The organism is Enterobacillus tribolii (assembly GCF_003363015.1).
Taxonomy (GTDB): domain Bacteria; phylum Pseudomonadota; class Gammaproteobacteria; order Enterobacterales; family Enterobacteriaceae; genus Enterobacillus; species Enterobacillus tribolii.
This window is the reverse complement of the sequence record NZ_QRAP01000009.1, coordinates 115038-172708: the sequence shown is the minus strand read 5'-3', so window position 1 is coordinate 172708 and position 57671 is coordinate 115038. Positions and strand designations below refer to the sequence as shown.

At 55.9% G+C, this 57671-nt stretch carries 47 protein-coding genes (1 of these 47 only partly in view); 30 read left to right on the top strand and 17 right to left on the bottom strand.

Annotation, left to right across the window (positions count from 1 at the left end):
- The first annotated feature begins 210 nt into the window (after positions 1 to 210).
- Positions 211 to 1857 carry a glucose-6-phosphate isomerase gene (gene pgi / locus C8D90_RS18035; protein WP_115459874.1) on the top strand — a complete coding sequence of 549 codons (1647 nt, stop codon included), beginning with the start codon at positions 211 to 213 and terminating at the stop codon, positions 1855 to 1857.
- Between the two features lie 51 nt (positions 1858 to 1908).
- Here the strand turns inward: pgi and C8D90_RS18030 are convergent, their stop codons facing one another.
- The gene (locus tag C8D90_RS18030; protein ID WP_115459849.1) at positions 1909 to 3168 is read right to left on the bottom strand and encodes a dicarboxylate/amino acid:cation symporter; all 1260 of its coding nucleotides are present in this window, start codon (positions 3166 to 3168) and stop codon (positions 1909 to 1911) included.
- A 244-nt stretch (positions 3169 to 3412) separates the two neighbouring features.
- Here C8D90_RS18030 and psiE point away from each other — a divergent pair, with 244 nt between their 5' ends.
- A complete protein-coding gene (gene psiE, locus C8D90_RS18025; RefSeq protein WP_115459848.1) occupies positions 3413 to 3820 on the top strand; it encodes a phosphate-starvation-inducible protein PsiE in 408 nt (135 codons plus the stop codon).
- A 70-nt stretch (positions 3821 to 3890) separates the two neighbouring features.
- Here the strand turns inward: psiE and malG are convergent, their stop codons facing one another.
- From malG to malE, 3 genes are all read right to left on the bottom strand, one after another.
- Positions 3891 to 4781, bottom strand: a complete 891-nt coding sequence (gene malG / locus C8D90_RS18020) for a maltose ABC transporter permease MalG (protein WP_115459847.1) — start codon at positions 4779 to 4781, stop codon at positions 3891 to 3893.
- Between the two features lie 11 nt (positions 4782 to 4792).
- Entirely contained in the window at positions 4793 to 6367 is a 1575-nt protein-coding gene (gene malF / locus C8D90_RS18015) for a maltose ABC transporter permease MalF (RefSeq protein ID WP_115459846.1), read from the bottom strand.
- A gap of 80 nt (positions 6368 to 6447) precedes the next feature.
- Positions 6448 to 7659 carry a maltose/maltodextrin ABC transporter substrate-binding protein MalE gene (malE, locus tag C8D90_RS18010; protein WP_115459845.1) on the bottom strand — a complete coding sequence of 404 codons (1212 nt, stop codon included), beginning with the start codon at positions 7657 to 7659 and terminating at the stop codon, positions 6448 to 6450.
- A 377-nt stretch (positions 7660 to 8036) separates the two neighbouring features.
- Between malE and malK the strand changes: the two genes are divergently transcribed.
- From malK to ubiA, 5 genes are all read left to right on the top strand, one after another.
- Positions 8037 to 9146: a maltose/maltodextrin ABC transporter ATP-binding protein MalK gene (malK, locus tag C8D90_RS18005; protein WP_115459844.1), complete on the top strand. Its 1110-nt coding sequence runs from the start codon at positions 8037 to 8039 to the stop codon at positions 9144 to 9146.
- A 51-nt stretch (positions 9147 to 9197) separates the two neighbouring features.
- Complete coding sequence (locus C8D90_RS18000) at positions 9198 to 10496, top strand: maltoporin (RefSeq protein ID WP_115459843.1); 1299 nt, start codon at positions 9198 to 9200, stop codon at positions 10494 to 10496.
- Between the two features lie 109 nt (positions 10497 to 10605).
- The gene (gene malM, locus C8D90_RS17995; RefSeq protein ID WP_115459842.1) at positions 10606 to 11541 is read left to right on the top strand and encodes a maltose operon protein MalM; all 936 of its coding nucleotides are present in this window, start codon (positions 10606 to 10608) and stop codon (positions 11539 to 11541) included.
- A gap of 234 nt (positions 11542 to 11775) precedes the next feature.
- Complete coding sequence (gene ubiC / locus C8D90_RS17990) at positions 11776 to 12312, top strand: chorismate lyase (protein ID WP_115459841.1); 537 nt, start codon at positions 11776 to 11778, stop codon at positions 12310 to 12312.
- A gap of 12 nt (positions 12313 to 12324) precedes the next feature.
- Entirely contained in the window at positions 12325 to 13182 is an 858-nt protein-coding gene (ubiA, locus tag C8D90_RS17985; protein ID WP_115459840.1) for a 4-hydroxybenzoate octaprenyltransferase, read from the top strand.
- Positions 13183 to 13313: 131 nt separating this feature from the next.
- Here ubiA and plsB read toward each other — a convergent pair whose 3' ends face one another.
- Positions 13314 to 15794 (bottom strand): glycerol-3-phosphate 1-O-acyltransferase PlsB, encoded by a 2481-nt coding sequence (gene plsB, locus C8D90_RS17980; RefSeq protein ID WP_115459839.1) that lies wholly within the window; start codon positions 15792 to 15794, stop codon positions 13314 to 13316.
- A 127-nt stretch (positions 15795 to 15921) separates the two neighbouring features.
- Between plsB and C8D90_RS17975 the strand changes: the two genes are divergently transcribed.
- From C8D90_RS17975 to dinF, 3 genes are all read left to right on the top strand, one after another.
- Positions 15922 to 16287: a diacylglycerol kinase gene (locus C8D90_RS17975; protein ID WP_115459838.1), complete on the top strand. Its 366-nt coding sequence runs from the start codon at positions 15922 to 15924 to the stop codon at positions 16285 to 16287.
- A 147-nt stretch (positions 16288 to 16434) separates the two neighbouring features.
- A complete protein-coding gene (gene lexA, locus C8D90_RS17970) occupies positions 16435 to 17043 on the top strand; it encodes a transcriptional repressor LexA (protein WP_115459837.1) in 609 nt (202 codons plus the stop codon).
- A 96-nt stretch (positions 17044 to 17139) separates the two neighbouring features.
- Complete coding sequence (gene dinF, locus C8D90_RS17965) at positions 17140 to 18456, top strand: MATE family efflux transporter DinF (protein WP_268991131.1); 1317 nt, start codon at positions 17140 to 17142, stop codon at positions 18454 to 18456.
- 48 nt (positions 18457 to 18504) lie between these two features.
- Here dinF and zur read toward each other — a convergent pair whose 3' ends face one another.
- From zur to C8D90_RS17950, 4 genes are all read right to left on the bottom strand, one after another.
- Entirely contained in the window at positions 18505 to 19020 is a 516-nt protein-coding gene (gene zur, locus C8D90_RS17960; protein WP_115459835.1) for a zinc uptake transcriptional repressor Zur, read from the bottom strand.
- A gap of 135 nt (positions 19021 to 19155) precedes the next feature.
- A complete protein-coding gene (locus tag C8D90_RS17955; protein ID WP_115459834.1) occupies positions 19156 to 19455 on the bottom strand; it encodes a chemokine-binding protein in 300 nt (99 codons plus the stop codon).
- A 111-nt stretch (positions 19456 to 19566) separates the two neighbouring features.
- On the bottom strand, positions 19567 to 19728 hold the full coding sequence (locus C8D90_RS22110) for a hypothetical protein (protein WP_162844420.1): 162 nt from the start codon (positions 19726 to 19728) through the stop codon (positions 19567 to 19569).
- Between the two features lie 139 nt (positions 19729 to 19867).
- Positions 19868 to 20470, bottom strand: coding sequence for a TetR/AcrR family transcriptional regulator (locus C8D90_RS17950; protein WP_115459833.1), 603 nt, complete (start codon positions 20468 to 20470; stop codon positions 19868 to 19870).
- A 319-nt stretch (positions 20471 to 20789) separates the two neighbouring features.
- On the opposite strand from C8D90_RS17950, the gene dusA reads away from it, so the two are divergent.
- The 3 genes from dusA (at position 20790) to C8D90_RS17935 (ending at position 22882) form a co-directional block, all read left to right on the top strand.
- On the top strand, positions 20790 to 21848 hold the full coding sequence (gene dusA / locus C8D90_RS17945) for a tRNA dihydrouridine(20/20a) synthase DusA (RefSeq protein ID WP_196238522.1): 1059 nt from the start codon (positions 20790 to 20792) through the stop codon (positions 21846 to 21848).
- A 150-nt stretch (positions 21849 to 21998) separates the two neighbouring features.
- Positions 21999 to 22229: an envelope stress response protein PspG gene (pspG, locus tag C8D90_RS17940; RefSeq protein WP_115459832.1), complete on the top strand. Its 231-nt coding sequence runs from the start codon at positions 21999 to 22001 to the stop codon at positions 22227 to 22229.
- Between the two features lie 80 nt (positions 22230 to 22309).
- Positions 22310 to 22882: a sugar O-acetyltransferase gene (locus tag C8D90_RS17935; protein ID WP_115459831.1), complete on the top strand. Its 573-nt coding sequence runs from the start codon at positions 22310 to 22312 to the stop codon at positions 22880 to 22882.
- On the opposite strand, the gene C8D90_RS17930 is transcribed toward C8D90_RS17935, so the two are convergent.
- On the bottom strand, positions 22879 to 23868 hold the full coding sequence (locus C8D90_RS17930; protein WP_115459830.1) for an NADPH:quinone reductase: 990 nt from the start codon (positions 23866 to 23868) through the stop codon (positions 22879 to 22881). The genes C8D90_RS17935 and C8D90_RS17930 overlap by 4 nt on opposite strands.
- A gap of 101 nt (positions 23869 to 23969) precedes the next feature.
- On the opposite strand from C8D90_RS17930, the gene dnaB reads away from it, so the two are divergent.
- Entirely contained in the window at positions 23970 to 25379 is a 1410-nt protein-coding gene (gene dnaB, locus C8D90_RS17925) for a replicative DNA helicase (protein ID WP_115459872.1), read from the top strand.
- Between the two features lie 71 nt (positions 25380 to 25450).
- Positions 25451 to 26530: an alanine racemase gene (gene alr, locus C8D90_RS17920; RefSeq protein WP_115459829.1), complete on the top strand. Its 1080-nt coding sequence runs from the start codon at positions 25451 to 25453 to the stop codon at positions 26528 to 26530.
- Positions 26531 to 26550: 20 nt separating this feature from the next.
- On the opposite strand, the gene C8D90_RS17915 is transcribed toward alr, so the two are convergent.
- Both C8D90_RS17915 and C8D90_RS17910 read right to left on the bottom strand, forming a co-directional pair.
- Positions 26551 to 27129: a helix-turn-helix transcriptional regulator gene (locus tag C8D90_RS17915; RefSeq protein ID WP_162844419.1), complete on the bottom strand. Its 579-nt coding sequence runs from the start codon at positions 27127 to 27129 to the stop codon at positions 26551 to 26553.
- 29 nt (positions 27130 to 27158) lie between these two features.
- A complete protein-coding gene (locus C8D90_RS17910; protein ID WP_115459871.1) occupies positions 27159 to 28127 on the bottom strand; it encodes a winged helix-turn-helix domain-containing protein in 969 nt (322 codons plus the stop codon).
- 1289 nt (positions 28128 to 29416) lie between these two features.
- Here C8D90_RS17910 and C8D90_RS17905 point away from each other — a divergent pair.
- The 3 genes from C8D90_RS17905 to C8D90_RS17895 all read left to right on the top strand — a co-directional run bounded on the left by C8D90_RS17905 (position 29417) and on the right by C8D90_RS17895 (position 31502).
- A complete protein-coding gene (locus tag C8D90_RS17905) occupies positions 29417 to 30610 on the top strand; it encodes an amino acid aminotransferase (protein ID WP_115459870.1) in 1194 nt (397 codons plus the stop codon).
- Positions 30611 to 30733: 123 nt separating this feature from the next.
- Positions 30734 to 31150, top strand: a complete 417-nt coding sequence (locus C8D90_RS17900; protein ID WP_115459827.1) for a secondary thiamine-phosphate synthase enzyme YjbQ — start codon at positions 30734 to 30736, stop codon at positions 31148 to 31150.
- Between the two features lie 4 nt (positions 31151 to 31154).
- The gene (locus C8D90_RS17895) at positions 31155 to 31502 is read left to right on the top strand and encodes an MmcQ/YjbR family DNA-binding protein (RefSeq protein ID WP_115459826.1); all 348 of its coding nucleotides are present in this window, start codon (positions 31155 to 31157) and stop codon (positions 31500 to 31502) included.
- Positions 31503 to 31641: 139 nt separating this feature from the next.
- On the opposite strand, the gene uvrA is transcribed toward C8D90_RS17895, so the two are convergent.
- On the bottom strand, positions 31642 to 34476 hold the full coding sequence (gene uvrA / locus C8D90_RS17890) for an excinuclease ABC subunit UvrA (protein WP_115459825.1): 2835 nt from the start codon (positions 34474 to 34476) through the stop codon (positions 31642 to 31644).
- Positions 34477 to 34770: 294 nt separating this feature from the next.
- Here uvrA and ssb1 point away from each other — a divergent pair, with 294 nt between their 5' ends.
- The gene (gene ssb1, locus C8D90_RS17885) at positions 34771 to 35313 is read left to right on the top strand and encodes a single-stranded DNA-binding protein SSB1 (RefSeq protein WP_115459824.1); all 543 of its coding nucleotides are present in this window, start codon (positions 34771 to 34773) and stop codon (positions 35311 to 35313) included.
- A 274-nt stretch (positions 35314 to 35587) separates the two neighbouring features.
- A complete protein-coding gene (locus C8D90_RS17880; RefSeq protein WP_115459823.1) occupies positions 35588 to 35926 on the top strand; it encodes a 1,4-dihydroxy-2-naphthoate prenyltransferase in 339 nt (112 codons plus the stop codon).
- Here C8D90_RS17880 and C8D90_RS17875 read toward each other — a convergent pair.
- Together C8D90_RS17875 and C8D90_RS17870 are read right to left on the bottom strand one after the other, a co-directional pair.
- Entirely contained in the window at positions 35923 to 37407 is a 1485-nt protein-coding gene (locus tag C8D90_RS17875; RefSeq protein WP_115459822.1) for a tetratricopeptide repeat protein, read from the bottom strand. The genes C8D90_RS17880 and C8D90_RS17875 overlap by 4 nt on opposite strands.
- 232 nt (positions 37408 to 37639) lie before the next feature.
- A complete protein-coding gene (locus tag C8D90_RS17870) occupies positions 37640 to 39421 on the bottom strand; it encodes a sigma-54 interaction domain-containing protein (protein WP_115459821.1) in 1782 nt (593 codons plus the stop codon).
- 482 nt (positions 39422 to 39903) lie between these two features.
- On the opposite strand from C8D90_RS17870, the gene ygeW reads away from it, so the two are divergent.
- The 5 genes from ygeW (at position 39904) to arcC (ending at position 46109) form a co-directional block, all read left to right on the top strand.
- On the top strand, positions 39904 to 41091 hold the full coding sequence (gene ygeW, locus C8D90_RS17865; RefSeq protein WP_115459820.1) for a knotted carbamoyltransferase YgeW: 1188 nt from the start codon (positions 39904 to 39906) through the stop codon (positions 41089 to 41091).
- A gap of 79 nt (positions 41092 to 41170) precedes the next feature.
- On the top strand, positions 41171 to 42370 hold the full coding sequence (gene dpaL, locus C8D90_RS17860; protein ID WP_115459819.1) for a diaminopropionate ammonia-lyase: 1200 nt from the start codon (positions 41171 to 41173) through the stop codon (positions 42368 to 42370).
- Between the two features lie 96 nt (positions 42371 to 42466).
- A complete protein-coding gene (locus C8D90_RS17855; protein ID WP_115459869.1) occupies positions 42467 to 43684 on the top strand; it encodes a YgeY family selenium metabolism-linked hydrolase in 1218 nt (405 codons plus the stop codon).
- Between the two features lie 86 nt (positions 43685 to 43770).
- Entirely contained in the window at positions 43771 to 45168 is a 1398-nt protein-coding gene (gene hydA, locus C8D90_RS17850) for a dihydropyrimidinase (protein WP_115459818.1), read from the top strand.
- Positions 45169 to 45179: 11 nt separating this feature from the next.
- A complete protein-coding gene (arcC, locus tag C8D90_RS17845) occupies positions 45180 to 46109 on the top strand; it encodes a carbamate kinase (protein WP_115459817.1) in 930 nt (309 codons plus the stop codon).
- An 84-nt stretch (positions 46110 to 46193) separates the two neighbouring features.
- Here the strand turns inward: arcC and yqeB are convergent, their stop codons facing one another.
- Together yqeB and yqeC are read right to left on the bottom strand one after the other, a co-directional pair.
- Positions 46194 to 47783 (bottom strand): selenium-dependent molybdenum cofactor biosynthesis protein YqeB, encoded by a 1590-nt coding sequence (gene yqeB, locus C8D90_RS17840; RefSeq protein ID WP_115459816.1) that lies wholly within the window; start codon positions 47781 to 47783, stop codon positions 46194 to 46196.
- Positions 47784 to 47795: 12 nt separating this feature from the next.
- On the bottom strand, positions 47796 to 48602 hold the full coding sequence (gene yqeC, locus C8D90_RS17835; protein ID WP_115459815.1) for a selenium cofactor biosynthesis protein YqeC: 807 nt from the start codon (positions 48600 to 48602) through the stop codon (positions 47796 to 47798).
- A gap of 31 nt (positions 48603 to 48633) precedes the next feature.
- On the opposite strand from yqeC, the gene C8D90_RS17830 reads away from it, so the two are divergent.
- The 5 genes from C8D90_RS17830 to C8D90_RS17810 form a co-directional block, all read left to right on the top strand.
- Positions 48634 to 49248: an NTP transferase domain-containing protein gene (locus tag C8D90_RS17830; RefSeq protein WP_115459814.1), complete on the top strand. Its 615-nt coding sequence runs from the start codon at positions 48634 to 48636 to the stop codon at positions 49246 to 49248.
- A 352-nt stretch (positions 49249 to 49600) separates the two neighbouring features.
- Complete coding sequence (ygfK, locus tag C8D90_RS17825) at positions 49601 to 52702, top strand: putative selenate reductase subunit YgfK (protein WP_115459813.1); 3102 nt, start codon at positions 49601 to 49603, stop codon at positions 52700 to 52702.
- Between the two features lie 3 nt (positions 52703 to 52705).
- The gene (ssnA, locus tag C8D90_RS17820) at positions 52706 to 54034 is read left to right on the top strand and encodes a putative aminohydrolase SsnA (protein ID WP_115459812.1); all 1329 of its coding nucleotides are present in this window, start codon (positions 52706 to 52708) and stop codon (positions 54032 to 54034) included.
- 57 nt (positions 54035 to 54091) lie between these two features.
- A complete protein-coding gene (ygfM, locus tag C8D90_RS17815) occupies positions 54092 to 54868 on the top strand; it encodes a molybdopterin-dependent oxidoreductase FAD-binding subunit (RefSeq protein ID WP_115459811.1) in 777 nt (258 codons plus the stop codon).
- A gap of 1 nt (position 54869) precedes the next feature.
- Positions 54870 to 57671, top strand: the 5' portion of a protein-coding gene (locus C8D90_RS17810) for a molybdopterin-dependent oxidoreductase Mo/Fe-S-binding subunit (protein ID WP_115459810.1). It continues 78 nt past the right edge of the window; the window shows 2802 of its 2880 coding nt (coding positions 1–2802); its start codon is at positions 54870 to 54872; its stop codon lies off the right edge, out of view.

Genomic DNA, 57671 nt, shown 5'->3' with positions numbered 1-57671 from the left:
GCGGCGCCGTGCTTATTTCCGGTTAAACTTGTTGGCAAAGGGCTCTTCGGAACCGTCGGTTGCCGGCAAATGCTGAATGGAGTCAGTATCAGGCGTGGCAGGGATGTAACAGTTTCTGCCTATCGCAATAAAAGAGATAGCAACCCGGACGGAAAGGGATACAATCCGATGAAGGTTAACTCTCATTTTCACATGTATAAGGGCGTCGTTATGAAGAATATCAACCCGGTTAACACTTCCGCCTGGCAGGCGCTGCAAACGCATTACGACCAAATGAAGTCGGTGCAGATGCATGATTTGTTTGCCCAGGATGCCGACCGTTTCTCCAAGTTCTCTGCCACGTTCGAAGATCAGATGCTGGTGGATTTCTCCAAGAACCGCATCACGTCAGAGACCCTGGAAAAGCTACAAGCGCTGGCGAAGGAAACCGATCTGCAAAGCGCCATCGCCTCCATGTTCGCCGGTGAGAAGATTAACCGTACTGAAGACCGCGCCGTGCTGCACATCGCGCTGCGTAACCGCGCCAATACCCCGATTATCGTGGACGGCAAAGACGTGATGCCGGAAGTGAATGCGGTACTGGCGAAGATGAAACAGTTCTGCGCCCGCGTGATTGGCGGAGAGTGGAAGGGCTATACCGGCAAAACCATTACCGACGTGGTAAACATCGGCATCGGCGGCTCCGACTTAGGGCCGTACATGGTGACCGAAGCGCTGAAGCCTTATAAAAACCACCTTGGCATGCATTTCGTCTCCAACGTAGACGGCACGCACATCGCCGAAACGCTGAAAACCCTGAATCCGGAAACTACCCTGTTCCTGGTGGCCTCCAAAACCTTCACCACACAGGAAACCATGACCAACGCCCACAGCGCGCGCGACTGGTTCCTGAAAGCCGCCGGCGACAGCGCTCACGTGGCGAAACACTTCGCCGCGCTGTCCACCAACGGCAAGGCCGTGGCCGAGTTCGGCATTGATACCGCCAACATGTTTGAGTTCTGGGACTGGGTCGGCGGACGTTATTCCCTGTGGTCCGCCATCGGCCTTTCCATCGCGCTGAGCGTCGGTTTCGACAACTTCGAGCAGTTGCTGAGCGGCGCGCACGCCATGGACAAGCATTTCTCCACCACCCCGGCGGAGAAAAACCTGCCGGTGCTGCTGGCCCTGATCGGCATCTGGTACAACAATTTCTTCGGCGCGGAAACCGAAGCGATCCTGCCGTACGACCAGTATATGCACCGCTTCCCGGCTTATTTCCAGCAGGGCAACATGGAGTCCAACGGTAAATACGTCGATCGCAACGGCAACAACGTCAGCTACCAGACCGGCCCGATTATCTGGGGCGAACCGGGCACCAACGGCCAGCATGCGTTCTACCAGCTGATTCACCAGGGCACCAAGCTGATCCCGTGTGATTTTATCGCGCCGGCCATCAGCCATAACGCGTTGGGCGATCACCACAGCAAGCTGCTGTCTAACTTCTTTGCGCAGACCGAGGCGCTGGCATTCGGTAAGTCCCGTGAAGCAGTGGAAGAAGAGTTCGCCAAGGCCGGTAAAACGGCGCAGGAAGTGGCTCATATCGTGCCGTTTAAGGTGTTTGAAGGTAACCGCCCGACCAACTCCATCCTGCTGCGTGAAATCACGCCATACAGCCTGGGCGCGCTGATTGCGCTGTACGAGCACAAAATCTTCACTCAGGGCGCGATCCTGAATATCTTCACCTTTGACCAGTGGGGCGTAGAGCTGGGCAAACAGCTGGCGAACCGTATTCTGCCTGAGTTGCAGGGAAGTGAAGAAGTCACCAGCCACGACAGCTCAACCAACGGTCTGATTAACCGTTTTAAGAACTGGCGTTAATCCGCAGCTGAAATGAAAAATGCCGGGTTTTCCCGGCATTTTTGCGTCTTATCAGGCCTGAGCGGCGTTTTGTCCCAGCACCCTTTGCTTCAGCCAGTCCTTCCCTTCCACGAACCGTGTCACCATCATGGCGCACACCGTATTCCCGGTGGAGTTAAGCAACGTGGCCGGTACGTCAATGATGGTGCTGATGATCATGACTGCGCCCACCAGCTCCGGCGAGAAACCGAAGACGGCGCAGATCATCAGCTCGCCGGTCATGCCGCCGCTGGGAATTGCGCCCATTACCGCGCCGACCAGGAACGCCACGCTGATGATGGCGAGAATGCTGGACGGATCGCTCATGTCTTTGTGGAACAGGGTGAACAGGAAAACAATCTTAATCACGCCGCCGATGACGGAGCCGTCTTTGTGGGTATTGGCGCCCAGCGGGATCACCGTCTCGGCGATGTCGTCCGGTACGCCCATTTTCTTCGTCGCCACCAGGTTCACCGGAATGCAGGCCGCGCTGGAGGAGGTGGCGATCGCGGTGACGGCCGGCGTCAGCACGTTGCCCCAGAACACCCGCACGCCCAGCGTACCGCCGGCGATAAAGGCGTACAGGGTATTGGCGCCGAAGAAGTAGATCACCGTCAGCAGCAGGTACAACAGGAAGGAATTCAGGTAGCCGCTGATGATCTGCGGCCCCAGTTCGCCGACGGTAGCGGCAAAGTAGCATCCCAGGCCGACTGGCGCGGCATACATGATGATTTTCACCATGCGCAAAATCACCGTGGTGCCGGAGTGCAGGAAATCAGCCACCGGTTTCCCTTTCTCTCCGGACATCGACGTCGCCAGGCCGAACAGAATGGCGAAAACGATCAGCGGCAGCAGGCTGGACTTGGTAAACAACTGCAGGAAATCCGGCACGGTAAACGTGGCGACGATAATTTCTCCCAGCCCCTTCCCGGCGTTATCCGGCGCCGGCGGCAGGTGAGCAACCAGCGAGCGGGTGTCCACGCCCTGGAACGGGTTATAAAACTGCGTACCGATATAGGCGATGATCGCGGCGAACAGGGCGGTGGAAACGAAAACGGCAAACACCGTGCCCATGATTTTCCCCAGGCGCGTCATCTGGCTCATCCCGGCGATGGATGAGGAAACGCTGAGAAACACCAATGGAACGATGATGACGAACATCAGGTTCAGAAACAGGCTTCCGACGGGTTTAACGATCAGCGCGCTTTCGCCGAAGACGACGCCGGACAGGCCGCCAACAATAATGCCCAGTAACAAAAGCAACGTAAAAGCGTAATGACGAAGTAATTTCATGTGGTTATTTTTCTCAACAACGGTGATTTCCCGATCTGTACAGCTTCCGTGTTTTACGGGGCGAACAGCGCTTTCCGTCGTTATAGTAAATTGAATGGGGTAACGGCGCAGACAAATATACTACTGCCGGCGGGGCTATTATGAGCAATTCTTCTGGGGGAAAGGTTTTGCTTTGGTTATGTGGACGAGCGGGCCATCGGCTTGTTAGCCTGAACGCCGTGAAAATGAATAAGGAATGCATACGATGCCCGGAACGAAACAGGCCAGCCTGATCGCGCGAACTCTCCAATGGGTGCTGAATATCGGCTTGATAATACTGGCTATTATTCTGGCCGTCTTCCTCGCAAAGGAGACGTATTCACTGGCAACCGTGCTGTTTAACGCCAGTCAAAATGCCTCATCTTATCTGTTGATCGAAGGGATCGTGATCTATTTCCTCTACTTCGAATTTATCGCGCTGATTGTGAAATATTTCCAGTCCGGTTTTCATTTTCCGCTGCGGTATTTCATTTACATCGGCATTACCGCCATCATCCGCCTGATCATCGTCGATCATGAAAGCCCGACGGATACCCTGATCTACTCCGGCGCTATTCTGCTGCTGGTATTGGCGCTTTATCTGGCGAATACCGAACGGCTTAAACGCGAGTAAACAAAAAGGCGGCCTGAAGGCCGCCAAACGAGACACAGGATCAAACAATAAAGGTCAATGATGAAATTCGTCAGCCTTTCACGCCGCCGGCCGTCAGCCCGCCCACCAGCCAGCGCTGCGCCAGCAGGAACACGGCGGTAATCGGGATGGCGGAAAGCACCGCCGCTGCGGCGAAGTCGCCCCACAGGTAGTTCTGCGGGTTAAGGTATTGCTGCATGCCCACCGCCAGTGTGTAACTGTTCACGTCGCGCAGCAGCAGCGAGGCGACCGGCACTTCGGTGATGGCGGCGATAAACGACAGAATGAACACTACCGCCAGAATCGGCACCGATAATGGCAGCAGCACCAGACGGAACGCCTGCCACGGCGTCGCGCCATCCAGCGCGGCGGCCTCTTCCAGTGAATTGTCGATGGTTTCGAAATAGCCCTTGATGGTCCAGACATGCAGCGCGATGCCGCCCAGATAGGCGAAGATCACGCCGCCGTGCGTATTCAGGCCGAGGAAGGGAATGTATTGCCCGATGCGGTCAAACAGGGCATATAACGCCACCAGCGACAGCACCGCCGGGAACATCTGGAAAATCAGCATCCCTTTCAGCAGCGTGCTCTTGCCGCGAAAACGCATGCGGGCGAAAGCATAGGCGCAGGTGGTGGAGAGCGTCACGATGCCGATAGCGGTCACGCCGGCGATCTTTATCGAGTTCCACAACCACAGCAACACCGGGAAGGGCGGCGGCGTGACCCGGCCATCAGGACCGGTGACGCTCATGCCCAGCGCCAGGCGCCAGTGTTCCCAGGATATCTGCTCGGGGATCAGGCTGCCGGTGGCGAAGTTACCGGCGCGCAGCGAAATGGCGATGACCATCAGCAGCGGGAACATAATCATCGCGATAAACACGATCATCAGCAGGTGCGTGAGCCACAGGCGGTAACGCTGGGATTTGGGTTGAACCATAGCCATGAGCCGTCTCCTTAGTCAAAGTTCATTTTGCTGGCTTTCAAATTCAGGATAGCCAGCGCGCCGACCAGCAGGAATATCAGCGTGGCAATCGCCGCCGCCAGGCCGAAGTCCTGACCGCCGCCGCCTTCAAAGGCGATGCGGTAGGTGTAGCTCACCAGCAGGTCGGTATAACCGGCCGGTGTGGAGGTGCCCAGCATGTCCGGGCCGCCGTTGGTTAACAGCTGAATCAGCACGAAGTTATTAAAGTTAAAGGCGAAGCTGGCGATCATCAGCGGCGTCAGCGGTTTGATCAGCAGCGGCAGCGTAATGCGGAAGAAGTTCTGGAACGGCGATGCGCCGTCCATCGCTGAGGCTTCATACAGATCGTCCGGGATCGCTTTCAGCAGCCCCATGCACAGGATCATCATGTACGGATAACCCAGCCAGGTGTTCACGATCAGGATCATGCTCTTGGCGGTAAGGGGATCGCTGAACCAGGCTGGTTTGATGCCGAACAGGTGGCTCAGCATCATGTTGATCTCACCGAAGCTCTGGTTAAACAACCCCTTGAAGATCAATATGGAAATAAACGACGGCACCGCATAAGGCAAAATCAGCATGACGCGGTATATCGCTTTTCCCTTCAGCGCTTCCCACTGCACCAGGCAGGCCAGCACCATGCCTACCGCGACGGTAAAGATCACCGTCAGCACGGAGAAGATGATGGTCCAGATGAAAATGCTGACGAACGGCTGGCGGATGCCTTCGTCGTTGATGACCCGCAGGAAGTTTTTCCAGCCGGTGGTGACGGTGAAGCCGGGGCTGAGGCTTTCGGTCTGCCACTGGCCCTGCGCGTTGACGGCCTGATAAAAGCCGGTATCCGTATTGGGGCGGTAAAGCGTGCCGGTCTGGTTATTCTTCAGCGCTTCGCCGTCTTTATCTAAAGAATACAACGGGCTGGTGGCGGAAAACTGGCGCAGGGAACTCATGCGCAGCTCATCTCCGTCCGGCAGCACGGCGACCAATGTGTTCAGCACCTGACGGTTTTGAGTAATCACGCGCAGCGTGGCTTTCTCCCCGGCGGGCGCCTGCTCCTGTGGTTGCAGGGCCAAACGCGGCTCTTCCGGTACGGTGAGGCTGAACGGCGCGGAAACGTAGGCTTTGCCGTCGTTAGGGTTGATTAACTGAAGCTGCCATTTATCGGCGGCGGGATACAGGGCGAAGGTAAACGTCTTGCCGCTGGCGAACTGGCGCTGCAATAACACCGACTGCGCCCGCTCGAAGGTTAACTGGTTGGTACTGCTGTAGTTGGTAAAGGCAATGGCGATGGTGCAAATCAACGGGAACAACACGAACAGCCCCATCCCCGCCATTCCGGGATATACATAGCGCCAGGCGTAGGCTTTACGGTTGGCGAACACGTACAGGCCAGCGCCGATCAGCACCAGCGTCAGCATGGCGAACAGATATTCGCCCTGCGCGTACATCAAAACGACAAGATAACCGGTAAACAGGCTGCATGCGCCGATCAAGAGCCATTTCAACACGTCACTCTGCCACCACTTGCCCGGTTTAGCGCCTGGATATTCTGCATGGGATAATGACATAAAAGCGTTCCCTCATTTCTCTCGCTGTCACGCCGGAGGCGGCAATGGCGCGGAAGCCCGCGCCATCATGGTTTCAATGATTACTTGGCAATGCGCTCTTTCACACCGTCCAGCGCTTCTTTCACCGTCTGGCGGCCGCTTACCGCGTTGATGATTGCGCTGCGCTCGGCGTACCAGAAGGCGCTCATCTGCGGAATGTTCGGCATGATTTCGCCTTTCTGCGCGTTCTGCATGGTGGCGGCGATGCGCGGATCTTTCTCCAACTGCTCCTGATAGGACTTCAGCGCCACGGCGCCCAGCGGCTTGTCTTTGTTAACCTCTTCCAGCCCGGTATCCGTCATCAGGTAGTTTTCCAGGAACTCGGTCGCCAGCTCTTTGTTCGGGCTGGCGGCGTTGATGCCTGCGCTCAGCACGCCGACGAACGGCTTGGACGGCTGGCCTTTGAAGGTCGGCAGCAGGGTGACGCCGTAGTTAATCTTGCTCTTGTCGATGTTGGACCAGGCCCACGGGCCGTTAATCGTCATCGCGGTTTCACCCTTGTTAAAGGCGGCTTCGGCAATGGAGTAGTCCGTATCAGCATTGATGTGCTTGTTCTTCACCAGGTCGACGATGAACTGTAAGCCAGCCAGTGAACCGGTGTTGTTTACGCCCACGTCCTTGGTGTCATAGACGCCTTTTTCATATTTAAAGGCATAACCGCCGTCAGCGGCGATGATCGGCCAGGTGAAGTAGGGTTCCTGCAGGTTCCACATGATGGCGCTTTTGCCTTTGGCGCGCAGTTCTTTATCCAGCGCCGGAATGGCTTCCCAGGTCTTGGGCGGCTCAGGCAGGATGTCTTTGTTATAAATCAGCGACAGCGCCTCTACGGCGACCGGGTAGGCAATCAGTTTGCCGTTATAGCGTACGGCGTCCCAGGTGAAGGGATAGAGTTTGTCCTGGAAGGCCTGGGAAGGGTGAATTTCTGCCAGCAGGCCGGACTGGGCATAGCCGCCGAAACGGTCATGCGCCCAGAAGATGATGTCCGGGCCGTCGCCGGTGGCGGCAACCTGCGGGAATTTCTCTTCCAGCTTATCGGGGTGTTCTACGGAAACTTTAATGCCGGTCTCTTTTTCAAATTTCTTACCCACTTCGGCTAAACCGTTATAACCTTTATCGCCGTTGATCCAGATAACCAGTTTTCCTTCTTCTATTTTCGCCAGTGCGGAAGATGAGAGCACCAGCGTGGCGATCGCGGAAAGCGCGAGGGTACGGGCCGTGTTTCTGACGACAGAGGAGGTCGTTTTATTAATCATGATCCAGTCCTTACGTGTTCAGTCGTGGGAATTCGGTAAGCGCCCCGCAATATCACGGAGCTATTGATTCTGTGTCATAGTCGGCTACCCCTGCCTCCTTCTCATCCTCCCCCCCTCTACGCCCCTGTGTCGTTTAGTGTGATCTGCTTAACATTGCTGACGGTTCTGTGGTATATGGCGCAAAAAATGTACAGCAATTTTGTAATCGCGATCACGAATTGGCTTTTTGTCACCGGCTGCTGATCCGCCTCTTCTCCCCCTCATCCTCCCGGCTCCTCCCCCATGAAAAACCTTGTTACGGATGATTACGTTTATGTGGGGTACGCGCACTATCGGCAACATTCGAGAAGTTTCGCGACGAATGGAAGGAGCAGCGCATGGCGGGCGTAACGCTGAAGGGTGTATATAAAGCTTACGGTGAAGTGGTGATCTCCAAAGACATCAATCTGGAGATTGAAGACGGGGAGTTCGTCGTTTTCGTCGGCCCCTCCGGCTGTGGTAAATCTACGTTGCTGCGTATGATCGCTGGCCTGGAAGACATTACGTCCGGCGATCTGTTCATCGGCGATACCCGGATGAACGACGTGCCGCCGGCACAGCGCGGCATCGGCATGGTATTCCAGTCCTACGCCCTGTATCCGCATCTCTCCGTTGCAGAAAACATGTCCTTCGGCCTGAAACTGGCCGGCGCGAAGAAAGATGAAATCAACCGGCGCGTTAATCAGGTTGCCGAAGTGCTGCAACTGGCGCACCTGCTGGAACGCCGCCCCAAGGCATTGTCGGGCGGTCAGCGGCAGCGCGTGGCCATCGGCCGTACCCTGGTGGCGGAGCCGAACGTCTTCCTGCTGGATGAACCCCTTTCTAACCTCGATGCCGCGCTGCGTGTGCAGATGCGCATCGAAATTTCCCGTCTGCACAAGCGGTTGCAGCGCACCATGATTTACGTCACTCACGATCAGGTCGAAGCGATGACGCTGGCCGACAAGATCGTGGTGCTGGACGCCGGACACGTGGCCCAGGTCGGCAAACCGCTGGAACTCTATCACTACCCCGCCAACCGCTTCGTCGCCGGTTTTATCGGTTCGCCGAAAATGAACTTCCTGCCGGTGAAGGCGCTGACCGCCGAAGCGCAGCGCGTAGAGATCGAACTTCCCAACCAGCAGCGCGTCTGGCTGCCGGTAGACGGCTCGGGCGTGCAGCCGGGAAGCAACCTGTCATTGGGCATCCGCCCCGAACACCTTCTGCCCAGCAGCGAATCACCGGTAACGCTTTCCGGCGAAGTGCAGGTGGTGGAGCAGTTGGGCAACGAAACTCAGATCCATATCGACATTCCGACCATGCACCCCAATCTGGTGTACCGCCAGAACGACGTGGTGCTGGTGGAGGAAGGCGCGACGTTCGCCATTGGCCTGCCGCCTGAACGCTGTCATCTGTTCCGTGAGGACGGCGTCGCTTGTAGGCGGCTGCATCAAGAGCCGGGCGTGTAACAAAAGCAGAAAGTATAAGCCGTAAGGCACCCCTTAACAGGAGATATTACGATGATGATTTTGCGCAAAGTACCCTTGGCTATGGCGGTGGCGACAGCCGTGCTGTCTACGCAGGCCCTGGCTGTTGACTTCCACGGTTATGCCCGTTCCGGCATCGGCTGGACCGGCAGCGGTGGTTCACAGGAGTGCTTTAAAGCAACCGGTGCCCAGAGCAAATACCGTCTGGGTAACGAATGTGAAACCTATGCGGAGCTGAAGCTGGGCCAGGAGCTGTGGAAAGAGGGCGATAAGAGCTTCTATTTCGACACCAACGTGGCATATTCCATCGATCAGTCCAACGACTGGGAATCCACCAATCCGGCCTTCCGTGAAGCTAACGTACAGGGTAAAAACCTGATTGACTGGCTGCCGGGTTCTACGCTGTGGGCGGGTAAGCGCTTCTATCAGCGTCATGACGTTCACATGATCGACTTCTACTACTGGGATATCTCCGGCCCGGGCGCAGGTCTGGAAAATATCGATCTGGGCTTTGGTAAGCTTTCTCTGGCGGCGACCCGCAACACCGAAACCGGCGGTTCCTCCGCATTCCGCTCCAACGGTGTGTATGACTACAACCAGGATACCGCCAATGACGTATTCGACGTGCGTCTTGCCGGCCTGGAAGTCAACCCCGGCGGTACGCTGGAGTTAGGCGTGGACTACGGCCGCGCGAACCCGAAAGACGGCTACCGCATGGCGCCGGACGCCTCTAAAGACGGCGTAATGCTGACTGCGCAGCACACCCAGTCTATTTTCGGCGGCTATAACAAGTTCGTGGTGCAATACGCCACCGACTCTATGACCTCCTACAACAGCGGTCACTCCGAAGGTTCCAGCATCAACAACGACGGCCACATGATCCGCGTGCTCGATCACGGCGCGATGGACTTCAACGACAAGTGGGGCCTGATGTACGTGGCGATGTACCAGGATATCGACTGGGACAGCAAGAACGGCACCACCTGGTACACCGTGGGCGCGCGTCCGATGTACAAATGGACGCCGATCATGAGTACCCAGCTGGAAGTGGGCTACGACAACGTGAAATCCCAGCGTACCGGCGAACATAACAGCCAGTACAAGATCACCCTGGCCCAGCAGTGGCAGGCCGGTAACAGCGTCTGGTCACGTCCGGCCATCCGTCTGTTCGCCACCTACGCCAAGTGGGATGAGAAGTGGGGCTATGCCAACTCTGATTCCGGCGCCGGTTACACCTCCGGTGTGGCGTATAAAGACACCAGCCTTAATCAGTTCAGCCGCGGCGATGACGATGAGTTCAGCTTCGGCGCCCAGATGGAAGTTTGGTGGTAAGCGATTTTCCCCTGTGTCGGCGGCCTGATGGCCGCCGGTTTTGGATCCGGTCCGTCTACTTGCCAGCCGGCCGGATTTTTACTGAATGGTTTCTGAGGACGTTTGAATAATGAAAAAGATAATCAACCAAACCAGAAAGACAACGCTTTCCCTGAGCCTGGCCCTGATGTTGTGCGGCGCTGCCCCGCTGATGGTTCAGGCCGCTGCGCCGGGCGATATTTCTACCGCGCCGGCGCTGTCTGCCCAAACGCTGCAAAGCCTTCCCTGGCAACCCCTGGTACCGCCGGTGACCCAAACCGTGAAGCTGGATGCCGCCAGCGCGCAGATTAATCAGGGCGAAATCAGCGGCGCGGTCGGCGCGTTTACGCTGCCGGCGGATCGCGGATCGCTGGAAATCGTGGTCAGCAGCCTGGTTGACGGCGGCAAGGTTTATTCACCCAGCGTACTGGTGCTGGATGAACATATGCGCGCGGCAGCGTATTATCCGGGCAGCTATTTCCCGTATGAGCAACCGGGCGTAATGAGCAGCGATCGCCTCGAAGGCACGCTGAAACTGACGCCCGCGCTGGGGCAAAAACAAATTTATCTGCTGGTATATACCACACGCCAGGACTTAGCGAAGACCACCCAAATGGTGGCGCCGGCGAAAGCCTATGCCGCCGGCGTGGGCAACGCCGTGCCTGACATTCCCGATCCGGTAGCGACGCATCAGAGCACCGGTACGCTGAAGATTAAGGTCAAGGCGGAGCAAAACACCGGTAACGTCATGATCGGCGGGCTGATTCCGGTCACCCAGAGCCAGCCGCCGGTGGTGGTGGGCAATGCCGCGCCGGCTCCCGCCGCTGCGCCTGCACCGGCTGCCGCGCCGGCAAAACCCGCACAGCCTATGCTGAAAGATACCGATGACTATTTTAACCGTGGCATTCAAAACGCCGTGAAGGGCGGAGACATCGATAAGGCCCTGAAACTGATGAATGAAGCGGAACAACTGGGTTCGACCACTGCACGTGAAACCTTTATCCGCAGTGTAAAAGGCAAGGGTTAGTAAAATAACCGACACGCGGATGTTGGCTCTTTGACTGGTGCGCCGCCGGCGCACCCTTTTTACTTTGTGGTTCTCCCCGCATTTTAATTTCCTCCAAGCGTTTATTCTTTGTTGCGTTTTTGATCAAGAATTGCTACCCGTCTGCCTCAGTCGCTGATTCTGCGTTACAATGGTGCACTTTTTTGGGCATTACACCGCAGGTAATGCTGTATTTTACCGTCTGGAGTCTAAGGAATGTCTGATGTGCAGCCCTGGTTACGGGTGTATGACTGGCTGCCGCTCGAAGAGGCATCGTTGTCGCCGGGCTACCGCAGTTGGCTGAGTGAATGTGGTTCCATGACCGCGCGCTGTGAGCGGCATTGCCGTCGGTTTACCGTTCATTTGCAGCGCGAGGCATTTATTGCGCGCGATGAGCTGAGCGAAGAACTCACCCAGTTGCCGGATTGCGCGCATTACTGGCTGCGTGAGGTGACGCTGTGCGGCGACGGCGTTCCCTGGATCCAGGGGCGCACGCTGGTGCCGGAAACGTCGCTGAGCGGCGAGATGCGCACGCTGATGTCGCTGGGCACCGTACCGCTGGGGCGTTTTTTGTTCAGCACCGATACGCTGGCGCGTGATTACATTCAGGTCGGCGTGCAGGATGAAACGTTATGGGCGCGGCGCAGCCGGCTGCGTCTGGAAGGAAAACCGTTATTATTGACGGAATTATTTTTGGCGGATGCGCCGATGTATGTTGAAACGAATGATTTTTTGGGGTGTGGGAATGTGTAACGGGAGGGAGTCGTGACCAAGACCAAGCTGTTGGCTTATTGCCGGTTGATGCGCATTGATAAGCCGATTGGTTCTCTGCTGTTACTCTGGCCGACATACTGGGCGCTGTGGCTGGCGGGAAAAGAGATCCCCAGCCTGAAAATGTTGTTAGTGTTCACTATCGGCGTGTTCTCGATGCGTGCGGCGGGATGCGTGGTGAATGATTTCGCCGACCGCCATTTTGATGGTCACGTTAAGCGTACCTGCCAGCGTCCGCTGCCGAGCGGCGCGGTGAGTGAAAAAGAGAGCAAATGGCTGTTCGTGCTGCTGGTGCTGCTGTCGTTCTGCCTGGTGCTGACGCTGAACGCAATGACCATCTGGCTGTCGGTGGCGGCGCTGGCGCTGGCCTGGGTCTACCCGTTTATGAAACGGGTGACCAACCTGCCGCAGGTGGTGCTGGGTATGGCGTTTGGCTGGTCGATCCCGATGGCGTATGCTGCCGTCAGCGAGAGTCTGCCGCTGAGTTGCTGGCTGTTGTTCCTGGCGAATATCTGCTGGACGGTGGCGTACGACACGCAGTACGCGATGGTGGACCGGGATGATGACCTGCGGATCGGCATTAAGTCGACGGCGATTCTGTTCGGGCGCCACGACAAGCTGATCATCGGATTGCTGCAACTGGCGACGGTGCTGCTGATGGTCTGGGTCGGGTATCTGAACCAGCTCAGTGGTGCGTACTACTGGGGCATTTTGCTGGCCGGCGCGCTGTTCATTCATCAGCAACGGCTGATTGCGCAGCGGGAACGGATGCCGTGCTTTCAGGCGTTTATGAATAATAACTATGCCGGACTGGTGTTGTTTATCGGCATTGCGATGGCGGTGGGCGTTTAGGTTAGAGAGGACTTACAGGGGGCATTCCGCACCCTGGTGCATTTTGTCTTTCTGACCCCTATCGTTATGACCCGCAAATAAAAAAGACCCGTCGCTGATGGCGGGTCTTTACGTTTCTGGATGGCTACGGATTAATTCGCGCGGGCATCCGCGGCTTTTTCTCCGTCGTCGCCAGAAGCGACCTCCGTGGCCGGGATGCTGGCGCTTTCAATCGTCAGTTTAACTTCCGGGGTCAGCAGGGCGACCAGCAGATTATAGACTTCCAGCGTGTGCTCACGGATCGCATCGCCGATATCGTTGATGTAGCCTTCGGCGCGCAGGGTGTTGACCAGAGTGGCGAACACGGCTTTGTCGAAGAACTCCGGCGCGTTGATGCCGTGCAGTACCGACAGACGCTGCGCCATGATGCGGCTCTCTTTTTCCAGCGCGCCGCGGTTGATGCTTGGGTTGGCGCTGAGCAATGAGAAGGTGATCGCGTAGCGTTGCAGGGTTTCGCGTACGCCTGCGGCCATCAGCTGCAACGGACGGATACGCTGGGGATTCATTACCAGCTCATCGCCTTCGGTGAACACCAGTTGCTGGCGCGCCAGCTCAAGAACCACCGGCGCCAGAACCTGTTCCAGATCCTTACGGTCGTAATACAGGAACAGCTCTTCCTTCAGCATCGGATAGAGCAAATCGATCTGACGCAGCAGCTCGGTGCGCGAGATACGCCCGTGATGCATGACGATGCTGGCAATCAGCGAAGGCAGGATCAGCATGTGCTGGATGTTGTTACGGTAGTAAGTCACCAGCACTGCCTGCTCGCGCGGCAGGATGATCAGATCGCCGAAGTTATCTTTCTCAACCTCAAACTTACCCATTTTCAGGGCGTGCTCCAGCAGCGCCTCGGCGCTGAGCGCCGGCACGGTGGCGTCGGCGGCATAAGGCGCATTGCGCAGCAGTTGCAGGTAACACTCCAACTGTTCCAGCAACTGCTCACGGGTCAGCGCCCGCTGCCGTGAAGCCAGCAACGCGGTGGAACAGAGGTTCATGGCGTTGGCGGCGGCGGATTTGTTGATGTTGACCATCACCTGATTGGCGATGGCGTTGACGCTGGGCGTCAGCCAGCTCGGGCGCTGGGCTTCAATCGGATCGATGGCTTCGCGCCAGTTGGGCACCTGATGGTTCAGCCAGGCGTTCAGCGGAATCGGTTCGCCGAAGTTCACGTAGCCCTGGCCCAGATTACGCAGCTTACGCAGGCCGCGCACCATCTGCGGCAGGCTCTCTTTCTCTTTGGCCGCGCCGCGCAGTTCCTTGGCGTAGGTCGCCACTTCCATGACGTGTTCGTAACCGATATAAACCGGCACCAGCGTGATCGGGCGTTTGCCGCCGCGCAACATCGCCTGCAGCGTCATGGCCAGCGTGCCGGTTTTCGGCTCCAGCAAACGACCGGTGCGTGAACGACCACCTTCCATAAAATATTCAACGGAATAGCCGCGGCTGAACAGCTCGCCGAGATATTCACGGAACACTGTGGAATAAAGCTTGTTGCCTTTAAAAGTACGGCGGATAAAGAATGCGCCCAGGCGGCGGAAGATCGGCCCGGCGGGCCAGAAGTTCAGGTTGATGCCGGCGGCGATGTGCGGCGGCACCAGCCCCTGGTGATACAGCACGTAAGACAGCAGCAGGTAATCCATGTGGCTGCGGTGGCAGGGCACATAGACGATTTCGTGACCGTCCTGCGCCAACTGACGCACGCGCTCGGCGTTATGGACGTTAATCCCCTGGTACAGGCGGTTCCAGGTCCAGCTTAATACGCGATCGGTCAGCCGCACCGCTTCGTAGGTAAAGTTCGCCGCGATCTCTTCCATCAGGACGATCGCGTTCTGCTGGGCTTTCTCGCGGGAAATTTTCTTCGTGCGCGCTTCGTCTTCCACGGCTTTTTCAATGGCCTTGGACGCCAGCAGCTTGTTGAACAGCGCCTGACGATCCGGCAACTGCGGCCCTACCGCCGCCAGACGCTGGCGGGAGAAGTGCATGCGCGCCACGCGCGCCAGTTTCTGCGCGATGGTTTTATCGGTGCCGTGCTCATTCGCCATGTAGCGCAGGGAAACCGTGGTGGAGAAACGCACGAAGCTGTCGCGTCCCAGCCAGATGATCGCAAAGAATTTCTGAATACCGTTAAGCAGGCGCAGCGGCGGCGTTTGGGAAGGTTCGTGCCCTTCACGGCCCGGAGAGCGGCCGAACATCACCGATACCGGCAGCATCTGGATATCCAGCGCCGGATTGTTGCGGTGCAGATCGAGATACTCATGAAACAGCTTCACCGACTCCGGCTTCGGCGCGTAATAGCGGAATACGCGTGGCCCGCGGTCAATGAAGACGTGGCGGGGCAGCAGATGGCCGTCAATGTCGTTGGCTTCCAGCGGGTCGGGAAGCTCCAGCGCCAGGCAACGCTTACGCAGCGTCAGCAGGTCTGCTTTGGAGTCATAAGGCAGGACATACAGCACCGGACGGGTGGTGTCCAGATTCAGCTCAACCACGGGATCGGCGGGAATAGCCTTACCCCGCACCAACAGGTTGATGGGTAATTTCAGGATATTGAGTAAAAATTTACGCCAGGCGGACATAAAACGAAAAGCCTCTTATTAGCTGTGCGCGGCAAGAATACCAGATTACCACACAGAGATCTGTGGTGATGAGACAACGGTAACGCGCTAAAATTGCCGCGACTTCTAATTTTTAGATGGATATACAATGAATAAAGCAACCGGATTTGAGCGGATCGTGAAAGCCACAGGGTACTCTCTCAAGGGGCTGAAACAGGCGTGGCAGAATGAAGCGGCGTTTCGTCAGGAGTCATGCCTGCTGGTGGCTGCGGTGATTATCGCCGCCTGGCTTGATGTGTCGGTAGTGGAGCGCATCTTGCTGATCGGCTCTGTGGCGCTGATCCTGATGCTGGAGATCGTCAACAGCGCGATCGAGGCGGTGGTGGATCGCATTGGTCCCGAGCACCACGTTTTATCCGGCCGCGCCAAGGATATGGGATCGGCCGCGGTATTTGTGGCGATCTTCATGGCGCTGTTCGTATGGGTCAGCATTCTGTGGGAATGTCTGCTTTAGGAAAGGACGGGCATGCCGCAGGCACCCTTTCCGAAATAAAAGACGATTTTTGCCATAAAACCCGCCGTATTATGCAATTGCCGGTTTTCAATTGTCTTTTCCCTGTATATACTCACAGCAAGACTGTATAAACGCACAGGGGGCGGGATGAAAGCATTAACGGCCAGACAGCAGCAGGTCTATGACCTGATTCGTGATCACATCGAGCAAACCGGCATGCCGCCGACACGCGCGGAAATTGCTCAGCGTCTGGGTTTCCGTTCCCCTAACGCAGCGGAAGAGCATTTGAAGGCTCTGCAACGCAAGGGCGTGATTGAAATTGTTTCCGGCGCTTCACGCGGCATCCGCTTACTGATGGAAGAAGCCAACGGCCTGCCGCTGATCGGCCAGGTTGCGGCGGGTGAGCCGCTGCTGGCGGAGCAACATATTGAAGGCCACTATCAGGTCGATCCGTCACTGTTCAAACCTAACGCGGATTTTTTGCTGCGGGTTAACGGCATGTCGATGAAAGACATTGGTATTCTTGACGGCGATTTGCTTGCCGTACATAAAACGCAGGACGTGCGCAACGGCCAGGTGGTTGTGGCGCGTATCGAAGACGAAGTCACCGTTAAGCGCCTGAAAAAACAGGGCAACATCGTTCAGCTTCTGCCGGAAAACGGCGAGTTCCAGCCGATCGTGGTGGATTTGCGCGAGCAGAACTTTACCATTGAGGGGCTGGCGGTAGGCGTGATCCGCAACGGTAACTGGCTCTGACCTTTTCCGTTTTCTATCCCTGAGCGTTATCTCATAATGACTGCCGCCCCATAATAGGGGTGGTGGTTTTTTTATTGGCATGAAACAGGAGCAAGCGTGAATCAGACTGACAAAGCATTGTGGCGACTGGCTATCCCCATGATTTTGTCCAACGTGACGATTCCGCTGCTCGGCCTGGTAGACACGGCGGTCATCGGGCATCTCGACAGCCCTGTCTATCTGGGAGGCGTTGCCATTGGCGCTATGGCGACCAGCTTTCTGTTCATGCTGCTGCTTTTTTTACGCATGAGCACGACCGGCCTGACAGCGCAGGCGTTCGGCGCCGGGGATAAAGCCGGTATGGCGCGCGCGCTGGCGCAGCCGCTGATGCTGGCGGTGCTGGCGGGCGTGATTATCGTGGCGTTGCGTGAACCACTGATTGCGCTGACGCTGCGGCTGGTCGGCGGCAATGCCGACGTGCTGGCGCAGGCCAACCTGTTTTTACAGATTCGTTGGCTGAGTGCGCCGGCGGCGCTGGCGAATTTCGTTATTCTCGGTTGGTTGCTCGGGGTGCAGTATGCGCGGGCGCCGGTGATCCTGCTGATCGTCGGCAACGTGCTGAATATCGGGCTGGACCTGCTGTTCGTTATGGGGCTGGGCTGGAAAGTGCCTGGTGCGGCGCTGGCGACGGTGATTGCCGAATATGCCACATTGCTGCTCGGGCTGTGGTTGGTGTGGCACGTGATGCGTTTGCGCGGCCTGGTGCCGGCCGACTTCCGCGGTGCCTGGCGCAGCAACCTGCGTCGTGTGCTGGCGCTGAACCGCGATATCATGCTGCGTTCCCTGCTTTTGCAACTCTGCTTTTCTTCACTGACCATTCTGGGCGCCCGTATGGGCAGCGACGTCGTGGCGGTCAACGCGGTGCTGATGAACCTGCTGACCTTCACCGCCTATGCGCTGGATGGTTTTGCGTATGCCGTGGAAGCGCACTCCGGTCAGGCCTATGGCGCGCGTGACGATCGTCAGTTGCGGAAAGTCTGGCGGGCGGCCTGCCGTCAGGCGGGGCTCGTCGCGGTGAGTTTCTCTGTGGCGTATGCGCTTTTCGGCGGCCATATCATACGGCTGCTGACGTCTATCTCTTCATTACAGGAACTGGCGATGCACTTCCTGCCGTGGCAGGTGGTGCTGCCGCTGCTCGGCGTGTGGTGCTATTTGCTGGACGGCTTGTTCATCGGCGCTACGCGCGGTGCGCAAATGCGCAACAGCATGGTGGTAGCCACATTGGGGTATGGGCTGACGCTGCTCACGCTGCCCTGGTTGGGCAATCATGGCTTGTGGCTGGCGCTGGCGGTGTTTCTCAGCCTGCGTGGTTTGTCGCTGTGGGTGATCTGGCGGCGGCATAACAAGGCCGGAACCTGGTTCAGCGCGGCATAAACGGAAATCCCTGCCCGGCGCATTCATCGGTACCATGATGCGCTGCGGTTATCGTCTTTTACGTTGCTCAGGTTCGCTGTGGTCGTGGTTGCAGGTTTCCCGCTGCTGACAGGACTCTACGGAGCTGCATTCGCCGCACAATCCGTGCGCTTCTACCACGCTGTGTCGCAGCGTAAATCCTGTCTTCTGCGCTAATGCTTCCAGATGCGCCTGAATTTCGCTGGTAGTCTGCTCCGTTACCTGTCCGCAACGATGGCAGATGAACAGGGCCGACGTGTGGCTGGGTTCTTCCGGGTGGTGGCACATCACATAGCTGTTGGTGGACTCGACTTTGTGGATGAAGCCCTGCTCCAGCAAGAAGTCCAGCGCCCGGTAGATGGTCGGCGGTTTGGCCTGAGGCTCGGTTTCGCGCAGCAGATCGAGCAGATCATAGGCACTGATGGCGCCGTGTTGCACCGACATCAGCCGCAGGACTTCCATGCGTTGCGGGGTCAGCCGGACGTTACGCTGCAAACAAATCTGCTCCGCCTGTGCAAGCAATCGTTCTGTGGATGTTGTGGTCATGACGTCAATTCCTCCGATAATTGAGGATATTTTATCACGTTTGGCAGGGCATACCGAACGATGCGGTACGGATATGAGAAAACGGGCTGACAGCGCAAACCGCTGTCAGCCCGTTCTTTACGGACAAGCCGATAATTATTTGATTTCAGACTGATGTGCGTAAGCATCACCGTTGTTCAGAGCGTTAATCACGGCGGCACGTTGATCCTGTGCGCTCAATTGAGAGAACGTGGCGCTACCGTTAACTTTTGCTGCGGCGATACCCCCCTGTTGCAGTTTCTGTTTTGCCATCAACTGGTGCTCGTAAGCGGTGCCGTTATGGTTGGAATAGGCCAGGGCGCTTTGTTCTGCCGGGCTGAGCTGTGAGAAAGTCTGGGCAAAAGCGGAACCGGTCAGGGTCAGTGCGATAAGTGCGGTCATTGCGATGGTTTTCATAATAGTCTCTTCTCTAATCTTTTCGGCGACACCCGACGGCGGTAATGAGCACGCTGGCGCGGATTATCGTTCGTTATGCGTAAATTCGGTGCTGGTTATCTGGCGTAACGCTTATTTGTTCAGTCCGATCTGATGAGCCTGGGCGCTGCCGTTATTCAGTTGGTTAACAACCGTGGCGCGCTGCTCGCTCGGCGTCATCTGAGAAAAAGTCTGAGCGAAAGCAGAGCCGGTCAGGGTCAGAGCCATAAGTGCGGTGATTACGATGGTTTTCATAATATTGTCTCTCTCTAAAAAGTATTTTCAGGCCGGCTATCTATTAGACCGGTCGTCTAGTTTTTGGGTAAAAAATAATGCCTAACAATGGCCGGCTCATTCGGAGCCGTCACTCTCGTTATGTGGGCATAAAGCCGGTCTATGCGATGGGCTTCAGCAAGCGTTCCGTACGCTGCATGGCTGAGATAAACGGAGCATCAGATCGGCTGACCTTAGCCCGTAAAGCTGCCCCCAGCCATAAAGAGTAAATCGAGTCGGCAAGCAGCTCTGGCGTTTCATCGATGGCTAATGAACCTTCTTCCACGCCGGCCTCAATGCTCGATCTGAGCTGGGCGATAACGCGCGTGACGCCGTGATCCAGCGCTTCACGCATGACTTCAGACAAGTCGCTGACTTCACCGGCCAATTTCACCATCAGACATTTGCTGTGGCAGGCCGCCTGGCAGCTTTGGGTCATCCACAGCGAAAAGTAATCCAGCAGATGCTGACGCTGTGTTTTATTCGGATCCGCAAACCGCTCTTTCGACGTAATGACATAATCGCTGAAATAACGATTAAGCAACGCCTCACCAAACTTCTCTTTCGATTTGAAGTAATGGTAAAACGAACCCTTCGGTACTCCGGCGGTGGCAAGCAACTCATTCAGCCCCATGGCGGTAAAGCCAAGGTTGAGAATCAACTTCTCGCCCACATCCAGAATGTGTTCACAGGTATTGTTGGTCGCGGTCGTTGTCTTGTTCATGTGAAAGATATTAGTAGACCGGTTGGTCTAGGTCAATAATGATAATAACAAGCGGGACTATTTAGCGTGTACATTTTTGTTTACAGTATGATGCAGAGCCCCGCGGGGCATAGAATAAGAGTAACGCAATGCCGGGAAAGAAAGTAGGGAACGTGCCTATTATCGCGGGGATTGAAGTGCGTGCAGGGCAAGGATTCAGGAGGCAGCCGGTGTTCTGCAGGCATGGGAACGGCTTGCTTTGTTATGGTAAACTGCGCCTCCGCCGCCCTTCATCGCAGACCGCTTAACGCGTAAGGGCGCTTCGAATTCGTTGATAAGTATGAAAATGTACCCTAATCAAGAGCCGCAAAAAACGTTGCAACCGGACAACACCGCTGGAGAAAACGTGGGGAAATACCCGCTTAACCGCTTTTCTGTCGCCCCGATGCTCGACTGGACGGATCGCCACTGCCGTTACTTCCACCGCTTGCTGAGCAAGCAGGCCTTGCTGTACACCGAAATGGTGACCACTGGCGCAATCATTCACGGCAAAGGCGACTACCTGGCTTACTGCGAAGAAGAGCATCCGCTGGCGTTGCAACTGGGCGGCAGCGATCCGGCCGCGCTGGCGCATTGCGCGCAGCTGGCGCAGCAGCGGGGCTATGATGAGGTTAACCTGAACGTTGGCTGCCCATCGGATCGTGTGCAAAACGGCCGTTTCGGTGCCTGCCTGATGGGCGAAGCCCAACTGGTGGCTGACTGTGTGAAAGCAATGCGTGATGCGGTTTCCATTCCGATTACGGTGAAAACCCGCATCGGTATCGACGATCAGGACAGCTACGCATTTTTATGCGACTTCATTTCTACGGTTGCGGAGCAGGGCGGATGCGATACCTTCATCGTCCATGCGCGCAAAGCCTGGCTCTCCGGCCTTTCGCCGAAGGAAAACCGCGAGATCCCGCCGCTGGATTACCCGCGGGTATATCAGTTGAAGAAAGATTTCCCGCACTTGACCATCGCCATCAACGGTGGGGTGAAGTCGATTGAGGAAGCCAAAAATCATCTGGCGCATCTGGACGGCGTGATGGTGGGGCGCGAGGCATACCAAAATCCGGGCATTCTGGCGCAGGTGGATCGCGAACTGTTCGCCTCTTCTGCCATGCAGCCTGACAGCATTGCGGTGATCCGGGCGCTGTATCCTTATATTGAGCGGGAACTGACGGCGGGGACTTATCTGGGGCATATCACGCGCCATATCCTTGGCCTGTTTCAGGGCATCCCCGGCGCGCGCCAGTGGCGGCGGCATCTGAGCGAGAATGCCCACAAGCCCGGCGCCGGCATTGAGGTGGTTGAGCAAGCGCTGCAATTCGTTACCCGTGTGCGGTCAGAATCACCATAAATTAGTTAGTTTCACTATTCATCCCACTTCTGTTACCGTCGACGTACCATAAATCAATAAGTTAGGTTTATGGTATGTTGGCACGCTTCTTGATACATCTCCGGCAACAGGTAACCGTTATGGTTTAGCCTAACTTTGCGGGAGATTGCCATGCTTGAGTTTATTTTTGTCGTTGGCTTTGTGGTGGTGCTGATGATGACCGGGGTATCTATTCTGGGCGTGATCGCCGCTGTGTTTGCCGCTGCGATGCTGATGGTATTTGGTGGTTTGTTTGCCCTGGTGATCAAGCTGCTGCCCTGGTTGCTGCTGGCGATTATCGGCGTATGGATCTATCGCGCCGTGCAGAAGCCGCAGCCGCGCCGCTATCGCCGTTATTACTGATCTTATCTGTGAAAAAACGGGCGGTTTTCCCGTCGCCGTCCGGGTAGCATAGGCGCCACATCCTTTTTTGAGGCGGGACCATGACTGAACATGAAAAATTGCTGCGCGGAGAGAATTACAATTCGCGCGATCCGGAATTGCTGGGCATGTATCACCGGGCGCGTAAGCTGACCCGTGAGTTGAGTACGCTGGATTCACAGGATTTTGCCGAAAAGAACCGTTTACTGCGTGAGCTGTTTGGCGCCTGGGGAGACGAAAGCTGGATCGAGCAGCCGTTTTGGTGCGACTACGGCAGCCACGTCAACGTCGGGCGTAATACGTTCATCAACGTCAACGCCGTATTTCTCGACTGCAATACCATCACTATTGGCGGCAACGTACTAATCGGCCCCAATGCCCAGTTCTACACGCCCAATCATCCCATCAGGGCTGGGGAACGCATGACCGGCGACCCGGCGCGCCCGTTTCTGACGCACGCCAAGCCAATCGTGGTGGGAAATAACGTCTGGATTGGCGGCAATGTCGTGATTTTATCCGGTGTCACCATCGGAGATAACACGACGATTGCCGCCGGCAGCATCGTCACCCATGACATCCCTGCCAACGTACTGGCAATGGGGCAACCTGCCAGGGTGATCCGCAGCCTCGATTAATCTTCCGGAATTAACAAACTGGAGCCGCTCAGCGCCCGGCTTTGCAGCATCTCATGGGCGCGCTTCGCTTCGCGCAGCGGGAATCGCTGCTGCGCGGGCACATCAACCTTAATGGCGCCGTCGGCGATCAGCGAGAACAGCTCCTGACTGGCGTCGAGCAGATCCTGACGGCTGTTGATATAACCGTTGAGGGAAGGACGGGTGACGAACAGGGAACCCTTCTGATTGAGAATGCCGAGATCGACGCCGGTCACCGGGCCGGAAGCGTTGCCTAAGCTGACCATCAGCCCGCGTACTTTCAGGCTGTTGAGCGAAGGCAGCCAGGTATCTTTCCCGACGGAGTCATACACCACGCCGACTTTTTCGCCATGGGTCAGTTCTGCGACGCGTTTGGCGATATCTTCCGTCCGGTAGTTAATCGTCGCCCATGCGCCGGCTGCGCGGGCGCGGGCGGCTTTCTCATCGGAACCCACGGTGCCGATAAGCCTGACGCCCAACGCCTTCGCCCATTGACAGGCGATAAGCCCCACGCCGCCCGCGGCGGCATGAAACAGAATGGTTTCCCCGCTCTCGACGCGGTGCGTGCGCCGCAGCAGATACTGCACGGTCAAACCTTTCAGGAAAGAAGCCGCCGCCTGTTCAAAGCTGATTGCGTCGGGCAACGGAGCGATATTTTTTGCCGCCACGTTATGCACGCTGGCGTAAGCGCCGAGCGCGCTCTGGGCATACACTACGCGGTCGCCGGGCCGGATGCCGGTGACGCCGGCGCCCACGCTGAGTACCACGCCGGCGGCTTCGGAACCCAGCCCGGAAGGAAAGTGTGTTAATGGATACAGTCCGCTGCGGATATAGGTGTCAATATAGTTGATGCCGACAGCTTTATTGCTGACCTGTACTTCGCCCTCTGCCGGAGGATTCGGCGTAAATTCCTCATATTCAAGAACTTCAGGGCCGCCATGGGCGCTGAAACGGATACGTGTAGCCATAGAGTCTCCTTGGGTTGAATCAGACAGACGAAGTCGGCAAAGATGTGATGTATCAGGTATACTGGCACGCCACCACTTCATTACAGACAAAGCATCTCACTATGGCAGGAAACAGACCCACCAACAAACAGAATGAGACACCGCGCGATCGCCAGGTAGAAGGGCTGAAATTGCCCCCGCATTCCCTGGAAGCGGAGCAGTCCGTGCTGGGCGGGTTAATGCTGGACAACGAACGCTGGGACAACGTGGCAGAACGCGTGGTTTCCAACGATTTTTACAGCCGTCCGCATCGCCTGATCTTCACCGAAATGCAGCGTTTGCTGGAGATGGGGAAACCGATTGACCTGATCACGCTCTCTGAATCCCTGGAGCAGCGCGGCGATCTGGACAGCGTCGGCGGTTTCGCCTACCTGGCCGAACTGTCGAAAAATACGCCCAGCGCAGCGAACATCGGCGCTTATGCCGACATCGTGCGGGAACGCGCGGTGGTGCGGGAAATGATTGCGGTAGCAAATGAAATTGCCGACGCCGGTTACGATCCCCAGGGGCGCAGCAGCGAAGAGCTGCTGGATCTGGCGGAGTCGCGGGTATTCCAGATAGCGGAAAACCGCGCCAGTAAAGACGAAGGTCCGAAAGGCATCGATCGTATTCTGGAAGACACGGTTTCCCGTATCGAACAGCTTTACCAGCGTCCGCATGACGGGGTTACCGGCGCAGATACCGGCTATCAGGATCTGAATAAAAAGACCGCCGGATTACAGAACTCTGACCTGATTATCGTGGCGGCGCGTCCCTCAATGGGGAAAACCACCTTCGCCATGAACCTGTGTGAAAACGTGGCGATGACGTCGGACAAACCGGTGCTGATATTCAGCCTGGAAATGCCCGGCGAACAAATCATGATGCGTATGCTGGCCTCGCTTTCGCGCGTCGATCAGACCCGCATCCGTACCGGCCAGCTTGATGATGAGGATTGGGCGCGTATTTCCAGCACTATGGGCATCCTGCTGGAGAAACGCAACATGTACATCGACGACTCCTCAGGCCTGACGCCGACGGAAGTCCGCTCCCGCGCCCGCCGTATTTTCCGTGAGCACGACGGGCTGAGTATGATCATGATCGACTATCTTCAGCTGATGCGTGTACCTGCCCTGTCGGACAACCGAACGCTGGAGATCGCTGAAATCTCCCGCTCACTCAAAGCGCTGGCTAAAGAGCTGCAGGTGCCGGTCGTGGCCCTGTCGCAGCTTAACCGCTCGCTGGAACAGCGTGCGGATAAGCGCCCGGTAAACTCCGACCTGCGTGAATCCGGCTCTATTGAACAGGATGCCGACCTGATCATGTTCATTTATCGTGATGAGGTGTATCACGAAAACAGCGACCTGAAAGGCATCGCAGAAATCATTATCGGTAAACAGCGTAACGGCCCCATCGGTACGGTACGCCTGACATTTAACGGGCAGTGGTCGCGTTTCGACAACTACGCGGGGCCGCAGTTCGACGAAGAATAACCACGGCATCGGCAGGAGGTCCGCCTATCGCGGGCCTCCAACACTTAACCTTCTTCTTCCAAGGAATCAAAATGAAAGCGGCAACTGCCGTCATCGATCGCGATGCGTTGCGCCATAATCTGCAATGCATCAGAACATTTGCGCCACACAGCCGCTTGGTTGCCGTGGTGAAGGCCAACGCCTACGGGCACGGATTACTGGAAACGGCGCATACGTTGTCGGATGCTGACGCGTATGGCGTGGCGCGTATTGATGAAGCGCTGCGGCTGCGCTCCGGCGGTATCGTGAAACCGATTCTGTTGCTGGAGGGGTTTTTCTCCGCCGATGACCTGGCCGTTCTGGTGGCGAATAACATTGAGACCGCGGTACACAGCGAGGAACAACTGATCGCGCTGGAACAGGCCGAGCTGGAGCGCCCGGTGAAGGTGTGGATGAAACTGGATACCGGCATGCATCGCCTGGGCGTGCGCCCCGAGCAGGCGGAAGCATTCTGGCAACGTCTGTGCGACTGCCGGAATGTTGCACAGCCGGTTAACATGATGAGTCATTTCAGCCGGGCGGATGAGCCCGAATCCGATGCGACGCCGAAGCAGATCGCCTGTTTTGATCGCTTCGTCGCCGGTAAACCCGGATTGCAGTCTATCTCCGCTTCCGGCGGGATTCTGCTGTGGCCGCAGGCGCATCGCGACTGGGTACGGCCGGGCATTATCCTGTACGGCGTTTCGCCGCTGGCCGAGCCTTACGGCGCGCATTACGGCCTGAAGCCGGTGATGACGCTGAAATCCAGCCTGATCGCGGTGCGTGAGCATAAGGCCGGGGAACCTGTCGGCTATGGCGGCGCCTGGGTAAGCCCGCGCGACACCCGCCTGGGCGTCGTGGCGATAGGCTATGGCGATGGCTATCCGCGCAGCGCGCCGTCAGGAACGCCGGTGTTGATTAATGGCCGGGAAGTTCCGCTGGTAGGCCGGGTCTCCATGGACATGATTACCGTCGATCTCGGCCCCGGCGCCGCAGATAAAGTCGGTGACGAGGTGATCATGTGGAGTGCCGATCTGCCGGTGGAGAAAATCTCCGCCTGTACCGGCATCCTCACCTATGAGCTTATCACCAAGCTTACCTCGCGCGTCTCGATGGAATATACGGGAGCGTAACGCCTCACCGCGCGCTGCCGCTAGGTCAGCGCGCGTTTCCTCAGTTCAAGCAGCAGTTTGAGAAAATCCGTTTTGCTTAGCTGTAATTTCCTCATAATGTTGAGTTTTTGGCTGCTGACCGTTTTATAGCTACGGTTGAGACGCGTGGAAATATCCTTCTCACGGATGCCGCGCACCATCATCTGCAGTATCTGCCATTCACCGCCGGATAGCGGATTATGCAGATCATGGTAACCTGTGCCTGAAGCGATATTGTTGTTCAGGTGCCCGGAAATGCAGGCTAGTGCTTCGCTTTTAGGCAATAGCGTGATTGCCGCCGGATGGGACAGCAAGCGCGATATCCCCTCATGGAATATATCCGTCAGAATAATCCAGCGGTGCTGGTGATAGCTTGGTCTGATATTCAGAATGAAGCGTATCGAGTCACAGACATTGTCCGTATGGTTATATAACTCCATGACAATAACTTGTTTCTTCATCTTGTTCAGGCTGAATGCCAACTCCATCAGGCTATTTACCGCCGTGATTTTCCCTGCGTTGCACTCCGGCGCCATTATGCCCTTGATACCTTCTACAATAAAATGCGACGGCTCCAGCACCAGAATATCAGTGGGTTCCTTTGCGCTTATCATAGACTGAACTCATCATCGCTGCCTGTGTGCGCCATTAGCCATTTCTCTTCGGCAAACTGCCATTTGCTGGTGGGATGAATGATATTGAGGTCGCCGTTGGTGTTAAGCCCGGCGATATGATTGGAACATATTTCGGCTTTGTAACCCTGCAATGTTGTGCATTTATTCAACTGAAAACGGGTGATGCCGTTGATGAGCGTTCCCGGGTATCTTTCCTGCCGTAATAGAAGAAATTCATTTCCTTTACAGCTCATTGAATAAGAGGAAGTGAGCTGCAATAGATCGTGTTTGAGCTGTGAATTAGGTTCTTCGCTCGGACTGCTGTTGCTTAAAAATACCTTGCAAGAGTCGATATTACCGAGAAAAAGCTCTTTATGCGCTGAAGTCGGAGACGGTATTAACACTAAAAACAGCAGCCATCCGATAAAGGCCGTCGCTGCGCAAATGGTGGCGGTAAGCACATACTGCCGTGGTACAGCGCTTCTGATGCGGCGGGTGTTGGCGGGCTGAGGCGCTTGTCTGGTCCTGGAAATTGGGGGCTGTGCCGGTTCATTCGCGGCGAGTGGCTGAGGAGGATTGGGTATTTTCAGCGCTTCTGGCGACTCTGACTCGCGGATATCACAAATATCTACCTGGATTTCCGGTTCAAGCATAAAACCGATTTTGGGTACGGTGACGATGAACTCGTCTTCAATACCCAGCGTGCGGATTACTTTACGTAAACGACTAACACACTGATTCAAGTTATTATTACTGGATATTAATCCATGGTCATCCCAGACCTTTTTAAAGATATCCTCGCGACTGACAACCTGACCTTGATTGGCAATAAGTAATAAAAGTAAACGCTGTGCAGGATTGGCGATAGGGATAGCATCGTGTTCGGACATACCCGAAATACTCAGGTTACCCATATCGACATTAAACGTAATAATCTGATTAAAAATATATTTTTTAGTTTTCATTGCTACATCCATTCACAATCCATGATGCATGGGTAACGGCCCGGTACCGGTGAATCATTTCCCGGCCACGATTTACTGACATAGTCTGATATATCCGGTTGGCCGGATTACAGCGACATGTCGCCTCCTGAAAGTGAGTGAATAACCTCCCGATCTTTCAACGAAATTTTATTAAGCACGCTAATGTTACTGCGGCTGAATATGTTTGTGATAAACACCAATAGTGTTATCGGCAGATATGATCGGTTCTGTGCTGCTATTCCAGACATCAGAAATCATTATTGTCATGATAGGAGAATAATTCTCCGGCGTGCAGTCATATTTATTCAAAGTCATACAATAAGGACGGAAATTATTATTGAGGTCAGTAAACTCTGCGCCGTTTTGTGTCCATAAAATGAACGCAGGATGCTCAATATATATCCAAGCGGGAGTTTCGTTCTGGCAAGCTGAGTCTCATAATAATACCGGCTGTTTTTCTTATAAGAAGATAAGCAAACGATATCCTGTTCTTCATATGCGATTTTTATAGAAAAGTCTTAGCTATCACCTGAACAATTATATAGTTCATTTATGTTAATGATACCTTTATGTTTCATCAGGCTTGATTTAATCGTATTTATTCTGTTTTAGTTCACATTTTAATGCAATCTCTCTGTCAGTCTGCGTGATACGATGAGTTTTGCCTGTTCTTTGCGATAAAGTAAACAAAATTTAAGAATGATTATTTGTCGCGGTACACGGCTTTTTTCCCGGTATTGGAATATTTACCTCGATTTTTTTGTGGTTTATTGGAAAGTTTTGCTGTTTTGTTGTCGCTATGATAAATCGGACAAAACCCTATATAACGCAGGGTCTTATGCTGGCAACAGACTTTTCGTGATGCGCCAGAATGCGTACTGAATAAGTCATATTCCACGCGTTATTACTAATATTGGGAACGTATGGACAAAAATCATGGATGAGTTGTATTTTTTCTTCAAATAGAATATGCAATGTTTATAACCAGATATTTGGTTTAATTTGGTTTTAAAGTCTTAATGTTTTGGTTTGCTTGGTTTTTAGTTCTGCATTTTTGTGTGATTATTACTTTATGATTTTATTTGTAAACCCAGGAAATTTCACTTATCTGCTAAGAGTGAATGACAGAAATCTCATTTTATACCGATATTTCTGAGATAAATCACGCAGGTAATTACCAATGTAATGACTATTACCTCTATATCTGTATTATTATTAAAAATTCATGGCCATACCCTGCCATTCACTTTTTTGAGGAGAGTAACACCGTGTTCCAGCATGTAGATGCTTATGCAGGCGATCCCATCCTCTCACTGATGGAAACATTCAAACAAGATCCCCGGGCGGACAAGGTCAACCTGAGTATCGGGCTGTACTATGATGAAAATGGTGTGGTTCCGCGGCTGAAGGCCGTGGCCGGTGCAGAAGACAGGCTGCTGGCCCGTCCCTCCTCTGCGTCGCTTTACCTGCCGATGGAAGGACTGGCCCCTTACCGTAGCGCCATACAGACTCTGCTGTTTGGCGACGCTCACCCGATGGTTCAGCAACAACGTATCGCGACCGTTCAAACGATTGGCGGCTCCGGCGCGCTCAAGATTGGTGCTGATTTCCTCAAGTACTACTTCCCTGACTCCGAAGTCTGGGTCAGTGACCCGACCTGGGAAAACCACGTCGCGATTTTCAGCGGCGCCGGTTTCCGCGTTCACCAGTATCCTTACTTTGATCCTGAAACGCTGGGCGTGAATATCACCGGCATGCTGGATACCCTGTCGCAACTGCCGCCGCGCAGCATCGTGCTGATGCATCCGTGCTGCCATAATCCCACGGGCTCAGATCTGACGCACGAACAGTGGGATCGCGTTATCAACGTGGTGCGCGAGCGTGAGCTGATCCCGTTCCTGGATATCGCTTATCAGGGATTCGGCGCAGGTATGGACGACGATGCCTACGCCATCCGCGCGATGGCGCAGGCCGGGTTGCCCTGCCTGGTCAGCAACTCGTTCTCTAAAATTTTCTCCTTGTACGGCGAACGTGTCGGCGGCTTGTCCGTGGTCTGTGATGATGCGCAAAACGCCTTAAAGGTGCTGGGCCAACTGAAAGCGACGGTGCGCCGTAATTACTCCAGCCCGCCGAATTATGGGGCACAGCTGGTGTCGGCGGTGCTGAATGATGCGCAACTCAAGGCGCAATGGCTGGACGAAGTGGAAAGCATGCGTTTGCGCATTCTCACCATGCGCCAGACGTTGGTGGATTCGCTGAAAGAGGTGCTGCCGGCGCGCAACTTTGATTACCTGCTGACGCAACGCGGCATGTTCAGCTATACCGGGCTTAGCGCACAGCAAGTGGATCGCCTGCGCGAGGAGTTCGGCGTGTACCTGATTCACAGCGGCCGTATGTGCGTTGCCGGAATGAACCGGGCAAATGCGCAGCGTGTTGCGCAAGCCATTGCCGCCGTACAGTAATTTTCCCCTCCGGAACGGCATTTCCTGCCGTTCCGCTTATTCATTTCATTAATTTTTTGTAAAGATCGCATCAAGAGTTGCCGCAAACTGTACAAAGAATATACTTATTGAGGACGTCAGACGATGTGGTTTCAGCAAACGCTGGTTCTTAGCGCCAAACCCCGCGGTTTCCATCTGATTACAGGTGAAATCATCGAAAAGCTTCCGCAACTGGTTTCAGTGCGGGTGGGGTTGCTGCACTTGCTGCTGCAACACACCTCGGCGTCGTTAACCCTCAATGAAAACTGTGATCCCACCGTCCGGGACGATATGGAGTGCCATTTCTTACGCTCCGTGCCGGAAGATGCTCCCTATGAGCATGACTATGAGGGCGCCGACGATATGCCGGCGCACGTTAAGTCGTCGCTGTTGGGAACCTCTCTGACCTTGCCTGTGGGCAACGGCAGACTGTTGCTGGGAACCTGGCAGGGGGTTTGGCTCGGTGAGCACCGTATTCACGGCGGCGCCCGCCGGATAGTGGCAACTGTACAAGGGGATTAGATTCATGAATCATTCGGCTTTTTTACAATATTGCATGGCAAAGCCTGGCGCGGAACAGAGCCAAAAGAACCGCTGGAACGCCAACCAGGTTAAAGTCGGCGGCGTGATGTTCGCCATGGTGGACCCGTCGGAGGGCCGTCTGGCGGTATCGGTGAAAACCAGCTGCGAACAGGCGCGCAGGTTGCGCAACGAATACCGCGAGATTGTACCCAGCCAGAATCTGAACAAGGCGCACTGGAGTACGTTGTACCTGGACGGCTCACTGAATGACTCACTGGTTTATAAACTGGTGGACGGTTCGTATCAGCTGGCGCTGGGGCGTTTGCCGGAGAATTCGTTGCAGGAACTGTAATACATTGATTTGCCGATAAAGATAAGAATGCCGCAAAAAGCGGCCGATAGAATACAGACTTAGCGTGAAATTAAAAATCCCGTTGGGATGATGAGAAGGGAAGAAACAAAAGGGGGCGAGTGCCCCCTTGTTATTTGCGTTACTTTTTCTTTTCCAGCAATGGCTTCAGGAAACGTGCGGTGTGGGACTTCTCACACTTCGCCACGGTTTCCGGCGTGCCGGACACCAGGATTTCGCCGCCGCCGCTGCCGCCTTCCGGCCCCAGATCGACGATCCAGTCAGCGGTTTTGATCACGTCCAGGTTATGCTCAATCACCACGATTGTGTTGCCCTGATCGCGCAACTGATGCAAGACGTCCAACAGTTGCTGAATATCGGCGAAGTGCAGCCCGGTGGTAGGCTCATCCAGGATGTACAGTGTCTGTCCGGTGCCGCGTTTGGACAGCTCGCGCGCCAGCTTAACGCGCTGGGCTTCGCCCCCTGACAGCGTCGTCGCCGACTGACCAAGCCGGATATAAGACAGCCCGACATCCATCAGCGTTTGCAGCTTACGCGCCAGAGCAGGAACGGCGTCGAAGAATTCGCGTGCTTCTTCGATCGTCATATCCAGCACTTCGTGAATGCTTTTCCCCTTGTATTTGATCTCCAGCGTTTCACGGTTGTAGCGTTTGCCCTTGCACTGATCGCAGGGAACGTACACGTCCGGCAGGAAGTGCATTTCCACCTTGAGCACGCCGTCGCCCTGGCAGGCTTCGCAGCGGCCGCCGCGGACGTTAAAGCTGAAGCGACCGGGCGTATAGCCACGGGCACGCGCTTCGGGCACGCCGGCAAACAGTTCGCGCACCGGGGTGAAGACGCCGGTGTAAGTCGCCGGGTTAGAACGCGGGGTTCGCCCGATGGGGCTTTGGTCGATGTCGATAACCTTATCGAAGTGCTCCAGCCCTTCGATCTCCCGGTACGGCGCTGCTTCCGACAACGTCGCGCCGTTCAGTTGACGCTGGGCGATAGGGAACAGCGTGTCGTTAATCAGCGTGGATTTCCCGGAGCCGGACACCCCGGTGATGCAGGTAAACAACCCAACCGGCAGCGTCAGCGTAACGTCCTTCAGGTTGTTTCCTTTGGCGCCGGAGAGCTTGAGCACCTTGTTCGGATCGGCAGGCACCCGCTGTGCCGGAATCGCGATTTCTTTCGCGCCGCTCAGATACTGGCCCGTCAGTGAACCGGGAACCGCCATGATTTCATCAACCGTTCCCTGAGCGACGATTTCACCGCCGTGTACCCCGGCGCCGGGGCCGATGTCGATTACGTGATCGGCGGCGCGAATGGCGTCTTCATCATGCTCCACCACGATAACCGTGTTGCCCAGGTTACGCAGGTGTATCAGGGTTTCCAGCAGACGTTCGTTGTCACGCTGATGCAGGCCGATGGAAGGCTCATCGAGCACGTACATCACGCCGACCAGGCCGGCGCCGATCTGGCTGGCGAGGCGGATACGCTGCGCTTCGCCGCCGGAGAGGGTTTCCGCCGAACGCGACAGGCTCAGGTAATTCAGGCCGACGTTAACCAGGAACCGCAGGCGATCGCCGATTTCTTTCAGCACCTTCTCTGCAATTTGCGCCCGCTGCCCCTGTAGCTTCAGGTCGCTGAAAAAATGCAGCGCGCTGCCGATGCTCAGCTCGGAAATTTGCGGCAGCGTAGTGTTTTCGACAAAAACGTGGCGGGCTTCTTCGCGCAGGCGCGTACCACCGCAGGCGGTGCAGGGGCGGTTGCTGATGTATTTGGCCAGCTCTTCACGCACGGCCTGGGATTCCGTCTCTTTATAACGGCGTTCCATGTTGTTCAGCACGCCTTCGAACGGATGGTGTCGTACCGTGGTGTCGCCGCGATCGTTGATGTATTTGAATTCTACGGATTCCTTGCCGGAGCCATTCAGGATCACCTTGCGGACTTTTTCCGGCAGCGTGTCGAAGGGCGCCTCAACATCAAAATGATAATGGTCCGCCAGCGACTTCAGCATCTGGAAATAGTAAAAGTTGCGGCGATCCCAGCCGCGGATGGCGCCGCCCGCCAGGGAGATCTCGGTGTTCTGCACCACGCGGTCCGGATCGAAATATTGTTGCACGCCAAGCCCGTCGCAGGTGGGGCAGGCGCCGGCCGGGTTATTGAAGGAAAACAGGCGCGGTTCCAGTTCGCGCATACTGTAGCCACAGATCGGGCAGGCAAAGTTGGCGGAAAACAGCAACTCCGGCGCGTTGGGATCGTCCATGTCCGCGACCACTGCGCTGCCGCCGGAAAGCTCCAGCGCAGTTTCAAAAGATTCCGCCAGACGCTGGGCCAGATCCTCCCGCACTTTAAATCGGTCAACCACCACTTCGATGGTGTGTTTCTTTTGCAGCTCCAGCTTCGGCGGATCGGAGAGGTCGCACACCTCGCCGTCGATGCGGGCGCGGATATAACCCTGCGTTGCCAGGTTTTCCAGTGTCTTGGTGTGCTCGCCCTTACGCTCTTTCACGATCGGCGCCAGCAGCATCAGGCGTTTGCCTTCCGGCTGAGTCAGCACGTTGTCTACCATCTGACTGACCGTCTGCGCCGCCAGCGTAATATCATGCTCCGGACAGCGCGGCTCGCCGACGCGGGCGAACAGCAAACGCAGGTAATCGTGTATTTCGGTAATGGTGCCCACGGTGGAGCGCGGGTTGTGCGAGGTGGACTTCTGCTCGATGGAGATGGCCGGCGACAACCCCTCAATGTGGTCTACGTCCGGTTTCTCCATCAGCGAAAGAAACTGGCGCGCATAAGCCGACAAGGATTCGACATAGCGGCGCTGACCCTCAGCATACAGGGTGTCGAACGCCAGCGAGGATTTCCCCGAACCGGAGAGACCGGTAACGACGATCAGTTTATCGCGCGGGATAATCAGGTTGATATTCTTTAGGTTGTGGGTACGTGCGCCCCGTACTTCAATTTTATCCATTCAAATATGTCCCCGATGAGACTTGGCCATCATGTTTCTGTTGCGGATAACGCTGTCTCGCTCTGCAACGGGGTCTGTCCGGACTCGGGCCACATCACGCAACGGCGTACTAAACGAGCAATTATGGCACAATTAATCCTGAATGGATATCCAGTATTAATGTGCAATACTGTAATGAGGTTATAGAAAGATGCGAAGGCGTTTACAAGATCGATCCGCGGGTGCCGTCCGGCGATTGGCGTGGTAAACTTTGCGGTTTAGAGTTCAGAAAACTACATCATCAGGAGACCCGAAATGGCCAGCAGAGGCGTTAACAAAGTAATTCTCGTCGGAAATCTGGGGCAAGACCCGGAAGTCCGCTATATGCCGAACGGTGGGGCCGTCGCCAACTTTACTCTGGCGACTTCGGAGTCCTGGCGTGACAAACAAACCGGCGAGCAGAAAGAAATCACCGAATGGCACCGCGTGGTGTTGTTCGGCAAGCTGGCGGAGGTTGCCGGCGAATATCTGCGTAAAGGTTCACAGGTTTATATCGAAGGCCAGCTGCGTACGCGTAAGTGGCAGGGGCAGGATGGTCAGGATCGTTACACCACGGAAGTGGTGGTTAACGTTGGCGGCACCATGCAGATGCTGGGTGGCCGTCAGCAGGGTGCCGGCGCGCCGATGGGCGGCGGTCAGCCTGCGGGCCAGCAGGGCGGTTGGGGTCAGCCTCAGCAGCCGCAGGGCGGTGGCCAGCAGTTCAGCGGCGGCGGTCAGCCTCAGTCCCGTCCGCAGAGCGCGCCGCAGCCAGGCAATAATGAACCGCCGATGGATTTTGACGACGATATCCCGTTCTGATTTAGTACATCAGCCGTTTTTGGCAAATGAACGTTTATGATTTGCTGAATATTGAAAATAAAGTCCCGGCTCTGGCGCCGGGACTTTAGCATCAACAGATTAGCGTACGGGCAACATTCCGATTCAGTAATTCTTGTTTTCCGGGAATGGGTACAATGTTGCCGTCGCAGAAAAGTTTCGCGTCAGCGGGCTTAGCATCTCACCGACGCAAAAGACGCACACAGAGAACATCTCACCCTTATAAAAGAAAATATTATTGAGCCGGAGCGCCCATATGCAAATATCTGCAACCCGACGCATTTCCTGGATTTTCGCCCTTTCCTCCTGGTTGATCCCTTGCTGCCTGCTGTTATGGCAATGGTTTTCTGCCGGACAAATACAGTCGATGGCTTCGCAGGGAGCCTTCAACATGTGGAAAATGTCGGTATTAGTGGTCGATCTTTCACTGGCCGGCGTACTTTCCGTGGTGGCCGTTTTACTGGGCAGCATTGCGCTGGCGCGTACGCCGGGGAGTGAAATCGCTCGCCCGTTAAAGCGCATGCTGGAACTCCTGCTGCTGGCTGCGCCTCTGATGGTATGCCTGTTTATTATGGGCATTCTTCTGGTGCATTAAGACGGCCGCCAGGCGTTGCGCCACGCTTCCAGAGACTGTCTGACGGCTGAAATGGCGTCATGCCACTCACCGTCGCTGCGGCTGTGGTACAGCTTCATGGCGGGATACCACGGTGTCACCGAAGAGGTCCGGGACCAGCGCCAGTCTGTGCCGATCGCCGGAATCAGCACCCAGCATGCCTTATTCAGCGCGCCCGCGAGGTGCGCAACGGAAGTATCAACGGTGATGATCAGATCCATTTCCGCGATTGCTGCGGCCGTATCCATATAGTCATTAAACGTGTGCCCCAGCGCCGTCAGCGGTTGCTGCCCGGACGCAGCCTCTATTTCTTCCTCGCCTGCCCCCTTTTGTAAACTGAACCAGGCGATACCGGGAACGGACCACAATGGCGCAAGCGCATTCAGGCCCGGAAGTGAGCGATAATTATCATTTTTATGCTGTGGATTTCCTTTCCATACCAGGCCGATGCGCGGAAGGTCCGCAGCGACGGGTAATGCTTTTCGCGTTTCCGGAATCTTCAGATAGTCGGGGAGGGGCGCAAAAGGATCGGACGTATCCGTGAAGTGATACGGCAGGTCCAGCAGCATGATCCAGGTATGAAAGTTGGGATAGGTGGTGTCTTGCTTCTTTTCGATAATCAGGTCAACGCCGGGCAGTGTGCGGAATAGCGAAGACGTTTCTTCTCTGCTGACGAAATAAACTATGGCGGCGCCTTTTTCGCTTTTGAGCCGGGAAATATAGCGGCTGAACTGAATCTCATCACCGTATCCCTGCTCGGTAAACACCAGGATCGTTTTCCCCGTCAGATCTCCGCCTTCCCAGTATGGCCTGTTGAATCTGGGGGAAACGGCAAATGCGTGTGCGTTGTTTGTCGCATAGCGGCCACGGTAAAGCGGCCATCCTTCGCGATATTTCCCTTGTTGAATCAGCAGCATGCCCAGAGCCGTCTGTGCCCTGATGTCATCCGGCCTGTGTTTTACCAGATAGTCCAGATTGCGGATCGCCTCTTCCGAACGACCAATGTGCGCCAGGGCTGCGCTGAGGCCGTAGCGCGCCTCATAGTGATCCGGCTTCTGTTCCAGCGCTGTTTGATAATGGTGGATTGCTTCTTCATGACGATACAGCTTATGCAGCAATATCCCCAGGTTGTTATGGCAGGCGGGATAGTTTTTCAGCAACCTTACCGCGTTTTTATAGTACTTCTCCGCTTCATCGTAATGACCGTGTTCATAGCTAAGGATGCCGAAACCGTTCCATGCGACGACATCATTTGGGGCAAGGGATAATATTTTTTGGTAATACGCCTTACTCTCCTGATATTTCTTTTCATAGCGGGCCAGCCTGGCCGCCTCATTCAGAAAGTAAGTATCTTTAGGCTTTTTTCTTATAAATTTAAGTATTATTTTCCAGGCTTCATCGTATTTCCCGGCGGAAATTAGCTGCTCAACCAACTGCTTCCTGTCTGGTGATTGATTCCTCATTTCACTCTATTCCCTTAGTTATCATTGGACAGTCATTACACCGGGGCGGCGTTGCACCATATTATGATGCAAGGATTTTTCTGATAAGAGGGTAAATTATAAAATCAAAGATTAACAGACCAAATTTATATTTGGCCTATTTGCGCGACGGCGGCGCCGGAAGAGAAGAAAACAAGTTGCAGTGGCGCTAAATCGCGCACGCTGCAACCTGAGTCATTATGTGGAGCATCGCTTAATGTGACGCCAGTTCGTACTTCTTTATCTTGCGATACAGGGTGGCAATGCCAATACCCAGCTCCTCCGCGACCTGTTTTTTGTTGGCGTGGCGGCTGAGCGCTTCTTCAATCATCTGTCTCTCCATATTTTCCAGACCACTGGCTCCGTGATTTTCACAAGCCGCAGCGCTGTGGTAAGGGGAGTCGTTTTCACGGTAGCTGCGCAACGTTTGCCCGCTAACCAGGTTCGGCGGCAGCAGCGCCGCGTCAATGACCTCGCCATTGGGGACCACGTTAACCAGGTACTCCATCAGGTTACTGAGTTCGCGTACGTTGCCGGGCCAGCGATACTGCTTCAGCATTTCAAGCACTTCCGGCGTAATGCCGGGATAAACGCTGCCGATGCGCTTGGTATGCGTGTTGAGAAAATGGTGCACCAGCAGGTCGATGTCGCCTTGCCGTTCGCGCAAGGGTGGCAGCGTCATCGGGATGACATTGAGACGGTAGTAGAGATCCTCACGGAATTTACCTTCGGTAATGTACTGCTCAAGGTTCTGGTTCGTGGCGGAGATGATACGGATATTGACGGTAATGGGTTTGCTGGAGCCGATGGGCATCACCTCGCGCGACTCAATGGCGCGCAGCAGCTTAGCCTGTAACATCAGCGGCATATCGCCGATTTCATCCAGGAACAGCGTGCCGTTGTTTGCCGCCTGTATCAGGCCGACTTTGCCGTTTGGCGACGCGCCGGTAAATGCGCCTTTCACATAACCGAACAGCTCGCTTTCCAGCAATTGGTCAGGAATGGCGGCGCAGTTGATGGCGATAAACGGCTTGTCATTACGATCGCTCAGGCGATGAATCGCGCGGGCCACCACTTCTTTACCGGTACCGCTTTCCCCGACCACCATTACGCTGGAAGGGCTGGATGCGATACGGGCGACCAGGCGCTTGAGTGCGCGCATGGATTTACATTCGCCGACCAGATGTTCAATACGCGGGTCGTCCTGATTAAAGTCCAGATTGATCAGTGAATGGGATTGGTGGAACGCCATCAAAAAGAGCTGGTGGTCCTGAATATCGTGCAACTGACCAATAATCAGTTCCTGATGATCGTCAAAGGAAACAATGTGCTGCAGATGGCCGCTGGTATAATTTTGTTGAAATGTCAGGGGGCGGATATTAATTGTTTTTCCCACGATTTGCTGCTGATGGAAACTCAGCTGTTTCAGTGCGGTTTCATTGGCGAACTTAACCTGGTTTTTTTCATCCAACACCAGGACGCCCTGGTCCATATTTTCTATCAGGCTGAGGAATACTTTATTTATTCCGCTATCCGCGCCCTGCTTTTCCAATAATTTTGAAACAAATATATTTGAGATGTGGCGAATATAATCAAAGAATTCCTGAAAGTTATCCTTTATCCGTTCCTGCTGCTCGGGTGTAAACGCCACGAGGCTGATAACGCCGATACAACAGTCCTGAAACATAATCGGAATGCCTAAAAAGGCTTTTTCGCGGCAGTTTTCTTTATTCGTGCACCCGTCACAGACGGGATCGAAACGGGAGTGAATGACAACCTTCTCTTCCTGCGTATCGAGTACGTGCCGCAGCAGGCGGGAGTTGCTGTTCAATTTGCGACCGAAAAACTTGCCATAGGGGCCGGTTCCCGATACCCGTATCATGTTAGCGTCAACAATTTCTACCTCAAGCTGCAAAACGCTGGCAAGCATTTTGGTGAACCGCAGTATTGTTGGCTGGATCTGCATCAGTGCAGACTGGGCGTTTACTGGCGTCATGATTTAAATCTTCCCTTCGCGTTCGGGTTAAAGAGCATTGGCCGTTAGCCTTAACCGATAATACATCAAGGGCAGGGGCGGGTTTATAGGCTTACATCGCGTTTGGGCACATAAAGGAAATTCTGCAAAAGGCATCACACTTTGTTCTCAAAATGATAATAATCTTCCGTTAGCTATCATTTTGGGTTGGAATATCAAGCTGAAATAGATACCCAAAACTACGGTGATAAATAAAAAGAGAGAAAGACAAGCCCGGTGAATTATTGCACAGGTCATTTTTACCTTTTATTAACGGTTATACACAGGCTTATGTGGCCTGTCTCACACTATCACCCTTCCTGACCCCACTTTTCAGTAATTCTGGCCAGTTTGGCATGCTTATTGATTGTCCTTGGCATAGTCGCTGTCACAGCGTGTCCTTAATTCCGGCGTTTTGTCGTACGCAATGGGTAATAACTCTCTTTTTTATTTGGGGTCATGAAATGAGAACCGTTAACGAGCTGATTAAAAATATCAACGCACTGAAATCCAATCTGCATGAAAAGGATTTTTTATTGACCTGGGAACAGAGCCGCGAAGAGCTGGAACTGGTTCTCAATCTGGCCGAATCGTTGAAAACCATGCGTGCGGAAAATATCGCCACCAAGATATTTAACAGCGGCCTGGGTATTTCCGTTTTCCGCGATAACTCAACGCGTACCCGCTTCTCCTATGCCTCAGCGCTTAACCTGCTGGGTCTGGCGCAGCAGGATCTGGATGAAGGCAAATCGCAGATCGCCCACGGGGAAACCGTGCGTGAAACCGCGAACATGATCTCCTTCTGCGCAGACGCGATCGGCATCCGCGACGACATGTACCTCGGCGCGGGCAACGCTTACATGCGTGAAGTCGGCGCCGCGCTGGACGAAGGCTATGAGCAGGGCGTATTGCCGCAACGCCCGGCGCTGGTGAACCTGCAATGCGACATCGACCACCCCACGCAGTCCATGGCCGACCTGGCCTGGCTGCAGGAGCACTTCGGCAGCCTGGAAAACCTGAAAGGCAAGAAGATCGCCATGACCTGGGCGTATTCCCCCAGCTACGGCAAGCCGCTGTCTGTGCCGCAGGGCATTATCGGCTTGATGACCCGCTTCGGTATGGACGTCACCCTGGCGCACCCGGAAGGCTACGACCTGATTCCGGACGTGGTGGAAGTCGCGAAGAACAACGCCCGCACGTCAGGCGGCAGCTTCCGTCAGGTCAGCTCCATGGCGGAAGCCTTCAAAGACGCGGACATCGTTTATCCCAAGTCCTGGGCGCCTTACAAAGTGATGGAGCAGCGTACCGATCTGCTGCGCGCCAACGATCACGATGGCCTGAAAGCGCTGGAGAAACAGTGCCTGGCGCAAAACGCCAACCACAAAGACTGGCATTGCACCGAAGAGATGATGAAGCTGACCAAAGGCGGCGATGCGCTGTACATGCACTGCCTGCCGGCCGATATCACCGGCGTTTCTTGCAAGGAAGGGGAAGTGACCGAGGGCGTATTCGAGAAATACCGTATCGCGACCTACAAAGAAGCCAGTTGGAAGCCGTACATCATCGCCGCCATGATCATGGCGCGTAAATTCTCCAAGCCGGGTCCGGTGCTGGAGCAACTGCTGAAAGAAGCACAAAAACGCATTAAATAACGCCCGCAGTACGGCGCGCCCGCGCGGCGTGCCGTACGCAGCGACACTCCTACGGTAATGATTCCGATGAGGTCTTGATATGTCTGTTTTCTCGCTGAAGGTGGATATCGCGGATAACCGCAATTTCAACGGTGAGATATCACCGCTCTTCACCAGGGCGGAAGCCAAAAAAGCGCGTGGCTTTCACAAAAAAATCGCCGGTTACCAGCCGACGCCGCTGTGCGACCTGAAGGCGCTGGCCGCGTTATTCGGCGTACGGAAAATCCTGGTGAAGGATGAGTCCCAGCGCTTCGAACTGAACGCATTCAAAATGCTGGGCGGTGCTTACGCCATTGGCCGGCTGCTGTGTGAAAAATATGGCCTGGATATCGATGCGGTATCCCTTGAGCAGTTGAAATCCCGGATGACGGAGAAGATGACCTTCGCCACCACCACCGATGGCAACCACGGGCGTGGCGTGGCGTGGGCCGCGAAGCAGCTTGGTCAGAACGCGGTCATTTACATGCCGAAAGGCTCGGCGCAGGAGCGCGTGGATCACATCCTCAATCTCGGTGCCGAGTGCATCGTCACCGACATGAACTACGACGACACGGTGCGCCTGACGATGAAAACCGCGCAGGAGCGCGGCTGGGAAGTGGTACAGGACACCGCCTGGGAAGGTTACACCAAGATCCCGACCTGGATCATGCAGGGGTACGCCACCCTGGCCGATGAAGCGGTCGAGCAGATGCAGCAGATGGGAATCGATCGTCCTACTCACGTCTTTTTGCAGGCCGGCGTCGGTGCGATGGCGGCGGGCGTGCTGGGGTATCTGGTGGACGTTTACGGCGCGAAAAACCTGCACTCGGTGGTGGTTGAGCCTGAGCTGGCGGACTGCGTGTACCGTTCCGGGGTGAAAGGGGAACTCGTTAACGTTGGCGGCGACATGGCGACCATTATGGCCGGTCTGGCCTGTGGCGAGCCCAACCCACTGGGCTGGCCGTTGCTGCGTAACTGCACGACCCAGTTCATTTCCTGCCAGGACAGCGTGGCGGCGTTAGGCATGCGCGTGCTGGGCAACCCGTTGGGCAACGACCCGCGCATTGTGTCCGGCGAGTCCGGCGCAGTCGGCCTGGGCGTTTTGGCCGCGGCGCACTATCACCCACAGCGTGAACAAATGATGAGAAAGCTGGGGCTGGATGGTGATTCGGTAGTGCTGTTAATCAGCACCGAAGGCGACACCGACGTTAAGCATTACCGTGAAGTGGTATGGGAAGGCAAACATCCGGCGAACGTCTGATGAAGAGCGATGGATGCGGGGCCGCAGACACGCCCCGCCTGCAATGAATACGGTTTCCCGCCGGGGCGGGGAGTGAATAAATTGGAGAAGAGTAAAATGGCTAAGCAGATCCCTTTCGATATGGTGTTGGAAAAGGCCTATCAGTACAAAGATCAGATGACCCGCTTCCTGCGCGACATGGTGGCGATTCCGAGTGAAAGCTGCGACGAGAAGCGCGTGGTATTGCGCATCAAAGAAGAGATGGAAAAGGTCGGCTTCGATAAGGTAGAAATCGACCCGATGGGCAACATTCTGGGCTATATCGGCCACGGTCCGCACCTGATCGCGATGGATGCGCACATCGATACCGTTGGTATCGGCAACATCAAAAACTGGACGTTCGATCCGTACGAAGGCATGGAAGATGATGAGATCATCGGCGGCCGCGGCACGTCGGATCAGGAAGGCGGCATGGCATCCATGGTCTACGCCGGCAAGATCATCAAGGATCTGGGCCTGGAAGATCAGTACACCCTGCTGGTTACCGGCACCGTGCAGGAAGAAGACTGCGACGGTCTGTGCTGGCAGTACATCATTGAGCAGTCCAAGATCCGCCCGGAATTCGTGGTCAGTACCGAACCGACGGATTGCCAGATCTACCGCGGTCAGCGCGGACGTATGGAGATTCGCGTCGACGTACAGGGCATCAGCTGCCACGGCTCCGCTCCGGAACGCGGCGACAACGCCATTTTCAAAATGGGACCGATCCTGAATGAGTTGCAGGAACTTTCACAGAAGCTGGCTTATGACGAATTCCTGGGCAAAGGTACGCTGACAGTTTCTGAAATTTTCTTCACCTCGCCCAGCCGTTGCGCGGTGGCGGACAGCTGCGCTGTTTCCATCGACCGTCGTCTGACCTGGGGCGAAACCTGGGAAGGCGCGCTGGATGAGATTCGTGCCCTGCCGGCAGTGAAAGCGGCGAAGGCCGTGGTTTCCATGTACAACTACGATCGTCCTTCCTACACCGGTCTGGTTTATCCGACCGAGTGCTACTTCCCGACCTGGAAGGTCGAAGAAGATCACATCACGGTGAAAACCCTGAGCAAGGCATATGAAGGCCTGTTCAAGAAGGCGCCGGTTGTCGATAAGTGGACGTTCTCCACCAACGGCGTTTCCATCATGGGCCGCCACGGCATTCCGGTTATCGGTTTCGGCCCGGGTAAAGAGCCTGAGGCTCACGCGCCAAACGAGAAGACCTGGAAAGAGCATCTGGTGAAGTGTGCTGCCATGTATGCGGCTATCCCGTTGAGTTATATGGAAGAACTGAAAAAGTAATTAGCCTGTTTGGGTAAACCATTTTCCCCCGGCGGCATTAGATGCACTGCGGCCCGTCCGGGGGACTTTTTCAGGAGCGTCAAGCAATGAGGCGACTCATTAAAAATGGCATTCTGGTGGATGCTGAAGGAGAAAGCCGGCAGGATCTGCTGATTGAAGACGGCACGATCCGCCTTTGCGCTCCCCTGATTGAACCCGACTCCGATTGTGAAGTGATTGATGCGTCGGGATGCTACGTTATGCCGGGCGGCATCGACGTTCACACGCATTTCAATATTGATGTCGGCATTGCCCGTAGCTGCGATGATTTCTTTACCGGCACTCGCGCCGCCGCCTGTGGCGGAACGACGACTATCATTGACCACATGGGGTTCGGACCGGCTGGCTGCGACCTGCATCATCAACTGAACGTCTATCATCAGTACGCCGCAGAGAAAGCGGTCATTGATTACGGTTTCCACGGCGTCATTCAGCATATTGATGACGCGATCCTCGATGAAATGGCCCCGATGGTGCATGAAGAGGGCATCAGCAGTTTCAAACTTTACCTTACCTACAATTACAAGCTTGGTGACGCGGATGTGCTGCGGGCGTTACAGCGGCTGCATCAGGTCGGTGCGCTGACGACTGTGCATCCGGAAAACGACGCGGCCATTGCGTTTCGTCGCGCTGAGCTGGTGGCGCAGGGAAAAACCGCGCCGATTTATCATGCCCGCAGCCGGCCACTGGAGTGCGAGGCGGAGGCGATTGGCCGGGTTATCAACCTGGCGCAACTGGCGGGTAATGCGCCGTTGTATATCGTGCATCTTTCTAACGGCCTGGGGCTGGAATATATCCGGTTGGCGCGTGCGCACCAGCAGCCGGTATGGGCCGAAACCTGCCCGCAATATCTGCTGCTTGATGAGCGTTGCTATCTGCGTGAAGACGGCTTGAAGTACATCCTCAGCCCGCCGCTGCGTAACGTCAGGGAACAGGATCGCCTGTGGGTCGGCATTGCCGATGGCGCCATTGATACCGTGGCGACGGACCACTGCACTTTCCCCTATCAACAACGCATAGCGAAGGCGCAGGGGGATTTCACCCGTTGCCCGAACGGGCTGCCCGGCGTAGAGAATCGCATGGGATTACTGTTCTCCGCCGGCGTGATGAGCGGGCGTATTACGCCTTCCCGCTTCGTAGCGCTGACCAGCGCGAATCCGGCCCGCCTGTTTGGCCTGTGGCCGCGTAAAGGCAACCTGATGCCGGGCGCGGATGCCGACATTGTGCTGTTTGATCCGCGCCAATCCGACGTTATTACACACGCGCGTTTGCACGACAACGCCGACTACTCCCCGTATGAGGGGTTCCGCTGCCAGGGATTGCCGGTACTGACGATGTGCCGCGGCGAAGTCGTCTCCCGCAACGGCGAATTCACCGGACGGGCGGGCTACGGGCGGTTCCTGCACCGCAAGCCGTTTGACAAACATAGTCACATTCAAGGTTAACGAGGACGAAAATGAAACAAAAGATAGTACTGGCATTAGGCGGTAACGCGCTGGGCGAGGGGCTGGCGGAGCAGATGCAGGCGGTGAAAAGCACATCGAAAGCCATTGTTGACCTGATTGCGCACGGCCATCAGGTGGTGGTGACGCACGGCAACGGCCCGCAGGTCGGCATGATCAACCAGGCATTCGAAGCCGCGGCTAAAACAGAGGCGCATACGCCGATGCTGCCGATGTCGGTTTGTGTGGCGCTGAGCCAGGGCTACATCGGCTACGATCTGCAAAACGCGTTGCGGGAAGAGTTACTGGATCGCGGCATTGATAAGCCGGTAGCGACGCTGATTACTCAGGTTATCGTCGATGCCAAAGACCCGGCTTTCCTCAACCCAACCAAGCCGATCGGCTCTTTCTTCACCAAGGAAGAAGCCGATGTGCTGACCCGTAACGGATATAACATGAAGGAAGACGCCGGCCGCGGTTACCGCCGGGTGGTGGCATCGCCGAAGCCGGTGGATATCGTGGAGAAGGAAACCGTCAGCGCCATGCTGAATGCCGGGCAGGTCGTGATTACCGTTGGCGGCGGCGGTATACCCGTGCTGCGCGAGGGCAACCACCTGCGTGGTGCCGGCGCGGTTATCGACAAGGACTGGGCCAGCGCCAAACTGGCGGAAATGATTGATGCCGATATGCTGATTATCCTGACGGCGGTGGAAAAGGTCGCCATCAACTTCGGCAAACCGAATGAGCAATGGCTGGATACCCTGAGCGTGGCGGATGCCGAGCGTTTCATTGAGGAAGGCCACTTTGCCAAAGGCTCTATGTTGCCGAAGGTCGAGGCGGCGGTGTCGTTTGCCCAATCGAAGCCGGGACGTAAAGCGTTGATTACGGTGTTGAGTAAGGCTCAGCAGGGCATTGAAGGGAAAACCGGAACTGTGATTGGCTGATTGCTGTTGTCGTTGCCGGCCTGTTGGCCGGCAGTGGTCCTGAATAATGTCCGGAGGCGTCATTTGGTCGCCTCCGGAATTTTTTTATCTTCTGTTTAGTTTCATCATCGCTTCCAGCACCGCGCCCCCGATAGCGCGCGCTTTGTCTGACACCGTGGTGTAGTCCGCCTGCGGGCCGCGCGGATCGATATCGCCAATCTTAAAACCTTCGGGAACATTTAACCCGTCGCTGAGCAGTCCGCGCACCATGCCCGGCAGCGGCGAAATGACCGGCGCTTCACCAACGTGAGCGATGACGTCGCCTTCCCGTACCAGGTCGCCCAGCTTAACGTGGCAACGCATTACGCCGCTGGCCGGCGAACGGATCACCCTGCGTGTGGTATGGCCGCTGATATTTCCCGGAATACCGGTGTTCGGCTGTGCGGCTCCCTGATAAATGACCCTGCCGAGGTAGTGACCCCGGTTGGTTTCGATGACGGCGTCGCAGTCCTGCCCGGCATTGAACCCTGGTCCGAGGGCGATGGTAATCGGCGCCATTTCTTTACGCAGGCCGGTATTTTGTTTAGCCAGAATGGCGTCGATCAGGAAACGGGGGCGTAATTCTTCCAGGCTGGCGCATTCCCCGTCGATCAGCACCGGAATTTCTCCCCGGTTAATCACGGCCAGCGCCTCTGCTGCGTTGGCGGCGCGGCGGGCGGTAACGCCTTCGACCTTGGTTTCCCCGTCGAAGATTGCCTGAGCGAACGCCACGCTGCGGCGAATGACCGTCGGCTTGGCAATATCCAGCATCACGACCTGGAATCCGGCATGAAACAGACGTAACGCTACACCGGTAGAGATATCGCCGGCGCCGCGAATGACGGCCAATTTATCGCGCGTCAGGCGAACGTCGTCTTTCATCCTGCCGCCAGCGGCCAGGTTTTTTACCTGCAGAACCTCTGCCATGATGCTGACGGCGATCTCTTCCGGCGTTTCCGCGCCGATGTTGTAACCAATGGGCGCATACAGGCGTGCCAGGTCATCTTCATGCACACCGTTTTGCCGTAAGGCCTGGGTGAACGTTTGCACCTTGCGGCGGCTGGCAAGCAGGCCGAGATAGCGCACCGGCTTGGTGATCAGGCGGTCGAGGGCTTCCCGGTCCTGATTGTTCGTGGCGATAATAACGAAATGATCTTCGGTGATTTTCAGCTTATCAATCACTTCGCCATAGCTGTCGGCGTGCACCAGGTGGACGCCTTCCGGGAAAAGCGACGGCTCAAGGCTGGCGGCGTAGGTGTCGGCAACGTGAACGTCGAATCCAAGCGGCATGGCGGCCCGGGCAATAGCGCGGTTGACGTGACCGGCGCCGATCAGCACCAGCCGCGGACGCAGTCCGTGTACGTCGATATACACCGACATGGCGCCGCCGCAGTCGGAGCCCACGGCATTTTCGCCGTTGCGCGCCATACGTCCGTGGAAAATCCGCGCTTTACGTTCGGTAATTGCGGCGATCGCTTCTTCAATTACTTTGCGTTCTACCATACCGCCGCCGATAGTGCCGATGGCGGTGCCGTCGGCCATAACCAGCATCTGCCCGGAATGGCGGGGCGTTGAACCCCGGCTCTCAATGATCTGAGCCAGGGCGAAGGGGTGATTTTCTGACTCCAGACGCGCGGCTTCGGCAAAAATATTCATAAAAACCTCAATTCAGCAATCAGGAAAAAGAAGCGTACGGCGCATTGGTTGAGACAGGCAGGTATGGATCGGCGGGGACTCACGTACGGCGCCCAGCCAGACGGCGCTGAGGCTGGGATTGCGCCGCAGCAGGCCGTACAGGCCATCGCGCAGTCCGTTATCAATTTGATAATATTGATTGAGCAACCAGACCCGCCGGGCCTGTGGCGGCGATCCTTTAAACATGCCCTGGGCATGGGCGATAAAACGGCTGAATACCGCGCAGTCAAGCGGCTCGCCGCTTCTGACGCAGGTCAGTGCGGAAAAAATTTCCCAGCGATGGATTCGTTGCCCGACTGCGGGGAAGTTCAGCACGTTGCCTCCGGTCAATGCGATTACGCAATTACTGAGGAAAGGTATGCAAGGTTCATGCCCTGCCGGCGCTTTCAGCGGAAGGCCGCGCGAGCCGTCAGCCTCGACCAGAATGACGTCGAAGTCGCCGCGCCGGTGAAGTTCATCGATCACCTCTGGCGTAAATCCTGCAACTTTGCCGTTTTCTGCATTTTCCGCGCTGAACAGGGCGGTAACGGAAGGAATATTTTTCCTGTCCGGGTTGGCCTGAGGATCGATAATTAAATGGTGACAGCCGCCGGGTTCCGGGCGATACATTTTGGTGGTGGTGGTGAGCAAAACCCGTTTTCCCTGACGGTAAAAGGCTTCAGCCAGCCAAAACAGCGTGCTGGTTTTTCCGCCCGCGCCGATCACGCTGATGGTGATGCATTTTCCGGCGTTAAGATATTTATACTCATCACTGAATAGTGCTTCGAAGGTCGGTATCATACGTGACAAATATCTGGTTAAGGGCCGCAGTATGAAAAAATCAGAGTCAAATTTCCGGCGTGGTAATGAATTAAAACCACGGGTTGATGTTGATTGCATCATTACCGCTGCCGGGCTTTCATCCCGGATGGGTCAATGGAAAATGATGTTACCCTATAAACAGGGGACGATTCTTGATGCAAGTATAGAAAATGCGCGCCAGTTTTGCCGGCGCCTGATATTAGTGGCTGGCTTCCGGGCTGATGAGCTTATTGAACGTTATAAAAATGACGCCGATATTCTGGTGGTCGTTAACGATAATTATAAGCAAGGATTATTCTCGTCTCTGCAATGTGCCGCCCGGCAGATTACTCATGATTATTGCTTCATTACCCACGGCGATATTCCCTGCCTTAGCTATGACGTGTTTCATCAACTCTGGCATAAGCGCGGTCCGTACACACTATTCCCGTGTTATCAGGGAAATGGCGGGCATCCGGTGCTGGTGCCGGCCGCGCGCCTGCGGGAGTCCCTCGATCACCAGGCGGGGTCGATGCGTGAGTTTTTATTATCCGGTGAATACCGTTATTTGAATATTTGCGATAGTTCAATTCTGTTTGATGTCGATACGCCAGAAGCATACCAGGAATTAATTAAGCAATATTAATTGCATTTAAATAGATTGATTTTGTGGTTTTATCGATTGCGCTCACATTTCAATTACGCTGTCTGGAATGAGATTATCAAAGTGATATTGATAGTCTCTTTTTTGATAAGGAGTACGGTACGATGCTTTCTCTTAATATTTGTCGTGTGTGGTGTTGATTTGAGTTCTCATTTACCTCTGTGAGCTATTTCACAAATGAATTCAACAATTCGATATTCCTCACGAAATTAAATCAGCCGCGCTGAATGGGTCAGATCTGGCCTGATTGTTGCTGACATTAATCATCAGATGCGAAAGCCGGATGTTCCGGTTTTTCCTTTCATATTGAGCATGTCGCAGCAAGGAGATAATCATGGGAGATATCATGCGTCCCGTACCGTTCGGGGAGCTGTTGATCCGGATCTTCGACGAATACCGTGAAAACCGTTCCATTTTTGGTATTCCGGAAAAGCAGTTTTACCGGAAAGAAAACGACCGCCTGATCGGCGTTTTCGGTGAAACCTGTGAAACGCCGATAGGGCCGGCCGCCGGGCCGCATACGCAGCTGGCGCAGAACATCGTTGTGTCGTGGCTGACCGGCGGGCGTTTTATTGAGCTGAAAACGGTGCAAATCCTTGATCGTCTGGAGCTGGAAAAACCCTGTATTGATGCGGAAGATGAATGCTTCAATACCGAGTGGTCTACCGAGTTCACCTTGCTGAAGGCGCACGACGAATATCTTAAGGCCTGGTTTATCCTGCATTTGCTGGAGGCGCTTTGGGATCCGAGGACGCAGGGCGAGGCCCGTTCCTTCATTTTCAACATGAGCGTGGGTTACAACCTCGACGGTATCAAACAACCGCCGATGCAGGAATTTATCCACAATATGATGGACTCTTCCCGTCATCCCAAATTTGCCGAATACACCGGCGTTCTGGCCCGTTGGCTGAAGGATGATGCGTTCATCGACCAGTTAGGCCTGCAAAGCCGCAAGGCTCAGTTGCAGCAGCTTTCGGTGCCGGGCCAGATGGTCCACGGCGTGACGCTCTCCACCATGCACGGTTGCCCGCCCAATGAAATTGAGGCGATTTGCCGCTACATGCTGGAAGAAAAACACCTGAATACCTTCGTGAAACTGAACCCGACGCTGCTGGGTTATCCGCGCGTGCGGGAGATCCTGGACACCTGCGGCTTTGATTATATTGGCCTGAAAGAAGAGTCTTTTGAGCACGATCTCAAGCTGGATCAGGCCGTGTCTATGCTTAAGCGGCTGATGGAGCTGGGTAAACAGAAGAAACTGAGCTTCGGGGTCAAGCTTACCAACACGCTGGGCACCATCAACAATAAGGGCGCGCTGCCGGGCGAAGAAATGTATATGTCCGGGCGGGCGCTGTTCCCGCTGTCGATCAACGTGGCGGCCGTATTGTCACGCGAATTCAACGGAATGCTGCCAATCTCCTACTCTGGCGGCGCCAGCAAATACAACATCCGCGAGATTTTTGAAACCGGCATCCGGCCGATCACGATGGCGACCGATCTGCTGAAACCCGGCGGCTATCTGCGCCTGCTGGAATGCATGCATGAGCTGGATCGTTCTGACGACTGGGCGATGAACCGGATTGACGTCGCCAAGCTGGACGCGCTGGCGCAGAAAGCGGTCAGCGCCGAGTACACCCAAAAACACTGGAAGTCGGACGATCGTATCGACGCCGGCGGCCCGCTGCCGGTAACGGATTGCTATGTCGCTCCCTGCGTTACGGCCTGCGCCATCAAGCAGGATATCCCGGAATACATCCGCATGTTGGGCGAAGGGCGCTACGCCGACGCGCTGGAGCTGATTTATCAGCGCAACGCGTTGCCGGCTATCACCGGTCACATCTGCGATCACCAGTGCCAGTACAACTGTACCCGTCTGGATTATGACAGCGCGCTTAATATCCGCGAGCTGAAGAAAGTCGCGCTGGAAAAAGGGTGGGATGAGTACCGCGGCCGCTGGCATAAACCTGCCGGTTCCGGCGACAAGCATCCGGTAGCGGTCATCGGCGCGGGCCCGGCGGGGCTGGCGGCTGGCTACTTCCTGGCGCGTGCCGGGTATCAGGTCACGCTGTTTGAGCGCGAAGCCAACGCCGGCGGGGTGGTGAAGAATATTATTCCGCAATTCCGTATCCCGGCTGAGCTGATTCAGCATGACATTGATTTCGTGGCCGATCACGGCGTGAAATTTGAATTCGGCTGCGATCCGCAACTGACCATCGACAAACTGCAACAGCAGGGTTTTGAATATGTTTTCGTCGGTATCGGTACGGATAAAAACAGCGGCGTGAAGCTGGCCGGCGATAACCGCAACGTTTATAAGTCGCTGCCCTTCCTGCGCAGCTTCAACCGCGGCGACGCCCTGAACCTGGGCAAGCATGTGGCCGTGGTCGGCGCCGGTAATACCGCGATGGACTGCGCCCGCGCCGCGCTGAAGGTGCCGGGCGTTCAGGACGTGACCGTGCTGTATCGCCGGACGCTGAAAGAAATGCCGGCGTACCGGGAAGAATATGAAGAAGCGGTTGAGGATGGCGTGAAGTTTATGTTCCTCACCAACCCTGAGCGCTTTGACGCCGACGGCACCCTGAGTGCGCGCGTGATGGAACTGGGCGAGCCGGATGCCGGCGGGCGCCGCCGTCCGCGTGAAACCGATAAGACCGTGACCCTGCATATGGACGCCCTGATTACCGCCATCGGCGAACAGGCGGACTGTGATGCCCTGAGCGCGATGGGCGTACCGTTGGGCAGCGACGGCTGGCCGGACGTGAATGCGGTAACCGGGGAAACGCACCGTCGCAATGTCTTCCTGATTGGTGACGTGCAGGCCGGTCCGTCCTCCATCGTTTCCGCCATCGGCAATGCACGCCGCGCGACGGATGAAGTGCTGGCGCGTGAAAATATTCATACCCATCACGGTGATAAACGCTGGCTGAACGTCGATCCGGCGGAAGTTTATCAGCGCAAGGGCGTCATCAGCGTCACGATGGTAGACAAAGAGGAACGCGAAGCGTTCGTCAAACAGGAAGCGCAGCGTTGCCTGGAGTGTAACTACGTGTGCAGCAAATGCGTGGATGTTTGCCCGAACCGGGCCAACGTTTCCATCGCTATTCCCGGCTTCCACGACCGGTTCCAGACGCTGCACCTGGACGCTTACTGCAACGAGTGCGGCAACTGTGCCCAGTTCTGCCCATGGCAGGGCAAGCCCTACAAAGACAAGATTACCATCTATAGCCTGCCGCAGGATTTCGATAACAGCACCAATCCCGGCTTCCTGGTGGAAGGGCGCGACGTCAGCGTACGCCAGCATGGCAAGGTGTACCAGCTGACTATCGACAAGACGTCGCATATCGCCGTCGTACCGCCGGAACTGGAGGATATGTGCCGCATTATCAGCCATGTCCACGCTCACCATCATTACCTGCTGGGCCGGGTGGAGGTATAAACCATGCTGATTTTGAAGAATGTCACCGCCGTACAGTTTGAGCCGGCCTCCGTGCGGGAAAATGTAGATATCGCCATCGACGGTGCGGAGATCCGCGAAGTCGGCAGCAATCTCAGCACGAAATATCCTGGCGCGGAAGTGAAAGAGATGGGGGGCAAACTGGTGATGCCGGGGATTGTCTGCTCCCACAACCATTTTTACTCTGGCCTGTCACGCGGCATCATGGCGAACATCGCGCCCAGCCCGGATTTCATCTCCACGCTGAAAAACCTGTGGTGGCGGCTGGATCGGGCGCTGGATGAAGAGTCGCTCTACTACAGCGGGCTGATCTGTTCACTGGAGGCGATCAAGAGCGGGTGTACCGCGGTGATCGACCACCATGCTTCGCCCAATTACATCGCCGGATCGCTGAATACCCTGCGCAAAGGCTTTCTGAAAGCCGGGTTGCGCGGTATGACCTGTTTTGAAACGACCGATCGCAACGGCGGCGTACGGGAATTGCAGGCGGGTGTAGAAGAGAACATCGCTTTTGCCCGTCAGATTGACCAGGCCAAAGCCGAAGGGAAAGAGCCTTATCTGGTTGAAGCGCATATCGGCGCCCATGCCCCGTTTACGGTGTCGGATGAAGGGCTGGGCATGCTGCGTGAAGCGATCAAGGCTACTGGCCGCGGTTTGCATATCCACGCGGCGGAGGACAGCTACGACGTTTCCCACAGCCATGACAAATACGGCAAGGATCTGATCGTTCGTCTGGCTGAGTTTGACCTGATCGATGCCAAAACGCTGGTGGCGCACGGTTTGTACCTCTCTTCCGACGACATTGCTCTGCTCAACGAGCGCGATGCCTTCCTGGTGCATAACGCGCGTTCCAACATGAACAACCATGTCGGTTATAACCATCGTCTGGCGGAGTACCGCAACCTGGCGCTCGGTACTGACGGCATCGGTTCGGATATGTTCGAAGAGCTGAAGTTCGCGTTCTTCAAACACCGTGACGCGGGTGGTCCGCTGTGGCCGGATAGCTTCACGCGTTTCCTGTGGAACGGTAACCGCCTGCTGGAGCGCAACTTCGGGGCGAAGTTTGGCCGTCTGGAAGCCGGATATAAAGCAGATCTTACCCTTTGCGCTTATGACTGCCCGACGCCGCTGGCCGCGCAAAACATCGGCGGACACCTGGCTTTTGGTATGGGGTCCGGCAGCGTTGACAGCGTGATGGTGGAAGGGCGCATGGTGTATGAAAACGGCGCGTTCCCGTTTGATGTCGAACCGCTTTATGCGGAAGCCGCGAAGGTCGCAGCCCGGCTATGGCAACGAATGGACGCCCTTGATTGAGTGAATTAACCGCCTCCGCATCGTACGGAGGCGGATTGCATCTGAAGAGGACAAAAAATGATTGAGCAATTCTTCAGGCCAGAATCGGTGCAGCAGGCGTTGGAGCTCAAACGTCAGTTTCTTGATGAGGCCGTCTATGTCGGTGGTGGCAGTAAGTTGAACGCCGCCCCGACCCGGACGTCAAAACGGGTCGGCATCTCCCTCGCGCGTCTCGGCCTTAACGACGTGAGCTGGCAGGACGGGCAGTTGCATATCGGCGCAATGGTAACGCTGCAGGCGCTGATTGATACCCCGCTGATCCCGCAGGCGCTGCGTGATGCACCTGGATTCGTTTACTCCCGCCACGTGCGCAACCAGGCCACGCTGGGCGGCGAGATTGCCGCGCAACAACAGGAGTCCGTGTTATTACCCGTGTTGCTGGCGCTGGACGCCAACGTCGTTACCGCCGGGGGGAATACGGTAGAGATTGAAGACTACCTGAATTCACCGCGTCATGAGCTGCTGCTGAAGGTCGTGCTGCCCGATCCTTACCGCCGCTGTGCAACGCGCAAAGTGGCCCGTTCCGCAGCCGGTTTGGCCGTGCTGACGGCGGCAGTGTCGCTGAGCGATGCCGCCGGCATGCGGGTCGCCCTGGACGGTGTGGCGCAGGGCACGATACGGCTGCGTGACGCAGAAAAGAGCGGGCTGGAAAATGCCGCCCTGGAGCAGGTCGTCAGCGCATCGATCGCACCGCAGGATGATATTTGCGGCAGCGCGGTTTACAAACGCTATATCGCTGGCGTGGTCGTGGCGGACCTGCTGGCAGATTGCCGGCAAATGCAGGAGGGACAGTAACATGGCTATCTGTTTTACCCTGAACGGGACTCCCCGCACCCTCGACTGCCCGCTGGGCGAAAACGTACAAAAGCTTTTGTTCGATCTCGGCATGCATTCGGTACGTAACAGCGATGACGGATTCGGCTTCGCCGGCTCCGACGCGATTATTTTCAACGGTGTGGTGGTTAACGCATCGCTGTTGATTGCGGCGCAGATTGAAGGCGGTGAAATCAGAACCGCCGAGTCGCTGGGGAGCTGGAATCAGCTCAGCGTCGTGCAGCAGGCGATGGTGGATGTCGGCGTCGTACAGTCCGGCTACAACGATCCGGCCGCGGCGCTGATCCTGACCGAGTTACTGGAGCGCATTCCCGCGCCGTCGCGCGATCAGATCGATGACGCGTTGTCCGGGTTGTTCAGCCGCGATGCGGGTTATCAGCAGTTCTACCAGGTGGTGGCTCTGGTCTGTTCCCGGAAGGCCGATCCGGATTTTCAGGCCCAGGTAGCGCCGGAGTTTCGCGACGACCTGAACGTGGTGGGAAAAATTTGCCCGAAGGTGGATTCCGCCAAAATGGTGCAGGCCAAGCCCTGCTACGTAGAAGATCGCATCAGCCGGGACGCCTGCGTCGTTAAGATGCTGCGCAGCCCGCACCCTCATGCGTTGATTACCCATCTGGACGTCAGCAAGGCAGAAGCCCTGCCTGGCGTGGTGCACGTTATCACTCACCGTAACTGCCCGGATGTCTATTACACCCCGGGTGGGCAGAGCGCGCCGGAACCGTCGCCGCTGGATCGCCGCATGTTTGGTAAAAAGCTGCGTCACGTTGGCGACCGCGTTGCAGCGGTGGTAGCGGAAAGCGAAGAGATCGCCCTGGCCGCCTTGGCGCTGATTGACGTGGAATATGAAGTCCTGCGCCCGGTGATGTCCATTGACGAAGCGATGGCGAAAGATGCGCCCATCATTCATGACGAACCGATCGTGTATGCCGGTGGCGCCCCCGCCGATCTGGCGGAGCAAAACCTCGGTTCGGCGGATCGCGGCGAGCATATGATCATCAACTTCCCCATTGGCGCGCGCCCGCATGAGAATATCGCCGCCGGCGTTCATGGCCGCATCGGGGATGTGGAAAAAGGTTTTGCCGAAGCGGACGTGGTTATCGAACGTACCTATGAGTCGAAGCAGGCGCAACAATGCCCGACCGAGCCTCATATCTGTTACACCTACATGGACGGCGAGCGTCTGGTGATTCATGCCTCCACGCAGGTGCCGTGGCACGTGCGTCGTCAGGTAGCGCGCATCGTCGGGATGAAGCAAAACAAGGTGCACGTGATTAAAGAGCGCGTCGGCGGCGGCTTCGGCTCCAAGCAGGATATCCTGCTGGAAGAGGTCTGCGCCTGGGCGACCTGCGTCACCGGACGTCCGGTTTACTTCCGTTATACCCGTGAAGAAGAGTTCATCAGCAATACCTCGCGTCATGTCGCCAAGGTGAAGGTCAAGCTGGGCGCGACCAAAGATGGCCGCCTGACCGCCATCGACATGGATTTCCGCGCCAATACCGGCCCGTACGGCAACCACGCGCTGACGGTGCCGAGTAACGGCCCGGCGCTGTCGCTGCCGCTTTATCCCTGCGACAACGTCAATTTCCAGGTAACTACCTATTACAGCAACATCTGCCCCAACGGGGCTTATCAGGGCTACGGCGCGCCGAAAGGCAACTTCGCGCTGACAATGGCGCTGGCGGAGCTGGGTGAGAAACTGGGCATCAGCCTGATGGACATGATTGAGCGCAACCGCGTACATGAAGGCCAGGAGCTGAAGATTCTGGGCGCGATCGGCGAAGGCAAAATGCCGACGTCGGTTCCCTCTGCCGCCAGCTGTGCGCTGGAACCTATCTTGCGCAAAGGGCGCGAGTGGTTTGGCTGGGATACGCCCAAGGCCGGGGCGCAGGGCGACTGGCGAACGGGGCGCGGTGTGGCGATCATCATGCAGAAGTCCGGTATCCCGGATATCGATCAGGCGAACTGCATGATTAAGCTGGAATCCGACGGCACCATCATCGTTCACTCCGGCGGCGCGGACATCGGCACCGGGCTGGATACCGTCGTGGCTAAGCTGGCGGCGGAAGTGCTGTGCTGCCCGATAAGCGACGTACATGTTATCTCCGGCGACACCGACCATGCATTGTTTGATAAGGGAGCCTATGCCTCTTCGGGCACCTGCTTCTCCGGCAACGCGGCAAAAATGGCGGCGGAGAATCTGCGGGTGAAAATCCTGCATTACGGCGCCCAAATGCTGGATGAGCCGGAAAGCGACGTCACGCTGGTCGCGCCGGGTATCGTGCGGGGCAAGAAAGGCGAAGTGACCTTCGGTCAAATCGCGCATAAAGGCGAAACCGGAACCGGCTTCGGCACCCTGGTGGCAACGGCGAGCTACATCACGCCGGACTTCGCCTTCCCTTACGGCGCAAACTTCGCCGAGGTCGCGGTTAACGTGCGGACCGGCGAGATCCGGCTGGATAAGTTCTATGCCCTGCTGGACTGCGGTACGCCGGTGAACCCGGAATTGGCGCTGGGGCAGATTTACGGGGCGTCAATGCGCGCCATTGGTCACAGTATGTCGGAAGAGATTATCTACGACGAGCAGGGTTCGCCCATAACCCGCGATCTGAAAACCTACGGCGCGCCGAAGATCGGCGATATTCCCCGTGACTTCCGCGCGTTCCTGGTGCCGAGCGATGACAAAGTGGGGCCGTATGGCGCCAAGTCTATTTCAGAAATTGGTGTAAACGGCGCAGCGCCGGCGATTGCTACCGCAATCCACGAC

Excerpts from the sequence above, each read along its gene's own strand:
- pgi (WP_115459874.1), top strand. The coding sequence starts at position 211 with ATGAAGAATATCAACCCGGTTAACACTTCCGCCTGGCAGGCGCTGCAA.
- C8D90_RS18030 (WP_115459849.1), bottom strand. The coding sequence starts at position 3,168 with ATGAAATTACTTCGTCATTACGCTTTTACGTTGCTTTTGTTACTGGGC.
- psiE (WP_115459848.1), top strand. The coding sequence starts at position 3,413 with ATGCCCGGAACGAAACAGGCCAGCCTGATCGCGCGAACTCTCCAATGG.
- malG (WP_115459847.1), bottom strand. The coding sequence starts at position 4,781 with ATGGCTATGGTTCAACCCAAATCCCAGCGTTACCGCCTGTGGCTCACG.
- malF (WP_115459846.1), bottom strand. The coding sequence starts at position 6,367 with ATGTCATTATCCCATGCAGAATATCCAGGCGCTAAACCGGGCAAGTGG.
- malE (WP_115459845.1), bottom strand. The coding sequence starts at position 7,659 with ATGATTAATAAAACGACCTCCTCTGTCGTCAGAAACACGGCCCGTACC.
- malK (WP_115459844.1), top strand. The coding sequence starts at position 8,037 with ATGGCGGGCGTAACGCTGAAGGGTGTATATAAAGCTTACGGTGAAGTG.
- C8D90_RS18000 (WP_115459843.1), top strand. The coding sequence starts at position 9,198 with ATGATGATTTTGCGCAAAGTACCCTTGGCTATGGCGGTGGCGACAGCC.
- malM (WP_115459842.1), top strand. The coding sequence starts at position 10,606 with ATGAAAAAGATAATCAACCAAACCAGAAAGACAACGCTTTCCCTGAGC.
- ubiC (WP_115459841.1), top strand. The coding sequence starts at position 11,776 with ATGTCTGATGTGCAGCCCTGGTTACGGGTGTATGACTGGCTGCCGCTC.
- plsB (WP_115459839.1), bottom strand. The coding sequence starts at position 15,794 with ATGTCCGCCTGGCGTAAATTTTTACTCAATATCCTGAAATTACCCATC.
- C8D90_RS17975 (WP_115459838.1), top strand. The coding sequence starts at position 15,922 with ATGAATAAAGCAACCGGATTTGAGCGGATCGTGAAAGCCACAGGGTAC.
- lexA (WP_115459837.1), top strand. The coding sequence starts at position 16,435 with ATGAAAGCATTAACGGCCAGACAGCAGCAGGTCTATGACCTGATTCGT.
- zur (WP_115459835.1), bottom strand. The coding sequence starts at position 19,020 with ATGACCACAACATCCACAGAACGATTGCTTGCACAGGCGGAGCAGATT.
- C8D90_RS17955 (WP_115459834.1), bottom strand. The coding sequence starts at position 19,455 with ATGAAAACCATCGCAATGACCGCACTTATCGCACTGACCCTGACCGGT.
- C8D90_RS22110 (WP_162844420.1), bottom strand. The coding sequence starts at position 19,728 with ATGAAAACCATCGTAATCACCGCACTTATGGCTCTGACCCTGACCGGC.
- C8D90_RS17950 (WP_115459833.1), bottom strand. The coding sequence starts at position 20,470 with ATGAACAAGACAACGACCGCGACCAACAATACCTGTGAACACATTCTG.
- dusA (WP_196238522.1), top strand. The coding sequence starts at position 20,790 with ATGAAAATGTACCCTAATCAAGAGCCGCAAAAAACGTTGCAACCGGAC.
- pspG (WP_115459832.1), top strand. The coding sequence starts at position 21,999 with ATGCTTGAGTTTATTTTTGTCGTTGGCTTTGTGGTGGTGCTGATGATG.
- C8D90_RS17935 (WP_115459831.1), top strand. The coding sequence starts at position 22,310 with ATGACTGAACATGAAAAATTGCTGCGCGGAGAGAATTACAATTCGCGC.
- C8D90_RS17930 (WP_115459830.1), bottom strand. The coding sequence starts at position 23,868 with ATGGCTACACGTATCCGTTTCAGCGCCCATGGCGGCCCTGAAGTTCTT.
- dnaB (WP_115459872.1), top strand. The coding sequence starts at position 23,970 with ATGGCAGGAAACAGACCCACCAACAAACAGAATGAGACACCGCGCGAT.
- alr (WP_115459829.1), top strand. The coding sequence starts at position 25,451 with ATGAAAGCGGCAACTGCCGTCATCGATCGCGATGCGTTGCGCCATAAT.
- C8D90_RS17910 (WP_115459871.1), bottom strand. The coding sequence starts at position 28,127 with ATGAAAACTAAAAAATATATTTTTAATCAGATTATTACGTTTAATGTC.
- C8D90_RS17900 (WP_115459827.1), top strand. The coding sequence starts at position 30,734 with ATGTGGTTTCAGCAAACGCTGGTTCTTAGCGCCAAACCCCGCGGTTTC.
- C8D90_RS17895 (WP_115459826.1), top strand. The coding sequence starts at position 31,155 with ATGAATCATTCGGCTTTTTTACAATATTGCATGGCAAAGCCTGGCGCG.
- uvrA (WP_115459825.1), bottom strand. The coding sequence starts at position 34,476 with ATGGATAAAATTGAAGTACGGGGCGCACGTACCCACAACCTAAAGAAT.
- ssb1 (WP_115459824.1), top strand. The coding sequence starts at position 34,771 with ATGGCCAGCAGAGGCGTTAACAAAGTAATTCTCGTCGGAAATCTGGGG.
- C8D90_RS17880 (WP_115459823.1), top strand. The coding sequence starts at position 35,588 with ATGCAAATATCTGCAACCCGACGCATTTCCTGGATTTTCGCCCTTTCC.
- C8D90_RS17875 (WP_115459822.1), bottom strand. The coding sequence starts at position 37,407 with ATGAGGAATCAATCACCAGACAGGAAGCAGTTGGTTGAGCAGCTAATT.
- C8D90_RS17870 (WP_115459821.1), bottom strand. The coding sequence starts at position 39,421 with ATGACGCCAGTAAACGCCCAGTCTGCACTGATGCAGATCCAGCCAACA.
- ygeW (WP_115459820.1), top strand. The coding sequence starts at position 39,904 with ATGAGAACCGTTAACGAGCTGATTAAAAATATCAACGCACTGAAATCC.
- dpaL (WP_115459819.1), top strand. The coding sequence starts at position 41,171 with ATGTCTGTTTTCTCGCTGAAGGTGGATATCGCGGATAACCGCAATTTC.
- C8D90_RS17855 (WP_115459869.1), top strand. The coding sequence starts at position 42,467 with ATGGCTAAGCAGATCCCTTTCGATATGGTGTTGGAAAAGGCCTATCAG.
- hydA (WP_115459818.1), top strand. The coding sequence starts at position 43,771 with ATGAGGCGACTCATTAAAAATGGCATTCTGGTGGATGCTGAAGGAGAA.
- arcC (WP_115459817.1), top strand. The coding sequence starts at position 45,180 with ATGAAACAAAAGATAGTACTGGCATTAGGCGGTAACGCGCTGGGCGAG.
- yqeB (WP_115459816.1), bottom strand. The coding sequence starts at position 47,783 with ATGAATATTTTTGCCGAAGCCGCGCGTCTGGAGTCAGAAAATCACCCC.
- yqeC (WP_115459815.1), bottom strand. The coding sequence starts at position 48,602 with ATGATACCGACCTTCGAAGCACTATTCAGTGATGAGTATAAATATCTT.
- C8D90_RS17830 (WP_115459814.1), top strand. The coding sequence starts at position 48,634 with ATGAAAAAATCAGAGTCAAATTTCCGGCGTGGTAATGAATTAAAACCA.
- ygfK (WP_115459813.1), top strand. The coding sequence starts at position 49,601 with ATGGGAGATATCATGCGTCCCGTACCGTTCGGGGAGCTGTTGATCCGG.
- ssnA (WP_115459812.1), top strand. The coding sequence starts at position 52,706 with ATGCTGATTTTGAAGAATGTCACCGCCGTACAGTTTGAGCCGGCCTCC.
- ygfM (WP_115459811.1), top strand. The coding sequence starts at position 54,092 with ATGATTGAGCAATTCTTCAGGCCAGAATCGGTGCAGCAGGCGTTGGAG.